The organism is Kitasatospora paranensis, assembly GCF_039544005.1.
GTDB lineage: Bacteria > Actinomycetota > Actinomycetes > Streptomycetales > Streptomycetaceae > Kitasatospora > Kitasatospora paranensis.
The window spans coordinates 2,259,500-2,315,240 of the sequence record NZ_BAABKV010000001.1 but is presented as its reverse complement, the minus strand read 5'-3'; the positions used below and the strand labels follow the sequence as shown (position 1 = coordinate 2,315,240).

47 protein-coding genes and 10 pseudogenes (2 of these 57 cut by a window edge) are annotated in these 55,741 nt (G+C 74.0%); 27 read left to right on the top strand and 30 right to left on the bottom strand.

The window, feature by feature from the left end; all coding sequences use genetic code 11:
* The 3 genes from ABEB13_RS11515 to ABEB13_RS11505 form a co-directional block, all read left to right on the top strand.
* Positions 1-1,224: the 3' portion of an endonuclease/exonuclease/phosphatase family protein gene (locus ABEB13_RS11515; protein ID WP_345705434.1), read on the top strand. The gene continues 1,218 nt to the left of window position 1, outside the view; 1,224 of the gene's 2,442 nt are visible here — the last part of the coding sequence; its start codon lies beyond the left edge, outside the window; the stop codon is at positions 1,222-1,224.
* 189 nt (positions 1,225-1,413) lie between these two features.
* Positions 1,414-2,382 (top strand): nucleotidyl transferase AbiEii/AbiGii toxin family protein, encoded by a 969-nt coding sequence (locus ABEB13_RS11510; protein ID WP_345705433.1) that lies wholly within the window; start codon positions 1,414-1,416, stop codon positions 2,380-2,382.
* A gap of 109 nt (positions 2,383-2,491) precedes the next feature.
* Positions 2,492-2,833 carry a hypothetical protein gene (locus ABEB13_RS11505; protein WP_345705432.1) on the top strand — a complete coding sequence of 114 codons (342 nt, stop codon included), beginning with the start codon at positions 2,492-2,494 and terminating at the stop codon, positions 2,831-2,833.
* A gap of 317 nt (positions 2,834-3,150) precedes the next feature.
* Here the strand turns inward: ABEB13_RS11505 and ABEB13_RS11500 are convergent, their stop codons facing one another.
* Complete coding sequence (locus ABEB13_RS11500; RefSeq protein ID WP_345709633.1) at positions 3,151-4,062, bottom strand: alpha/beta fold hydrolase; 912 nt, start codon at positions 4,060-4,062, stop codon at positions 3,151-3,153.
* A gap of 271 nt (positions 4,063-4,333) precedes the next feature.
* Positions 4,334-4,990: pseudogene (locus ABEB13_RS40500) on the bottom strand (SGNH/GDSL hydrolase family protein); the annotation flags it as partial.
* Between the two features lie 434 nt (positions 4,991-5,424).
* Here ABEB13_RS40500 and ABEB13_RS11490 point away from each other — a divergent pair.
* The gene (locus ABEB13_RS11490; protein ID WP_345705430.1) at positions 5,425-7,080 is read left to right on the top strand and encodes an FAD-binding dehydrogenase; all 1,656 of its coding nucleotides are present in this window, start codon (positions 5,425-5,427) and stop codon (positions 7,078-7,080) included.
* A 129-nt stretch (positions 7,081-7,209) separates the two neighbouring features.
* Here ABEB13_RS11490 and ABEB13_RS11485 read toward each other — a convergent pair whose 3' ends face one another.
* Entirely contained in the window at positions 7,210-7,647 is a 438-nt protein-coding gene (locus ABEB13_RS11485) for a CBS domain-containing protein (RefSeq protein ID WP_345705429.1), read from the bottom strand.
* A gap of 180 nt (positions 7,648-7,827) precedes the next feature.
* On the opposite strand from ABEB13_RS11485, the gene ABEB13_RS11480 reads away from it, so the two are divergent.
* On the top strand, positions 7,828-8,232 hold the full coding sequence (locus ABEB13_RS11480; protein WP_345705428.1) for a (2Fe-2S) ferredoxin domain-containing protein: 405 nt from the start codon (positions 7,828-7,830) through the stop codon (positions 8,230-8,232).
* 81 nt (positions 8,233-8,313) lie between these two features.
* Here the strand turns inward: ABEB13_RS11480 and ABEB13_RS11475 are convergent, their stop codons facing one another.
* A complete protein-coding gene (locus ABEB13_RS11475) occupies positions 8,314-8,796 on the bottom strand; it encodes a hypothetical protein (RefSeq protein ID WP_345705427.1) in 483 nt (160 codons plus the stop codon).
* A 58-nt stretch (positions 8,797-8,854) separates the two neighbouring features.
* On the opposite strand from ABEB13_RS11475, the gene ABEB13_RS11470 reads away from it, so the two are divergent.
* Positions 8,855-9,622: an aminotransferase class IV gene (locus ABEB13_RS11470; protein ID WP_345705426.1), complete on the top strand. Its 768-nt coding sequence runs from the start codon at positions 8,855-8,857 to the stop codon at positions 9,620-9,622.
* 39 nt (positions 9,623-9,661) lie between these two features.
* Here the strand turns inward: ABEB13_RS11470 and ABEB13_RS11465 are convergent, their stop codons facing one another.
* The 3 genes from ABEB13_RS11465 to ABEB13_RS11455 all read right to left on the bottom strand — a co-directional run bounded on the left by ABEB13_RS11465 (position 9,662) and on the right by ABEB13_RS11455 (position 13,810).
* Entirely contained in the window at positions 9,662-10,321 is a 660-nt protein-coding gene (locus ABEB13_RS11465) for a ThuA domain-containing protein (protein WP_345705425.1), read from the bottom strand.
* A gap of 172 nt (positions 10,322-10,493) precedes the next feature.
* Positions 10,494-10,889, bottom strand: coding sequence for a DUF7144 family membrane protein (locus ABEB13_RS11460; RefSeq protein WP_345705424.1), 396 nt, complete (start codon positions 10,887-10,889; stop codon positions 10,494-10,496).
* A gap of 98 nt (positions 10,890-10,987) precedes the next feature.
* Positions 10,988-13,810 carry a glycoside hydrolase family 3 C-terminal domain-containing protein gene (locus ABEB13_RS11455; RefSeq protein ID WP_345705423.1) on the bottom strand — a complete coding sequence of 941 codons (2,823 nt, stop codon included), beginning with the start codon at positions 13,808-13,810 and terminating at the stop codon, positions 10,988-10,990.
* Positions 13,811-14,302: 492 nt separating this feature from the next.
* On the opposite strand from ABEB13_RS11455, the gene ABEB13_RS11450 reads away from it, so the two are divergent.
* The 6 genes and pseudogenes from ABEB13_RS11450 (at position 14,303) to ABEB13_RS11420 (ending at position 24,047) form a co-directional block, all read left to right on the top strand.
* The gene (locus ABEB13_RS11450) at positions 14,303-15,979 is read left to right on the top strand and encodes a type 2 periplasmic-binding domain-containing protein (RefSeq protein WP_345705422.1); all 1,677 of its coding nucleotides are present in this window, start codon (positions 14,303-14,305) and stop codon (positions 15,977-15,979) included.
* A gap of 70 nt (positions 15,980-16,049) precedes the next feature.
* Positions 16,050-17,039: an ABC transporter permease gene (locus ABEB13_RS11445; RefSeq protein ID WP_345705421.1), complete on the top strand. Its 990-nt coding sequence runs from the start codon at positions 16,050-16,052 to the stop codon at positions 17,037-17,039.
* Positions 17,036-17,956 carry a carbohydrate ABC transporter permease gene (locus tag ABEB13_RS11440; RefSeq protein ID WP_345705420.1) on the top strand — a complete coding sequence of 307 codons (921 nt, stop codon included), beginning with the start codon at positions 17,036-17,038 and terminating at the stop codon, positions 17,954-17,956. Before ABEB13_RS11445 ends, ABEB13_RS11440 begins: the two co-directional genes overlap by 4 nt.
* Positions 17,957-17,975: 19 nt before the next feature.
* On the top strand, positions 17,976-19,931 hold the full coding sequence (locus ABEB13_RS11435; RefSeq protein ID WP_345705419.1) for a beta-galactosidase: 1,956 nt from the start codon (positions 17,976-17,978) through the stop codon (positions 19,929-19,931).
* A gap of 18 nt (positions 19,932-19,949) precedes the next feature.
* Positions 19,950-22,308: pseudogene (locus ABEB13_RS40495) on the top strand (glycosyl hydrolase family 95 catalytic domain-containing protein).
* Between the two features lie 122 nt (positions 22,309-22,430).
* Positions 22,431-24,047 (top strand): purple acid phosphatase family protein, encoded by a 1,617-nt coding sequence (locus ABEB13_RS11420; protein ID WP_345705417.1) that lies wholly within the window; start codon positions 22,431-22,433, stop codon positions 24,045-24,047.
* Between the two features lie 58 nt (positions 24,048-24,105).
* Here the strand turns inward: ABEB13_RS11420 and ABEB13_RS11415 are convergent, their stop codons facing one another.
* From ABEB13_RS11415 to ABEB13_RS11400, 4 genes are all read right to left on the bottom strand, one after another.
* A complete protein-coding gene (locus ABEB13_RS11415) occupies positions 24,106-24,585 on the bottom strand; it encodes a peroxiredoxin (RefSeq protein WP_345705416.1) in 480 nt (159 codons plus the stop codon).
* Positions 24,586-24,692: 107 nt separating this feature from the next.
* Entirely contained in the window at positions 24,693-25,025 is a 333-nt protein-coding gene (locus tag ABEB13_RS11410) for a YnfA family protein (protein ID WP_345705415.1), read from the bottom strand.
* A gap of 92 nt (positions 25,026-25,117) precedes the next feature.
* Positions 25,118-25,318 carry a hypothetical protein gene (locus ABEB13_RS11405; RefSeq protein ID WP_345705414.1) on the bottom strand — a complete coding sequence of 67 codons (201 nt, stop codon included), beginning with the start codon at positions 25,316-25,318 and terminating at the stop codon, positions 25,118-25,120.
* A gap of 164 nt (positions 25,319-25,482) precedes the next feature.
* Positions 25,483-26,694, bottom strand: coding sequence for a pyridoxal phosphate-dependent aminotransferase (locus ABEB13_RS11400; protein WP_345705413.1), 1,212 nt, complete (start codon positions 26,692-26,694; stop codon positions 25,483-25,485).
* An 85-nt stretch (positions 26,695-26,779) separates the two neighbouring features.
* Between ABEB13_RS11400 and ABEB13_RS11395 the strand changes: the two are divergent.
* Positions 26,780-27,133: pseudogene (locus ABEB13_RS11395) on the top strand (winged helix-turn-helix transcriptional regulator); the annotation flags it as partial.
* Positions 27,134-27,186: 53 nt separating this feature from the next.
* On the opposite strand, the gene ABEB13_RS11390 reads toward ABEB13_RS11395, so the two are convergent.
* Entirely contained in the window at positions 27,187-27,702 is a 516-nt protein-coding gene (locus ABEB13_RS11390; RefSeq protein ID WP_345705412.1) for a DinB family protein, read from the bottom strand.
* A 119-nt stretch (positions 27,703-27,821) separates the two neighbouring features.
* Between ABEB13_RS11390 and ABEB13_RS11385 the strand changes: the two genes are divergently transcribed.
* Positions 27,822-28,298, top strand: coding sequence for a DUF3291 domain-containing protein (locus ABEB13_RS11385; RefSeq protein WP_345705411.1), 477 nt, complete (start codon positions 27,822-27,824; stop codon positions 28,296-28,298).
* Here ABEB13_RS11385 and ABEB13_RS11380 read toward each other — a convergent pair.
* From ABEB13_RS11380 to ABEB13_RS11350, 7 genes and pseudogenes are all read right to left on the bottom strand, one after another.
* A pseudogene (locus ABEB13_RS11380) lies at positions 28,261-29,560 on the bottom strand (cytochrome P450 family protein). The gene ABEB13_RS11385 and the pseudogene ABEB13_RS11380 overlap by 38 nt on opposite strands.
* The gene (locus tag ABEB13_RS11375) at positions 29,557-30,159 is read right to left on the bottom strand and encodes a GTP-binding protein (RefSeq protein ID WP_345705409.1); all 603 of its coding nucleotides are present in this window, start codon (positions 30,157-30,159) and stop codon (positions 29,557-29,559) included. Before ABEB13_RS11375 ends, ABEB13_RS11380 begins: the two are co-directional and overlap by 4 nt.
* A complete protein-coding gene (locus ABEB13_RS11370; RefSeq protein WP_100890875.1) occupies positions 30,137-30,490 on the bottom strand; it encodes a DUF742 domain-containing protein in 354 nt (117 codons plus the stop codon). Before ABEB13_RS11370 ends, ABEB13_RS11375 begins: the two co-directional genes overlap by 23 nt.
* Positions 30,487-30,912, bottom strand: coding sequence for a roadblock/LC7 domain-containing protein (locus tag ABEB13_RS11365; protein ID WP_345705408.1), 426 nt, complete (start codon positions 30,910-30,912; stop codon positions 30,487-30,489). Before ABEB13_RS11365 ends, ABEB13_RS11370 begins: the two co-directional genes overlap by 4 nt.
* Positions 30,909-31,391: a hypothetical protein gene (locus tag ABEB13_RS11360; protein WP_345705407.1), complete on the bottom strand. Its 483-nt coding sequence runs from the start codon at positions 31,389-31,391 to the stop codon at positions 30,909-30,911. The genes ABEB13_RS11365 and ABEB13_RS11360 overlap by 4 nt, the downstream gene beginning before the upstream one ends.
* A gap of 34 nt (positions 31,392-31,425) precedes the next feature.
* Positions 31,426-31,923, bottom strand: coding sequence for an ATP-binding protein (locus ABEB13_RS11355; RefSeq protein ID WP_345705406.1), 498 nt, complete (start codon positions 31,921-31,923; stop codon positions 31,426-31,428).
* Between the two features lie 610 nt (positions 31,924-32,533).
* Positions 32,534-33,561 (bottom strand): annotated as a pseudogene (locus ABEB13_RS11350) (MBL fold metallo-hydrolase).
* Positions 33,562-34,023: 462 nt separating this feature from the next.
* Here ABEB13_RS11350 and ABEB13_RS11345 point away from each other — a divergent pair.
* The 9 genes and pseudogenes from ABEB13_RS11345 to ABEB13_RS11305 all read left to right on the top strand — a co-directional run bounded on the left by ABEB13_RS11345 (position 34,024) and on the right by ABEB13_RS11305 (position 40,856).
* Entirely contained in the window at positions 34,024-36,042 is a 2,019-nt protein-coding gene (locus tag ABEB13_RS11345) for an RICIN domain-containing protein (protein ID WP_345705405.1), read from the top strand.
* Between the two features lie 70 nt (positions 36,043-36,112).
* Positions 36,113-36,760, top strand: coding sequence for a hypothetical protein (locus ABEB13_RS11340; RefSeq protein ID WP_345705404.1), 648 nt, complete (start codon positions 36,113-36,115; stop codon positions 36,758-36,760).
* 68 nt (positions 36,761-36,828) lie between these two features.
* Positions 36,829-37,674 (top strand): papain-like cysteine protease family protein, encoded by an 846-nt coding sequence (locus ABEB13_RS11335; RefSeq protein ID WP_345705403.1) that lies wholly within the window; start codon positions 36,829-36,831, stop codon positions 37,672-37,674.
* Between the two features lie 15 nt (positions 37,675-37,689).
* Positions 37,690-38,355, top strand: a complete 666-nt coding sequence (locus ABEB13_RS11330; protein WP_345705402.1) for a hypothetical protein — start codon at positions 37,690-37,692, stop codon at positions 38,353-38,355.
* Positions 38,280-38,693, top strand: coding sequence for a hypothetical protein (locus ABEB13_RS11325; protein ID WP_345705401.1), 414 nt, complete (start codon positions 38,280-38,282; stop codon positions 38,691-38,693). The genes ABEB13_RS11330 and ABEB13_RS11325 overlap by 76 nt, the downstream gene beginning before the upstream one ends.
* Positions 38,694-38,802: 109 nt before the next feature.
* Positions 38,803-39,114, top strand: coding sequence for an avidin/streptavidin family protein (locus ABEB13_RS11320; RefSeq protein WP_345709632.1), 312 nt, complete (start codon positions 38,803-38,805; stop codon positions 39,112-39,114).
* Positions 39,108-39,383: pseudogene (locus ABEB13_RS11315) on the top strand (avidin/streptavidin family protein); the annotation flags it as partial. The gene ABEB13_RS11320 and the pseudogene ABEB13_RS11315, both read left to right, overlap by 7 nt.
* Positions 39,384-39,428: 45 nt before the next feature.
* A complete protein-coding gene (locus ABEB13_RS11310; protein ID WP_345705400.1) occupies positions 39,429-40,250 on the top strand; it encodes an SGNH/GDSL hydrolase family protein in 822 nt (273 codons plus the stop codon).
* 78 nt (positions 40,251-40,328) lie between these two features.
* Positions 40,329-40,856: a gamma carbonic anhydrase family protein gene (locus ABEB13_RS11305; protein WP_345705399.1), complete on the top strand. Its 528-nt coding sequence runs from the start codon at positions 40,329-40,331 to the stop codon at positions 40,854-40,856.
* Between the two features lie 31 nt (positions 40,857-40,887).
* Here ABEB13_RS11305 and ABEB13_RS40490 read toward each other — a convergent pair.
* From ABEB13_RS40490 to ABEB13_RS11275, 4 genes and pseudogenes are all read right to left on the bottom strand, one after another.
* Positions 40,888-42,109, bottom strand: a pseudogene (locus ABEB13_RS40490) (cytochrome P450).
* A gap of 205 nt (positions 42,110-42,314) precedes the next feature.
* The gene (locus tag ABEB13_RS11285; RefSeq protein WP_100890885.1) at positions 42,315-42,512 is read right to left on the bottom strand and encodes a ferredoxin; all 198 of its coding nucleotides are present in this window, start codon (positions 42,510-42,512) and stop codon (positions 42,315-42,317) included.
* Positions 42,513-43,203: 691 nt separating this feature from the next.
* Entirely contained in the window at positions 43,204-43,959 is a 756-nt protein-coding gene (locus ABEB13_RS11280) for a DUF4230 domain-containing protein (protein ID WP_345705395.1), read from the bottom strand.
* A 131-nt stretch (positions 43,960-44,090) separates the two neighbouring features.
* Positions 44,091-44,465 (bottom strand): cupin domain-containing protein, encoded by a 375-nt coding sequence (locus ABEB13_RS11275; RefSeq protein ID WP_345705394.1) that lies wholly within the window; start codon positions 44,463-44,465, stop codon positions 44,091-44,093.
* 109 nt (positions 44,466-44,574) lie between these two features.
* Between ABEB13_RS11275 and ABEB13_RS11270 the strand changes: the two genes are divergently transcribed.
* The gene (locus tag ABEB13_RS11270) at positions 44,575-45,030 is read left to right on the top strand and encodes a MarR family winged helix-turn-helix transcriptional regulator (RefSeq protein WP_345705393.1); all 456 of its coding nucleotides are present in this window, start codon (positions 44,575-44,577) and stop codon (positions 45,028-45,030) included.
* Positions 45,031-45,094: 64 nt separating this feature from the next.
* Here the strand turns inward: ABEB13_RS11270 and ABEB13_RS11265 are convergent, their stop codons facing one another.
* Together ABEB13_RS11265 and ABEB13_RS11260 are read right to left on the bottom strand one after the other, a co-directional pair.
* Positions 45,095-45,667 carry a hypothetical protein gene (locus ABEB13_RS11265; protein WP_345705392.1) on the bottom strand — a complete coding sequence of 191 codons (573 nt, stop codon included), beginning with the start codon at positions 45,665-45,667 and terminating at the stop codon, positions 45,095-45,097.
* Between the two features lie 79 nt (positions 45,668-45,746).
* Positions 45,747-46,127: pseudogene (locus tag ABEB13_RS11260) on the bottom strand (glycosyltransferase 87 family protein); the annotation flags it as partial.
* Positions 46,128-46,614: 487 nt separating this feature from the next.
* Between ABEB13_RS11260 and ABEB13_RS11255 the strand changes: the two are divergent.
* Positions 46,615-48,960 carry a Tex family protein gene (locus tag ABEB13_RS11255; RefSeq protein ID WP_345709631.1) on the top strand — a complete coding sequence of 782 codons (2,346 nt, stop codon included), beginning with the start codon at positions 46,615-46,617 and terminating at the stop codon, positions 48,958-48,960.
* Between the two features lie 74 nt (positions 48,961-49,034).
* Here ABEB13_RS11255 and ABEB13_RS11250 read toward each other — a convergent pair whose 3' ends face one another.
* Together ABEB13_RS11250 and ABEB13_RS11245 are read right to left on the bottom strand one after the other, a co-directional pair.
* Entirely contained in the window at positions 49,035-49,604 is a 570-nt protein-coding gene (locus ABEB13_RS11250) for an NUDIX hydrolase (protein ID WP_345705391.1), read from the bottom strand.
* 71 nt (positions 49,605-49,675) lie between these two features.
* Positions 49,676-50,220: pseudogene (locus ABEB13_RS11245) on the bottom strand (MarR family winged helix-turn-helix transcriptional regulator).
* Positions 50,221-50,441: 221 nt separating this feature from the next.
* On the opposite strand from ABEB13_RS11245, the gene ABEB13_RS11240 reads away from it, so the two are divergent.
* Together ABEB13_RS11240 and ABEB13_RS11235 are read left to right on the top strand one after the other, a co-directional pair.
* Positions 50,442-51,512, top strand: coding sequence for an alkene reductase (locus tag ABEB13_RS11240; RefSeq protein ID WP_345705390.1), 1,071 nt, complete (start codon positions 50,442-50,444; stop codon positions 51,510-51,512).
* Between the two features lie 146 nt (positions 51,513-51,658).
* On the top strand, positions 51,659-52,684 hold the full coding sequence (locus tag ABEB13_RS11235; RefSeq protein ID WP_345705389.1) for an NADP-dependent oxidoreductase: 1,026 nt from the start codon (positions 51,659-51,661) through the stop codon (positions 52,682-52,684).
* Here the strand turns inward: ABEB13_RS11235 and ABEB13_RS11230 are convergent.
* The 3 genes and pseudogenes from ABEB13_RS11230 to ABEB13_RS11220 all read right to left on the bottom strand — a co-directional run.
* Positions 52,663-53,127 carry an SDR family oxidoreductase gene (locus ABEB13_RS11230; protein ID WP_345705388.1) on the bottom strand — a complete coding sequence of 155 codons (465 nt, stop codon included), beginning with the start codon at positions 53,125-53,127 and terminating at the stop codon, positions 52,663-52,665. The two genes, ABEB13_RS11235 and ABEB13_RS11230, sit on opposite strands and share 22 nt — an antisense overlap.
* A 295-nt stretch (positions 53,128-53,422) precedes the next feature.
* A pseudogene (locus tag ABEB13_RS11225) lies at positions 53,423-53,581 on the bottom strand (short-chain dehydrogenase); the annotation flags it as partial.
* 673 nt (positions 53,582-54,254) lie between these two features.
* Positions 54,255-55,741: the 3' portion of a carbohydrate binding domain-containing protein gene (locus tag ABEB13_RS11220; RefSeq protein WP_345705387.1), read on the bottom strand. The gene runs 31 nt beyond the window's last position; 1,487 of the gene's 1,518 nt are visible here — the last part of the coding sequence; the start codon falls outside the window, past its right edge; the stop codon is at positions 54,255-54,257.

Below are 55,741 nucleotides of genomic sequence, written 5' to 3'. Positions count from 1 at the left end.
ACCGACGCGTACAACGAGCTGTGGGTGGACACCGACTGTGCCGACCCGCGCACCGCCCGCGGCGGCTCGGTGTACCTCGGCTACGACCGCCCCAACGGCGGCCGGATCATGATCCAGTCGCTGACCCCGGCCGCCGAGCAGCCGTTCCCGGTCGCCAACGTCGGCGACGAGCTCCGCGGCACCACCGAGGGCCCGCTCGACTACAACCAGTTCGGCGGCTACACCATCGCCGCGACCGGCATCGGTACGGTCAAGGACAACCACCTCCAGCGAGAGGTCACCCAGCGGGCCCTGCCCAGCGAGGCCACCATCGCCACGTACAACGTGGAGAACCTCGACCCGTCCGACCCGGACACCAAGTTCGCCCAGCTCGCGCAGGGCATCGTCACCAACCTCCGCTCGCCCGACGTCGTGGCGCTGGAGGAGATCCAGGACAACAACGGCGCCGTCAGCGACGGCACCGTCGACGCCTCCGCCACCGTCGCCAAGTTCGTCGACGCCATCAAGGCGGCGGGCGGCCCCGCGTACGACTGGCGCTCCATCAACCCGGTGGACGGCAAGGACGGCGGCGAGCCGGGCGGCAACATCCGCCAGGTGTTCCTCTTCAACCCGCAGCGGATCTCCTTCACCGACATCCCCGGCGGCGACTCCACCACCGCCGTCGACGTCACCGGCACCGGGAAGCAGACCTCGCTGACCGCCTCGCCCGGCCGGATCGACCCGAACAACGCGGCCTGGACCACCAGCCGCAAGCCGCTGGTCGGCCAGTTCGAGTTCAAGGGCAAGAAGCTCTTCGTCATCGCCAACCACTTCGACAGCAAGGGCGGCGATCAGGGCATCGACAGCCGTTTCCAGGCCCCGACCCGCAGCTCCGAGGTGCAGCGCGTCCAGCAGGCCACCGTGGAGCACGACTTCGTCCAGAAGCTGCTGACGGCCGACCCGGACGCCCGGATCGTGTCGCTCGGCGACTTCAACGACTACCAGTTCTCCCCGGCGCTGACCACCCTCACCTCGGGCGGCGTGCTGCGCGACCTGGTCAACGAACTCCCGTCCTGGGAGCGGTACTCCTACGTCTACCAGGGCAACTCGCAGGTGCTCGACCACATCCTGGTCAGCGCCGGCCTGAAGCGCCAGCACGTCGACTACGACGTCGTCCACATCAACAGTGAGTTCGCGGCGCAGGCCAGCGACCACGACCCGCAGATCGTCCGCATCAAGCCGTGACCCGGTGAAGGGGGCGGGGCGCGTTCCGGGGCGAACCCGGCACGCGCCCCGCACGCTTTCGGGGCCCCGCCGCTGCCTTCACTCGCCTCTGCCTGTGGCTCCTGACGGTTTTGGACGGCTCCGGACGGTCTCGGACGGCGGGGGATCGCGGCGGGCGGCTCTGTCGGTGCCGGCCGCTACGGTGCGGCCGTGACGAGCTGGACGACCCCGCAGGCCCACCGGGCCGCCCTCGACCACGTCCTCGCGGTCGCCGCCGGGGCCCCGTGGTGCGAGGGGCTGGTGCTGCGCGGCAGCACCGCCCTCCTCGCCTGGCTGCCGGACACCGCCCGGCCACCGGCCGACCTCGACTGGGTCGTCCGCCCCTCCCGGGCCGTCCCCGTCGACCCGTTGCACCCCGGTCCGTACCTCGACGACCTCGACCCCGTCCTGGCATGGCCCGAGGCGGCCCACGGCGCCTGGAGACCTGAACTCTGGTGTCCGGAAGGCCTGGACGGCCCCGGCGGCACGGTCGCCCGGCTCCCGCCCGAGGGCCTGCACTGGGTGGTCGAACCCGGGGAGGAGGGGGACACCCCGCCGTACGGCGACCTGCTCGATCTCCTCGCCCGCCGTCCCGTCGTCGCCCCCGGCCTCCGGCTCGACCCGGACTCCGCGCGCACCGGCGGGAGTTGGGCCTACCGCGAGTACGACACCCCCGGCGTGCGCCTGACCGTCCCCTGGCAGGCCGACGGTCTGCCGCCGGGCGCCGTCCGGCTGGAGTTCACCTTCGACGAGCCGCTGCCCGACCCGCCCGTCCGCGTCCCCGTCCCTCGTGCCGACGGCGGGCCGCCGACCGTCGTCGCGGCCGCGAGCCCCGGGCTCTCGCTCGCCTGGAAACTGCTCTGGCTGCTCACCGAGGGCGGCGGCGACGGTACCGGCACGGCCCGCGGCAAGGACCTGTACGACGCCGTCCTGCTCGCCGAACTCCCGGGTGTCCGCCCCTCCCCACGGTTGCTGCGCACCGTCCTGGCCCACTGCCCGCACCCGGTCGGGCCGGATGCCGTCCGCCGCTGCCGGGTCGACGGGGCCGGTCTCCCCGGCGTGGCGGCCGACCGGGCCGGAACCGCGAGCGCGGTGGCCGACCGGCTCGACCGGCTGGCCCGGGCGCTGGAGTGGTCCTGACGGTACGGTGGGTTGCCGCGAACGGTCGTGGTGTACGGCCGTCGCACCCGGCCGCGGCACCCGGCCGCGGCACACGGTCGTCGCGTACGGTCGGCCGCAGGGGGCGCAGATGGTGGGGCTGGACGGACCGCAGGGGGCGGTGCCGTCGGTGCCGTCCGTTTCGCGGGTCCGCGGGCTGCTGCTCGGGCTCGGACTCGGCGACAGCCTGGGCATGCTCGGCGGGGTGCCGCCCGTCGCGGGCCCGCTCCGGGCCGGGGTCGCCTCCCAGCTCGCCGCGTTCACCGCCGAGGGCGTCATCCGGGCGTACATGCGGATGGCCCACCGGGGGATCTGCCACGCCCCGTCGGTCCTCTGGCACGCCTACTGCCGCTGGGCCGCCCTCCAGGGCATCGAGCGGACCGCGACGGAACGCCGCTGGACGTCCTGGCCCGGGACCTGCTCGCCGAGCTGACCGACTCCCCGGGCGGCGGCGAGTACGTGCCGCCCCGTGACCCGTACTGGCAGGGCCGCTACCCCGGCTGGTGACGGCCGCACCCTTCCGCCGGGCGATTCCGCCAGGTGATTCCGCCGGGTGATTCTGCAGGGAGGGCGGGAACCTCCCGCCTTCCCGGGCCCTCCTTCCTGCTGACGGGACTGCCGCGGTGCGCGGCCGGCCGAACGGAGACCCATGTCAGCCCACCTCATGCCGGCTCACACCTTGCCGGCCCGCACCTTGCCGGCCCACTTCTGGCCACTCACGCCTCGGCGGCCGGCCGTCGTCGGGCGGTGTCAGTCCAGGCTGCGAAGGAAGTCGATCAGGGCCGCGTTGACCTCCTGCGGCCGCTCCTGCTGGGTCCAGTGGCCGCAGCCGGGCAGCCAGACGGGTTCGCGCAGCGCGGGGACGTACGAGGTGAGGGCCGGGATCGCCTGCCTCGTCCGGGCGTTGGCGACGACCATGTCCTGCTCGCCGGCGATCAGCAAGGCGGGCGGGGTGATCCGGGCCCCGTGCCAGGCGGCGGTGAGCTCCCAGTTGCGGTCGAGGTTGCGGTACCAGTGCAGTGGGCGGTGGAAGCCGTCCTTGGTGAACTCGTCGGTGAAGAACGTGATGTCGTCCTCGGTCAGCCAGCCCGGCAGCCGGGGCGGGTCGGCGAACACGTCCAGGAAGCCGCCGCCGTCGGGGACGAGGGGCTGGCTCCCGGGGGCAAGGGCGGCCCGCCCGGCGAGCAGCCGGCGGAAGGTGGTGCCGAGGTCGCGTTCCAGTTCGGCCTCGGCTGGGCCGATCGCCTGGAAGTGCAGCATGTAGTGGGCATCGCCGGCCAGTTCGCGCAGCGCCTCGGTGGGTGGCCGGCCGCCGCGCGGCAGCGGTGGGACGGAGAGCCCTGCCACGGCGCGGACGGCGTCCGGGCGGACGAGGGCGGTGTGCCAGGCGACCGGTGCGCCCCAGTCGTGCCCGACCACGACGGCCTGTCGGGCACCGAGCGCGGGGATCAGCCCGAGGGCGTCCCCCGCCAGGTGGTGGATGGTGTACCGGTCGACGGCGTCCGGCCCGCCGGTGCGGCCGTAGCCACGCTGGTCGGGCGCGACGGCGTGGTAGCCGGCCTCGGCGAGGGCGGTGAGCTGGTGGCGCCAGGAGTACCAGCTCTCCGGGAAGCCGTGGAGCAGCAGCACCAGCGGGCCCTCGCCCGCCTCGGCGATGTGCATCCGCAGCCCGCTCGCGGAGTCGACGAAACGGTGGTTCACGGTGGTCACGCGAGCTCCCCGGGGTCGGTTGCCGGGGAACTCCCCGGGTGGTCGGGGAGTTCCCGTCGGCGGTGGCGGGATCAGCGGCCGAGGGCCTGGAGGACGGCGCCGGCCATGGCGCGCTCGCCGGTCGCGTTGGGGTGGAAGGGCACGGCGGGGAGCCCGGCAGGGCGCCCTCGATCCAGCGGTCCTGGGAGCAGACGTCGTGACCGCGGGTGGCGGCGATGGTGTCGACGTAGGTGGCGCCGTTGGCGGCGGCCGTGGTGGCGAGCACGCTGTTCAGCCGGCCGAGGATGCCGCGCAGGTAGGCGACGTCGCCGACGGTGATGGGCTGGCGGCCGATGCAGTCGCGCTCGTTCTCGGGCAGGACGGACGGGTAGCCGACGAGCAGGACCCGCGCGTGCGGGGCCTTGGCGTGGATCCGCTGCAGGGCATCGGCGATCTGCGGGGCCGCGGCGTCGATCCTGGTGACCAGGGTGTCGGTGCCGTAGACCCAGGACCAGGTCCGGAAGTCCCAGTGGCCGTGGGCGTAGACGTCGTGGCAGGGCGTGCCGAAGGGGTTGACCACCGCCCCGGCGATGCACGTGGCGATGACGTCGCCGACGCCGAGGTCGGAGGTGCCCAGGTCGTTGCCGCCGATGCCGAGCGTGACCAGGCCGGTGTCGGCCGACAGGGCGTCCAGCTGGGGGTCGTTGACCCGGATGAAGGCGTCGTACTGGGCCTCCGTGAGGTCGGAGGTCTTGGCGGCCGCGCAGGTGACGTCGCGGTAGGTGGAGCTGCCGAGGGCGGCGGCGACCAGGTGTCCGTAGTTGTGGTCCGAACGTAGGCAGAGCCCGGCCGAGATGCCGGGGACGCCGGCACCGGCCGCGTACGAGTCGCCGAGGGCCACGTAGCTGCCGGAGATGTCGGCGGCGTGGGCTCCGGTGGCGCCGAACACCGAGGTGGCGGCGGCCAGCAGGGCGGTGCCGAGCAGGACGGACGAACGCTTGAGGGCGTGGCTGAGCACGGTTCCTCCTGGGGGAGAGAAACGGGCGGGAGGGTGGGGGCCACTTACTGATCGGTAAGTTACCGACTGGTTAACTCGGTGTCCAGATATCCCGCGCTCTTTGGTCTCTGAAATTCCGTCAGACGAATCCGGAATTACGCTCCACGGCGGATCGGAAAGGAATTCTGCTACCCGGCGGAGCGAAATTCCCGGCGCGGCAAGTTACCGGTCGGTTGACCCGCGGGCGTCCAGGCCGCAGTATGCAGACCACCGCCCCGCACAACGCCCCGAAGCCCACCCCGCACGCAGCTGCGTGACCGTACTGGAGGACAGCCCGGATGGCACTCGACGCCGACGTGATCGTGATCGGGGCCGGCCTCGCCGGGCTGGTCGCCACCGCCGAACTGGCCGAGGCCGGGCGCCGGGTGATCCTGCTCGACCAGGAGCCCGCCGCCTCCCTCGGCGGCCAGGCGCACTGGTCCTTCGGCGGCCTGTTCCTCGTCGACTCGCCCGAGCAGCGCCGGATGCGCATCCGCGACTCCCGCGACCTCGCCTGGCAGGACTGGATCGGCACCGCCGGCTTCGACCGCGCCGAGGACGAGTGGCCGCGCCGCTGGGCCGAGGCCTACGTCGACTTCGCCGCGGGCGAGAAGCGCTCCTGGCTGCACGAGCGCGGCGTGCGCTTCTTCCCGGTGGTCGGCTGGGCCGAGCGCGGCGGTCTGACCGCCACCGGTCCCGGCAACTCGGTGCCGCGCTTCCACATCACCTGGGGTACCGGCCCGGGGCTGGTCGAGCCGTTCGCCCGCCGGGTCAAGGCCGCCGCGGGCAGGGGCCTGGTCGACTTCCGCTTCCGCCACCGCGTCACCGGGCTGTCGGCCTCCGGCGGCAGCCTGGACACCGTCACCGGCGAGATCCTGGAGCGGTCCGACGTCCGTCGCGGCGAGTCCAGCTCCCGTGCCGTCACCGGATCCTTCGAACTGCGCGCCCAGGCCGTGGTGGTGGCCTCCGGTGGCATCGGCGGCAACCACGACCTGGTCCGCAAGGCCTGGCCGGCCCGCCTCGGCACCCCGCCCGAGCGGATGCTCAGCGGTGTCCCCGCGCACGTGGACGGCCTGATGCTGGGCATCGCCGGCGATGCCGGCGGCCACCTGATCAACGGCGACCGGATGTGGCACTACACCGAGGGCATCCAGAACTGGGACCCGATCTGGCCCGGCCACGGCATCCGCATCCTGCCCGGCCCGTCCTCGCTCTGGCTCGACGCGCGCGGCCACCGGCTGCCCGTCCCGCTCTTCCCGGGGTTCGACACCCTCGGCACGCTCGAGCACATCATGACCACCGGCCACGACCACACCTGGTTCGTGCTGACCCAGAAGATCATCGAGAAGGAGTTCGCGCTCTCCGGCTCCGAGCAGAACCCGGACCTCACCGGCAAGTCCGTGCGCGGTGTGCTCGGCCGGGCGCTGCCCGGTGCCACCGGTCCGGTGGAGGCCTTCAAGCGCCACGGTGCGGACTTCGTGGTCGCCGACACCCTGGAGGAGCTCGTCCGCGGGATGAACGCCAGGACGACCGAGCCGCTGATCGACGGCGACGCGCTGCGCCGCGAGGTCGAGGCCAGGGACCGCGAGATGGCCAACCCGTTCTCCAAGGACCTCCAGGTCACCGCGGTGCACGGCGCCCGCCGCTACCTCGGCGACAAGCTGATCCGCACCGCGACCCCGCACCGCCTGCTCGACCCCAAGGCGGGGCCGCTGATCGCCGTCCGGCTGAACATCCTCACCCGCAAGTCCCTCGGCGGCCTGGAGACCGACCTCTCCTCCCGGGTGCTGCGCGCCGACGGCTCCGTGCTGGACGGGCTCTACGCGGCCGGCGAGGCAGCCGGGTTCGGCGGCGGCGGCGTGCACGGCTACCGCTCCCTGGAGGGCACCTTCCTGGGCGGCTGCCTGTTCTCCGGGCGTGCCGCCGGTCGTGCCGCCGCCGAGGCCACCGCCTGAGCGGCAGCCCGTCCCGCGCGGCCCGCGCGCACGACGGTGGCGCCGACCCGTTCCCGGGCCGGCGCCACCGCCTCACGCCGCACGCTGCGCACCTCACGCCTCACGCGGCGCGTCGCACGTGGTCCGCGGTCAGCGGTTCACGTAGATGCTGTCCATGAACTCGATGATCTGACGGTCGGTCAGGCGCTGGCCGTCGCGGTGGCCGCTGGCCAGGTCGGCCTCGCTGATCATCCCGACGAGCTTGTCGTGCTCGTCGATCACCGGCATCCGCCGGATCTGGTGCTGCTCCATCTTCTTCAGCACCGTCTCCATGTCGTCGTCGGCCCGCACGCAGTGCAGGTGGCCGCCGAGGTCCATGGCCTTCATCATCGACGGGTCCTTGCCGACAGCCAGACAGCGCAGCACGATGTCACGGTCGGTGATGATGCCCTTGAGCTGCTTGTCGGGGCCGCAGATGGGGAGCGCGCCGACGTCCAGGTCGCGCATCATTCGGGCGGCGTCCATCAGCGACTGGTCCGCATTGATGCACTGGGCGCCGCTGTGCATGATGTCACGGGCTGTGATCACGAGTGGAGTCCTCTCCTCGTCCGCACCCGCCGGACGCGGGTCCACGCCGAGGTGCGGAGTGTGATGGTGCGCTCACCATAAGCACGCCCGTTCGGGGGCGCGCGCCGAGCGGATGATCACCTGCGGCAGAATCGTCCGGGGGCCCGCGCCGTCGGCCCCGCTCACCTGGGAGGGAACCCGATGGCCCGACGCCCCCGCGAGAACGCCGCTGCTGCGCCCGCACCGGTCACCGTGACGGTCTGCCGCGGCTGCTGCTGCGGTGCCACGGCCAAGCACCCGGGGATCGACCACGCCGGGCAGCTGGCGCGGCTGCGCGAGGGGGTCGGCGGCGCGGGCAAGGTCCGGGCGGTGGACTGCCTGGACGCCTGCGGGCACTCCAACGTGGTGGTGGTCAGCCCGTCCGCCGAGGGCCGGCGGGCCGGGGGCCGCCCGGTCTGGCTGGGCTGGGTACTGGCCGACGACATGATCGACGAGGTGGCGGAGTGGGTCCGGGCCGGCGGTCCGGGCGTCGTGCCCGCCCCCGGCACCCTCGACCTCCAGGCCTTCACGGTCTCCCGCCGGATCCGCGAGGGACTGCCGGACTGACCGCACGGACCGACCGAAGGGACCGGCCGCACGGACCGACCGCACGGACCGGCCGCGCGGCCGCCCCCGCGAGGCGTCCGGTCAGGCGGCCCGGGCGGCCCCGGCCGGCCACACCACCTGGACGGGGACGCCCGCCCGGCCGGCGGCGGCCACCATGTCCGCGGTGCCGCCGCGGCCGTTGCCGGGGCGGCCGTCCCAGACGGCGACCACCAGGTCGGCGCGGCGCAGCAGTTCGGCGTTGGCGGCCTGGTAGGCGGCGTCGTCGGGGGCGGGTCGGGGGAGCACCAGCACCTCCGCGGCGGCGGCCAGCAGCCGGTCGAGGTCGGCCCGGGGGCCCGCCGCGAACGACTGCCGGTAGCGGGTCGAGGGGAGGACGGCGACGAGCCGGCCGCCGGCCGCGAGGACCTCCTCGGCGAACAGCGTGTCGGCGCCCGGGGCGAGGCAGGAAAGGCCTGTCAGCGGGCCCGGGCCGTGTCCGGCGAGCAGGCGGCGCAGCTCGGCCCGGACGAGGGGGACGGTCGGCTCGGTGAGATTCAGATGGCCGGTCACGGCGATCGCCGTCATGCACACCCTCCGCAGGTCAGCGGGATGCTACCGCGGCCGGGAGTGCGATGCTTGCCGCATGGCGGAACTCGACGGCAGGCCGGTGGACCCGGCGCAGCTCCAGGCGCTGGCGCTCACCAACTACGGGCACTTCACCACGATGCTGGTGACGGACGGGCTGGTCCGCGGCCTGGAACTGCACCTGGCGCGGCTCGCCCGGGACTGCCGGACACTGTTCGGCGCCGAGTTGGACGTGGAGCGCGTCCGGGCGCACGCCCGCCGGGCTGCGCCTGCGGCGGGCGCGGCCGTGGTCCGGGTGACGGTCTTCGATCCGGCGCTCGACGTCGGCACGATCGGGGCCCCGGCGCACCCCCGGGTGCTGGTGACGACCCGTCCGGCGGGCGCGGCGGAGCCGCCGCCGCTGCGGGTGCGCACCGTCCGGTACGAGCGCGAGATGCCCGAGGTCAAGGGGGTCGGTCTGTTCGGGGCGCTGCGACACCGGCGGGAGGCGCAGGCGGCGGGCTTCGACGACGCGCTGTTCGCCGACCGGACGGGGGCCTGGTCGGAGGGCGGCACCTGGAACGTCGGCTTCGTCCGCGAGGGCGAGGTCGTCTGGCCGGAGGCCCGTCAACTGCACGGTGTCACGATGGAGTTGGTGCGTCCGCTCGGCCCGTGCCGGACGGCGGAGGTGCGGGAGGCGGCCGGTTTCGAGGCGGCGTTCGCGACCAACGCGGCGGTCGGCCTGCGGCCGCTGGCCGCCGTGGACTCGGTGCGGCTGGCGCCGGTGCACCCGGTGGTGGAGGCACTCCGGGAGGCGTACGCCGCGCTCCCGGGCGAGCCGCTCTGAGGCCCGGTCCGGTTCGGACCGGGCCTCACCGGCCGGGTCTCACGCCCCGTCGAGGACGTGCCGGACCCCGCCGAGCAGGTGGGCGCGGAAGGCGGCGTCCCGGTAGGCCTCGGGGGTGTGGCCGAGCGAGGTGTAGAAGGTCGGTGCTCCGTCGTGCTCGCCGGACCAGGCCAGCGGGTGGCCCTCGCCCATCGTGCCGCCCTCGTACTCCGACTCGTCGACGGTGAGCAGCACCCGGACACCGCGGCCGCGCGGGTCGGTGCGGAAGTTGTACCACTCGTCCGTCCAGGTCCAGGCGGCCGGCAGGTGGGCGGTGGCCGGGTGGTCGGCGTCGGCGGTGCGCACCGTGGCGGTCTGGATCGGCGGATGGCCGAGGAACCGGGCGCCGACCAGGCCCTCGTACCAGTCCCAGCCGAGCTCGGTGCCGGCTGCGCAGTGCACGCCCATCCAGCCGGCTCCGGTGCCGAGGTGCGCGCGCAGGGCGTCGCGGCCCCGGTCGTCCAGGACGTCGCCGCCGGTGGAGAGGAACACCACGGCGCCGTAGTGCCGCAGCCGGTCGGCGCGGAAGTCCGCCGGATCGTCGGTGGCGTCGACGGTGAAACCGTGCTCGGCGCCGAGTTCGCGCAGGGCTCGCACCCCGTCGGCGGCCGACTCGTGCGGGAAGAGCAGGTTGTGGGTGTGGACGAGGATCCTGGTCATACTGCGGATCCTGGCATCCGTGCGGTGTGCCGGGGCCGGTTTCGGCGGGCCGTGCGCGAATCGGCCATCGGCGGTGCCCGCACGGACTCGTGCCCGCACGGACTCGTGCCTGCATGGAGGGCGTACGGCGGACGGGCGCCGGTGGAGCCGCGACCCGTCCGCCGTGCGGCGGTCAGGCGAACCAGCGCTTGGCGTCCTCGGAGAGGTAGGCCCGGATGATGAACGCGGCGATGGCGATGCCGATCACCGCGGTGTAGGCGCCGGAGAACAGCGACACCACGGAGCCCAGGATCGACAGCGCCTCCACGGCGATCACGGTCGTCCGCACCCAGGCCCGGCGGCCGGGCGTGGCCGCGGCGCTGCCCGCCAGCAGCAGCGCGACGATCACGGACACCCAGCCGAGGAGCGCGAGCGTCCCGGCGGAGTCGCCGCCGTGGTCGGCCTCGTCGGAGGCGCTCACCAGCAGCAGCAGGCCGCCGAGGACATTGAGGACGGCTTGCAGGACGATGAGGACGAGGGCGGTTCTGAGCGGCTTCGGCAGCCCTCCGGTGGTCTGAGCGGTCGTCATGTTCACTCCCCTGGTACGGGCCGGTCGCCGGCCCGGTCACCGAGAGGATCGGGCCGGGCGGGGCGGCTGTCAACGCCGCCGGTCCGCCCGGCCGGTGCTCAGCGGGTGAAGTCGAGTTCCGCGAGCCGGAGTGCGCCGCGCAGCACGACCTCCACGCCGTGGACGCCCTTGACCGGTGCGGCCAGCGGGCCGCGGACGGTCTGCCAGCGGTGGCGGCCCCCGGTCGAGGGCACCTCGAACCTGGTGACGGCGCCACCCGCGTGCAGCTCGACGGCGGCGCTGCCGGGCGCCGTCCGGGACACCGCGAGGGCGACGGACGTCGCCCCGTCCGCGAAGTCGACGGTGTCGAAGGCCAGTCGCCCGGGCGCGGTGTCGCCGCACTCCACCGCCTCGCCCCCGGCCGGGGTGCGGTCGGTGAGCCGGATGCCGCGCGCGGTGTCGAAGTCCCGGGCGAGCAGCGGCCCGTCGAGACCGGGGCGCGGCAGCGGGGCCGGGCCGGTGACGGTGATCTCGGCCTCGCTGCGCAGGTCGGCGCTGGAGGCCCCGGCCAGCAGCGCGTACCGGCCGGGGTCGGTCGTCCACCGGCCGTGCGCGGTGTCGAAGTGGCCGAGCGCGGCGAGCGGGACGCGGAGGGACACCGTGCGCTGCTCGCCGGGGGCGAGTTCGATCCGCTCGAAGGCCTGCAGCCGGCGCAGCGGCGTGGGGACGCGCGACTCCGGGGCGCGCGAGTAGAGCTGGACGACCTCCGCACCGGCGCGTGCGCCGCTGTTGGTGACGGTGAGGGTCGCGACGGCGTGCCCGTCGATCGTCTCCGCGCTCAGCGCGCCGTACGTGAACCGGGTGTAGGACAGCCCGTGGCCGAACGGGTAGAGCGGCTCGTCCGCCAGGTAGAGGTAGGTGGCGCCGGCGGTGATGATGTCGTAGTCGAGCAGGTCGGGCAGCCGCTGGCCGGCCCGGTACCAGGTCTGCGGGAGGCGGCCGGCGGGGGAGTGGTCGCCGAGCATGACGTCGGCGAGGGCGCGGCCGCCCTCCTGGCCGCCGTGCGCCGTCCACAGCACGGCGGGGACTTCGGCGTCTGCCCAGTCCAGGGCGTACGGGTAGCTGCTGACCACGGCCAGCACGGTGCGCGGGTTGGCGGCCCGGGCGGCGCGCAGGATCTCCTCCTGCTGCGGGGGCAGCGCGAGGTCGATCCGGTCCTCGGTCTCCCGCCCGTTGAGGTGCGGATCGTTGCCGGCGACCACCACCACCGCGCCGGCCGCGGCGGCGACGGCGGCGACCCGCTCCGCGCCGGCCGACACCGTCCGCACGGTGAACGGCTCGGCGGCGTCCCGGGCGACCGCGTAGGTGGTGAGGGCGTGGCTGCCGGCCGCGACGGCGACCCAGCGGCCGGTGCCGAGGTGCTGGATGCGGACGCGGCCGTCCTCACCGCGCTCCAGCCGGAAGGTCTCCTGGACGACCCACTCGTCCGGGTGCTCGGCGGTGGCGGCCAGCATCCCGTAGCCGTCCTTGGTGAGGTAGCGGCCGTCCCGTGCCTGGAGGGTGGTCACCCCGTGCCCCCAGTCCTGCACGGCGAACTCCTCTGCCGGGCCGACCTGGTGGCCGGTGGCGGACAGCGTGCCGTCGGCGGCCGCGGTCAGGTAGCGGCCGGTGGCGGTCGAGCGCAGCGCGATCCGGTCCAGCCCGTCCGCGAAGGCGACCCGGTCGGTGCCGAGCCGCTCACGCAGGGCGTCGAGGAGGGTGGTCCGGTACAGCAGGGAGCCGCTGTACCAGTCGCGCAGCACGTCGTCGCCGAGCGGGCCGACCACGGCGAGGGCCGCGTCGGCGGGCAGTGGCAGCAGGTCGCCGGCGTTGCGCAGCAGCACGACGGCCTGCCGGGCGGCCTGCCGGGCCAGCTCCCGGTGGGCGTCGCAGCCGACCACGTCCTGGCCGGTTCCGGCGTACGGGTCGAGCTCGGGATCCAGTTCGCCGGTGCGGATGCGCATCAGCAGGTGGCGCAGGACGGCGGCGTCGATCTCGGCCTCGGTGATCAGGCCGCGCTCCAGCGCCTCGGTGAGCCGGGCGATCGTGACCGGTGCGTCGGTGCCGTGGTCGGTGAAGCTGTCCACCCCGGCGCGCAGCGCCGCGCCGTGGCCCTCCGCGTGGTCGGCGAAGTGCCGTTGCGCGGCGACCAGGTTGGACGGTGCCTCGGCGTCGCTGCACACCAGCAGGTCGGCGCCGTTCCTCCAGCCGCGCAGCTCGTCCTTGAGGTAGCCGGACACGTGGGCGGGCCGCCCGTTGACGATGTTGTACGAGGGCATCACCGCGGCCACCGCGCCGGCCTCCACCGGGCCGCGGTAGCAGGGGAGTTCGTACTCGTGCAGGACGCGCGGGCGCAGGTCGGAGGAGGTGGACGTGCGGTCGTTCTCGTTGTTGTAGCCGAGGAAGTGCTTGAGGGTGGGCGCGGTGCGCCAGTACACCGGGTGGTCGCCGCGCAGGCCCCGGGTGTAGGCCGTGGCGAGTTCGGCGGTGAGCAGCGGGTCCTCGGCGTAGCCCTCCTCGTTGCGGCCCCAGAGCGGGTGGCGCAGCGGATTGACCACCGGCGCCCACACGTTGAGGCCGATCGGCGCGCGGCCGTCCTCGGCGGGGCGCTCGTGGAAGGCGCGGACCTCGGTGCCGACGGCCTCGCCGACCCGCTTCAGCAGCGCGCGGTCCCAGGTCGCGCCGAGGCCGACGGCCTGCGGGAACGAGGTGGCCGGTCCGAGCCAGGACACCCCGTGCAGGGCCTCGGTGCCGGTGGTGTGCGCGGCCAGGCCGAGCCGGGGGACGGCGGGGGCGTGCTGGTGCAGCAGGGCGATCTTCTCGGCGGTGGTGAGCCGCCCCAGGAGGTCCGTGGCCCGCTGGTGCGCGGGCACCCGGGCGTCGCGGTAAGGGGCGTCGGGCATGGATGGTCCTCCGGTGCGGCACGGGTGTCGAGCTGATGCTTCATGAGGTGGTGGATCGAAGCGCTTCGAAGTTCGCAGTGATGCCCGATGCTGTCAAGCGGCCCGCGGCCTGGCCGGGAGGCGGGCGGGAGAGCGTCCTCGCTGGTCCAGACCGGTTCTTCGGCCGCCCGGATCGGTGTCCCGAACCGGACGCGCGACCTGTGTCGTCGTCAAGTCCTGAACTGTGAAGCTCGTGCAAACCCTTGTGCGACAGCTTTCGCTGGCCTAGCCTCGGCGCCACGTTGAAGCGCTTCGACAGTAGCTCCGGGACCCGGCCCACCGCCGGGCGCCGGCCCTTCGCACCACCCCCCGCACCACCCTTCGCACCACCCCGCACCGTCGTCCCACCGCCCCGGCCGCGACCGGGGCACCACCCGGACCGCCGGGCACCGCCGCGCCGCCCGCCCGGCCCCGCCCGCCTCCCACCCGCAACGACGAAGGGCTCCACCCACCATGACCAGCGCTGACAGAGTCGGCCCTGCCCCGGCCGCCTCGCGCCGCCGCTTCCTGACCGGCGCCGTGGCCGCCGCCGCCGCGCTCACCGGCGGCGGACTGCTGACCGCCTGCTCCTCCGGCACCGGGCGGTCGAGCAGCAAGGGCGGTGTCGCCACCGGCAGCGCCTTGCAGAACGCCCTCCCCGCCTTCGCCGCCTCCGGCCTCGTCACCCCCGACATCCCGGGCGTCAACGGTTCCACCCCGGCCTTCCTGAAGTTCCCCGCCGAACTCAAGGCCTCGGTGACCGGCAAGCCGGGCAAGGGCGGCAAGTACACCTTCTTCACCCCGCTCTGGGGCGCGGCCCCGGGCAAGGACAGCAAGTACTTCGCCGCCATGGACGAGGCGCTCGGCGTCAGCGTCGACTGGCAGCTCCAGGACGGCGTCACCTACCAGGACAAGCTCGGCGCGGTGCTGGCCGGCGACAGCATCCCCGACCTGTTCTGCGTGCCCGGCTGGAACATCACGGGCCAGATCCCGAACGCCATCGACGCCAAGGCCGCCGACCTCGGCCCCTACCTGTCCGGCGACAAGGTCAAGAAGTACCCCAACCTCGCGGCGATCCCCACCGACGCCTGGAAGATGTGCATGTTCGGCGGCAAGCTGCGCGGCCTGCCGATGCCCAACCGCCCGCTCGGCGGCGTCGTCCCCTACTACCGGGCCGACATCTTCGCCGAGAAGGGCTGGACCCTCCCGAAGACCGCCGACGAGTTCCTCCAGCTCGCCAAGGACATCACCAGCCCCGCCGCCAAGGTCTGGGCCTGCGAGGACATGTGGTGGACGGCGCAGGTCCTGTTCAACTGCGTCCCCGGCACCATGCCCGGCTACTGGAAGCAGGTCGACGGCAAGCTCGTCCACCTGATCGAGACCCAGGAGTACCTCGACGCGCTCTCCTGGACGCAGAAGCTCTACGCCCAGGGCAGCGTCCATCCCGACGCGGTGGCCGGCAAGGCCAACGACGCCAAGACCCGCTTCACCTCCGGCCAGTCGCTGATCATGAACGACGGCGACGTCATGCGCGGCATGATGAACGAACAGGCCAAGGCCAACCCGAAGTTCAGCATCAAGCCGATGGACTTCTTCGCCCACGACGGCGGCAAGCTGGAGCTCTACATCGGCGCGCCCGCCGGGATCTTCAGCTTCCTGTCCGCCAAGCTGCCCGCCGCGAGGATCGAGGAACTCCTCGGTGTCGCCGACTACGCCGCCGCCCCGTTCGGCACCAAGGAGTTCGTGCTCGAGAAGTTCGGCGTCGAGGGCGTCCACTACGCCAAGGACGCCTCCGGCACCCCGGTGCAGACCGCGCTCGGCACCAAGGAGGTCCTCTCCTCCTACGAGTTCATCGCCTCCCCGGCACCCACCATCGCCTGGCCCGACCAGCCCCAGGCCGCCACGGACTTCGCCAACTGGATGGGCCGCATGATGGCCTTCGCCAGGAAGCCGCTCTTCTACGCGATGCAGATCCAGGAGCCCACCCGGTACGCGTCGCTGTACACCCCCTTCGACGACCTGCAGAAGGACGTCGTGCGCAACCGCAAGAAGATCGGCGACGTCAAGGACGCGGTCGACAACTGGCGCAAGAACGGCGGCGACGACCTGCGCGCCTTCTACCAGGACATCCTCGACAAGTCCGGCAACTGACCACCGACACGTGCACTACGGCCGGCCGGTGGCGGATCGCACCGGCGGCCAGGGCGGAGCAGAACCCACCATGAGCAGCAGCGCCCCCGCGGCCACCCGGCCCGCCGCACCCGACGGACCGGACCGCCCGGCACCGCCGCCGCGACGCGGCATCACCCGCCGTCAACGGCTGCGCCGCGACCGCGTCCTGCTGCTGATGACCGCACCCGCGCTCGGCCTGCTGCTGGTCTTCAACTACATCCCGCTGCTCGGCAACATCGTCGCGTTCCAGGACTACGACGTCTACGGCGGCGGCATCACCGGCAGCGCCTTCGTCGGCCTCGACAACTTCGCCGCGGTCTTCTCCGACGCCCGGTTCTGGGAGGTCGTCGGCAACACCCTCTCCATCACCGCCGTCCAGCTGCTGCTCTTCTTCCCCGTCCCGATCGCCCTCGCGCTGCTGCTCAACAGCCTCATCAGCGGCCGGCTCCGCACCCTCGTGCAGTCCGTCCTCTACCTGCCGCACTTCTTCTCCTGGGTGCTGGTCGTCACCGTCTTCCAGCAGATGCTCGGCGGCGCCGGCCTGATCGCCCAACTGTTGCGCAGGCACGGCGTCGAGGGCTTCGACCTGATGACCGACCCGACGCTCTTCAAGTACCTGCTGACCGCCCAGTCCGTCTGGAAGGACGCCGGCTGGGGCGTGATCGTCTTCCTCGCCGCCCTCAGCGCCGTCTCCGACGAGCTGTACGAGGCCGCCGCCGTCGACGGCGCCGGCCGCTGGCGGCGGATGTGGCATGTCACGCTGCCCGCGCTGCGCCCGGTGATCGCCCTGCTGCTGGTGCTGCGGGTCGGCGACTCGCTCTCCGTCGGCTTCGAGCAGATCCTGCTCCAGCGCGACGCCGTCGGCGTCGGCGTCTCCGAGGTGCTCGACACCTACGTCTGGTTCCGCGGCATCCGCAGCGGCGACTTCAGCTACGCGGCCGCGGCCGGCCTGGTCAAGGGCCTGTTCAGCCTCGGCATGGTCCTGCTGGCGAACAAGGCCGCCCACCGGCTGGGCGAGCAGGGGGTGTACTCCAAGTGACCACCGCAACCGACCTCCGCCCGTCCCGCCCGTTCGCCCGGCCCGCCTGGGAGGAGGAGCCGACCGCCGTCGGCCGGGGCCTCAAGGGCGTCACCCTGGCCGTCGTCTGCCTGCTGATCCTCGGCCCGCTCTGGGTCGTCGTCCTCACCAGCCTCTCCGACGCGGCCACCATCACCGGCGCCGGCGGCCTCGTGGTCGTCCCGGGGCACCTCACCGTCCAGGCCTACGCCGAGGTCCTCTCCGGCGGCGCCGTCACCCGGGCCGTGCTGATCAGCATCGGCATCACCCTCGTCGGCACGGCGATCTCGCTGGTCGTCTCGGTGCTCGCCGCGTACGGGCTCTCCCGGCCCGGCAGCTTCGCCCACCGGCCGATCCTCGTCACCATGATGATCACGATGTTCTTCGGGGCCGGGCTCATCCCGAGCTACCTGCTGATCCAGGACCTCGGCCTGATGGACAGCTACTGGTCGCTGATCCTCCCCGGCGCCGTGTCCGTCTTCAACCTGCTCGTGCTGCGCTCCTTCTTCATGGGTACCGCCCCCGAACTCGTCGACGCCGCACGGATCGACGGCGCCGGCGAGTGGCGGATCCTCTGGCAGGTGGTGCTGCCGCTGTCCCGCGCGGTGGTCGCCGTCATCGCGCTGTTCTACGCGGTCGGCTACTGGAGCTCCTGGTTCTCCGCCTCGCTCTACCTCAACGACCAGACCCGTTACCCGCTGCAGAACGTGCTGAACTCCTTCGTGCTCCGCCACCAGGCGCCCACCGGGATGTCCCAGGCCATCAGCACGGGGGCCGTCCCCGGGCTCTCGGTGCAGATGGCGGTCATGGTGATCGCGCTGGTGCCCGTGCTGTGCGTCTACCCGTTCGTCCAGAAGCACTTCCAGAAGGGCATGCTGATCGGCGCCGTCAAGGGCTGACCAGCGAGAGGACACCCCCATGCCATCCCTTGCCGACGCCACCCGCGGCCGCCTGCTGTTCGGCGGCGACTACAACCCCGAGCAGTGGCCCGAGTCGATCTGGCCCGAGGACGTCCGGCTGATGCGCGAGGCCGGCGTCACCACCGTCACGGTCGGCGTCTTCTCCTGGGCCAAGCTCGAACCGACGCCCGGGGCCAGGGACTTCGGCTGGCTGCGCCGCATCCTCGACCTGCTCCACGAGGGCGGGATCGAGGTCTGCCTTGCCACGCCCACCGCCTCCCCGCCGCCCTGGCTCGGCGAACTGCACCCCGGCACCCTGCCGGTCACCGCCGAGGGCACCACCCTGTCGTGGGGGTCCCGGAACCAGTGGTGCCCCTCCTCCGCCGACTACCGCCGGCACGCCCTCGGCCTGGTGGACGACCTCGCCGCGGCGTTCGGCCACCACCCGGCCGTCCGGATGTGGCACGTCGGCAACGAGTACGGGCCGGTCTGCCACTGCGAGGAGACCGCCGACCGCTTCCGCGACTGGCTGGGCAAGCGGTACGGCACCCTGGAGGCCGTCAACGCCGCCTGGGGCACGGCCTTCTGGAGCCAGCAGCACGCCACCTGGTCGACCGTCACCCCACCGCGCGCCGCCCCGTACCTGCCCAACCCCGCCCAGCAGCTGGACTTCCGGCGGTTCTGCTCGGACGTCCTGCTCGCCTGCTTCACCGCGGAGCGGGACGTGCTGCGCCGCCACACCCCCGAGCTGCCGGTCACCACCAACTTCATGACCCTGTTCCCGCACGTCGACTGCTGGGCGTTCGCCGCCGAGGAGGACGTCGTCTCGCTGGACAGCTACCCGGACCCGGCCGACCCCCGTGCCATGGTGTGGGCCTCGCTCGGCCAGGACATGACCCGCTCGCAGGCCCGCGGCCCGTGGCTGCAGATGGAGATGGCCGCCTCCGCGGTGAACTGGCGCGGCGTCAACCGGGCCAAGCCCGTCGACCGGCTCCGGCTGGAGGCCTACCAGGCGATCGCCCGCGGCGCCGACGGCCTCTGCTTCTTCCAGTGGCGGGCCTCCCGCTCCGGCGCGGAGAAGTTCCACTCCGCCCTCCTCCCGCACGCCGGGCCCGACAGCCCCCAGCACCTGGCCGTCCGCACGCTCGGCGCCGAACTCCCGCTCCTCGCCGAGGTGGTGGGCACCCGGGTGGAGGCCGATGTCGCGGTCGTCCTCGACTGGTCCAACTGGTGGGCCCTGGAGCAGCGCGGCCGCCCCTCGGACCGGGTCGACCTGGCGCCGATCGCCCTCGCCTGGCACGGCGCGCTGTGGGACGCCCACCTCACCGCCGACTACGTCCACCCGGAGGCCGACCTCGGCGGCTACCGGATGGTCGTGGTGCCCAACCTGTACCTGGCGGGCGACGCCGCCGTCGACAACCTCACCGGGTACGTCGCCGCCGGCGGCACCCTGGTCGCCGGGTTCTTCACCGGTGTCGCCGACGAGCAGGACGCCGTCCGGCCGGGCGGCATGGACGAGCGGCTGCGCGCGCTGCTCGGCGTCCACCCGCTCGAATGGCGCCCGCTGGACGCGCCGGCCGAGCTGGCCGGCGGCGGCACCGCCGACCTGTGGAGCGAGGACCTGTGCCTGGCCCCCGGCACCGAGACCGTCCTCGCCTTCGCCGACGGCACCCCCGCCGCCACCCGGCGCGGCCGGGCCTGCTACCTCGCCACCCTGCCCGAACCGGCCGTGCTGCAGCGCCTGCTGGCCGACGCGGCCGGGCGCGCCGGCGCCGCCCCGGCCCTGCCCGGCCTGCCCGCCGGGGTGGAGGCCGTCCGCCGCGGCGACCTGCTGTTCCTGCTCAACCACACCGCCGAGCCCTGCGAGCTGACCCTGCCCGGCCCCCACCGCGACCTGCTGACCGCCCGCGCCATCGCCCGCGATCCCGCCGTGCTGCACCTCGACCCGTACGGCGTCGCGGTGCTGCGCCCGTAGCACTGGACAGGACCAGCCATGCCCGAGGCCGCCGCACCCACCCACGGCATCCACGACCCCGAGCCCGCCTCCCGCTGGGAGGACGCCTACCTCGGCGGCAACGGCCGGCACGGCGTCCTGGTGCACGGCCGCACCCACGACGAGGCGGTGGTCGTCACGCACCACGACCTCGTCCGCCCCGATCCGGCCTCCGGGGTCGAACCCCCGCTGCTGGCACCGCGGCTGGCCGAGGTGCAGGACCACCTGCTGGCCGGGCGGCAGGCGGCCGCGACGGCCGCGTTCGGCGGCGACTGGGAGCCGCGTCACGTGCAGGCGTTCCACCCGGCGTTCGCCGTCCGGATCCGCCGGCCCGGCGCAGCGGAGGCGGCGGGCTACCGGCGCAGCCTGGACTTCCGGACGGGCGTCGCCGCCGCCGAGTGGCGCGAGGCCGACGGCTGGTGGCGTTCGGAGTGCTTCGTCTCGCGCGCCGACGACGCGGTGGTGCAGCTGCTGACCGCGCCGACCGGTTCGGCCCTGGACGCGGAGATCACCCTGGACACCCGGCTGCCCGGGGCCCCCGCCGAACTGCGTGCCGCCGTCCGGTCGGTGTACCGGCCGGCGGAGATCCCCGCCGCCGAGCCCCGGCCCCGCGACAGTGCACTGCTGCGGCTGCGCGCCCGCTACCCCGGCAGCGAGACCGGCTACCGCGGTGCCACCCGGATCGTCGCACCCGGCGGCACGGTGCGCTGCGACGGCCCCCGGGTGCACGTGACCGGGGCCCGCCAGCTGCTGCTGCTGACCCGCACCGTCCGCGGCCCGGTCTCCGACCCGGCCGGGCGGCTCGGCCGCCTGGACGTCGGGATGTACGCCCTGCCGGACGACCACGAGGAGCTGCTGGAGCGGCACCTGGCCGAGCACGCCGCCGCGTACGACCGGGTGGAGCTCGACCTGGGAGCCGACCCGGCGGACCGCGAGCGGCCCGTCGCCGAGCTGCTGGAGCGCCAGCGGGCCGACCCTGCGAACCTTCAACTCGCCCTGCTGGAGTCACTGTTCGCGGCCGGCCGCTACCACCTGCTGTCCGCGTCCGGGCACCGCCCGCCGCGGCTGTGCGGGCTGTGGACGGGCGACTGGGACACCGCCTGGGGCGGCGCCTTCACCACCAACGCCAACCTCAACCTGCAGCTCGCCGGCGCGGCCGCGACCGGCCTGCCGGAGGCCTCGCTCGCGCTCGCCGCCCTCGTCCGCGACCAACTGCCGGACTGGCGCACCAACGCCCGGCGGCTTTACGGCACCCGCGGGGTGGTGGCGCCCGCGCACACCGACGGCACCAACGGCCTCCAGTACCACTTCAACCACAGCTGGGCCCATCACCTCTGGACGGCCGGGGCGGACTGGCTGCTGCACCCTGCTGGAGCACGCCGAGACCAACGGCGACACCGCCCTGCTCACCGGCGAGGTGCTGCCGGCCCTGGTCGAGGTCGCCGCCTTCTACGAGGACTTCCTCACCCGCACCGGCCCCGACGGCCGACTGGCGATCGTCCCGTCGTACTCGCCGGAGAACCATCCGGTCGACCCGGCCACCGGCGTCCCGCTGCCCGGCGCGGCCGCCGTCAACGCCACCATGGACATCGCCGCCGCCCGGCACGCGCTCACCGCCGCCGCCGACCTCGCGGACGAGCACGGCGCCGCCCCGGCCGCCCGGACGGCCGGCTGGCGGGCGCTGGCCGACCGGCTGCCGCCCTACGCGGTGAACCCGGACGGCGCGCTGGCGGAGTGGGCCTGGCCGGGCCACCGGGACGCCTACGACCACCGGCACGTCAGCCACCTGTACCCGGTCTGGCCGCTGGACGAGATCGCCGCCGACACCACGCCCGAACTCGCCGGGGCGGCCCGCACGGCGCTGCTGCTGCGCGGCGCCGAGAACCACTCCGGCCACGGCCACCTGCACCGGGCGCTGGCCGCCGCCCGCCTCGACGACGCCGGTCTGGCGACCTGCCAGCTCGCCCACCTGCTGGTGCGCGACTTCTTCTTCCGCTCCCTGATGAGCAGTCACTATCCGGGCCGGGAGGTCTTCAACGCCGACGTCGCGCACGCCCTGCCCGGTGTGCTGACCGAGATGCTGGTGCGTTCGCGCCCCGCCCGGGCGGGGCGGCCGGCCGCGCTGACGCTGCTGCCGGCGCTGCCCGCCGCGCTGCCCCACGGCCGGCTGACCGGCGTGCGGACGCGCTTCGGCGCGGTGGTCGAGGAGTTGGCCTGGTCGCCGGAGCGGGTGAGCGTGGCCCTGCGCCCGGCCCGCCCGGGCCGGCTGGAGCTGCGGGTCGTCCCGGCACCCGGCAAGGACCCGGTGCTGCTGGCCGCCGCGGCCGGCGAGGTCCTTCGGTACACGGTGGGCCTGTGACGGCCGGCCGGGCGGTCTTTGCGAACACATGACCTGATGTTGCGGCGGCGCGGGGCGACACGACGACGCCCGTTCACCGTACGTCCGTGTACGGGCCAACCGCCGCTGAGAATCTCCGGCCCATGGATATCCCTCGCATGGGCGTGCCCGAGAAGCTCGCCGACCGCATGAGCATGGCCGAGCAGCACGAGTACCTGCGCAGCACCCTGTCGCGCCGCCGGATGCTGCGCTCCAGCGCCGTGACGGTGGGCGTGCTGGCCGTCGGCGGCGCCCTCGGCTCCGGCACCGCGGTGGCGGCCGCCCCGGTCCCCGGCAGTGCGACCGACGGTGTCGACGGCTCCCTGGTGGCCCCGATCGGCCGTCACCTCGCGTTCGGCGCCGAGCCGGACACCCAGTTCCGGGTGTCCTGGCAGGTGCCCGCCCCGGTCAAGAAGCCGTTCCTGCGCTTCGGCCGGCACCCCTGGGACCTCGGCCACAAGATCGAGGCGGAGGTGCGCGCCCTGCACACCCCGGCGCTGACCCCGACCGGCGCCCCGGTCGACCAGTACTACCTGCACGTCGAGCTGGACCGGCTGCAGCCCGACACCACGTACTACTACGGCGTCGGCCACCAGGGCTTCGACCCGGCCTCGCAGCAGGCCATCTCGACCCTGTCGACGTTCCGCACCGCGCCGTCGCGGCACGGCCGCCACAACCGCCCGTTCGCGCCGTTCACCTTCACCGCCTTCGGCGACCAGGGCGTCTCCTCGCACGCGGCCGGCAACGACCACGTGATCCTGGCCCAGAAGCCGGCGTTCCACCTGCACGCGGGCGACATCTGCTACGCGGACCCGGCCGGCTCCGGCCAGGACTCGGACAAGGCCGTGTACTCGGCCGCCACCTGGGACGCCTTCCTGGCGCAGACCGAGACGGTCGCCTCGAAGATCCCGTGGATGGTCTCCTACGGCAACCACGACATGGAGGCCTGGTACTCGCACAACGGCTACGGCGGCGAGGACTCGCGCTTCTTCCTGCCCTCGAACGGCCCCGACCCGCGCACCGCGCCCGGCGTCTACTCGTTCAAGTACGGGAACGTCGGCGTGATCTCGCTGGACGCCAACGATGTCTCGTACGAGATCCCGGCCAACCTCGGCATCACCGCGGGCCGGCAGACGGCCTGGCTGGACCGCCGGCTGCGGGAGCTGCGCGGCGACGACAGCGTCGACTTCGTCGTGGTGTTCTTCCACCACTGCGCCTTCTCCACCACGCACCAGCACGCCTCCGAGGGCGGTGTCCGCGAGGCCTGGGTGCCGCTGTTCGAGAAGTACCGGGTGGACCTGGTCATCAACGGCCACAACCACGTCTACGAGCGCACCGACGCGATCCTCGGCAACAAGGTCTCCAAGGCCGTGCCGAGCGGCGCGACCGTCGAGCCGGCCAAGGACGGCGTGGTGTACGTGACGGCGGGCGCGGCCGGCCGCAGCCTGTACTTCTTCGACGCGCCGGACAGCTACGAGGGCCACGAGAACCGCCAGGACTCGGTGAACACCTACCACTTCGCCAAGGGCGGGGTGAAGGTGCCGGAGACGGTCGAGTGGTCGCGGGTCCGCTACACCGGCTACTCGTTCATCAAGGTGGACGTCACGCCGGCGCACGAGGGCCGCACCACCACCATGAAGGTCACCGCGCTGGCCGAGGACGGCACGCAGGTCGACCACTACACGATCGCCCGCCGCGCGGGCGAGTGCCGGGAGCACTGACCCGGCGGCAACGGCCCGGCCCGCCCCGCTCCCTGTGGCGGGGCGGGCCGTCGTGCGCTCAGCCCAGGGCGGCGAGCTGCGCGGCGAGCTCGTCACTGTGCCGGAAGGTCAGCCCGGCGAGCGCGACGTGCTTCCAGCGCACCGTCAGGTCGGCGTCCAGGATGAACACCGAGCGCCGCAGCCCGAGGCCGGGCACGGCGATCCCGTAGGCCTTGGCCACCTCGCGGTCGGGGTCGGCGAGCAGCGGGAAGCCGATCCGGTGCTTGCGGGCGAACCGCTCGTGGCTGTCCAGGCCCTGCGGGCTGATGCCCCAGACGGTGGCGCCCAGGCCGGTGAAGCGCTCCAGGTCGGAGGTGTACTCGCAGAGCTGCTTGGTGCAGACGGCCGTGTCGTCGCCGGGGTAGAAGACCAGCACCAGCGGGCCGCCCTTGGCGTCGGCGAGCCGGTACTCGCGGCGCTCGGCCGCGTCGCCGTCCAGCAGCAGGCCGGGCAGGGTGAAGTCGGGGGCCTGGGTTCCGGCCTCGGGCGGCTTGGGCATGAGGGGCCTCTCCGGGAGTCAGAAGTAGACAGAACGGTCTGTTCCTCGACGCGATGCTAGCCCCCTGTCGCCCGCGGCGCCAGGACCCGGGCGGGCGTCCGGCCGGGTCAGCGCCGCGGGCCGTACATGATCACGGCCACGCCGGCCAGGCAGACCAGGGCTCCCACCACGTCGTAGCGGGTCGGCCGGAAGCCGTCGACCACCACGCCCCAGGCCAGCGAGCCGGCCACGAACACCCCGCCGTAGGCTGCCAGCACCCGGCCGAACTGCGCGTCCGGCTGCAGCGCCGCCACGAAGCCGTACCCGCCCAGCACCACCACCCCGATCCCCGCCAGCCACCACGGCCGGGACTCCCGCACGCTCTGCCACACCAGCCAGCAGCCGCCGATCTCGGCGAGCGCGGCGAGCAGGAACAGGGCGGCGGAGCGGAGCACGGTCACAGCGGCCAGCGTACGGGGCGGCCGCCGGCCGGTGCGGCGGGCCCGGCCCGGCGTGCGGCCGGCCCGGGCCCTGATGGACGGTGACCCGTGGGTCAGTGCTGGGAGACCTGGAAGCAGGCCACGTCGTACTGCGAATTCGGGTTGTAGTGCACCCCGCCGTTGCCCGGCAGGGTCTCGTTGAACGGCGAGCCGGGCGAGTTCGCCGCGTGGCCGTTGCCGGGCTCATTGGGAGCCGTGGGGCTCAGGCAGGTCTGGCTCGGCGGTCCGGTACCGCTCGGGTTGGCCGCCGCCATCGCCGTGGCGGCGCCTCCGAGACAGAGGAATCCGGCGAGGAGTCCTGCCGCTACGCCGCGTAGCATCATTCCTCCAAGGGGAGCCGTACGCAGGGCCGGGCGGCCCCGCGCCCCCTCACTCCGGTACGTACCGGAGTGCCGCGGTGTTCAACGGCGGCCGGAATTCACTGCCGGTAGGTGGCCAGGAAGCGGCCGATCCGGCTGATCGCCGTCTCCAGGTCGTCGGCCCGCGGCAGGGTGACGAAGCGGAAGTGGTCGGGGCGCGGCCAGTTGAAGCCGGTGCCCTGGACGACGTGGATCTTCTCGCGGAGCAGCAGGTCCAGCACGAAGCGCTCGTCGTCGACGATCCGGTGCACCTCCGGGTCCAGCCGGGCGAAGGCGTACAGCGCGCCCTTCGGCTTGACGCAGCTGACGCCGGGGATCTCGTTCAGCGCTCGGAAGGCCACGTCGCGCTGCTCGGTGAGCCTGCCCGTCGGAAGGGTGAGCTCCTGGATCGACTGGTGGCCGCCGAGCGCGGCCTGCACCGCGTACTGGGCGGGCACGTTGGGGCACAGCCGCATGCCCGCCAGCATGGTCAGGCCCTCCAGGTAGTCCCGGGCATGCTGCTTGGGGCCGGAGACGGCCAGCCAGCCGCTGCGGAAGCCGGCCACCCGGTAGGCCTTGGACAGGCCGTTGAGGGTCAGCGTGAGGACGTCGTCGGCGAGCGCGGCCAGGCAGTGGTGCTCGGTGCCGTCGTAGAGGATCTTGTCGTAGATCTCGTCGGCGAGCACCATCAGGTTGTGTCGCCGGGCCAGGTCGAGGATGCCCTTCAGCAGCTCCTCGGAGTACACGGCGCCGGTGGGGTTGTTCGGGTTGATGACGACGATCGCGCGGGTGCGGTCGGTGATCTTCGCGGCGATGTCGTCGAGGTCGGGGTACCAGTCGGCCTGCTCGTCGCAGAGGTAGTGCACGGCCCGGCCGCCGGCGAAGCGGACCACGGCCGTCCACAGCGGGTAGTCGGGCATCGGGACGAGTACCTCGTCGCCGTCGTCCACCAGCGCCTGGACGGCCATCTGGATCAGCTCGGAGGCGCCGTTGCCCAGGTAGACGTCGTCGACCGTCATGCCGCCCACGCCGCGCTGCTGGTAGTACTGCACCACCGCGCGCCGGGCCGGGAGGATGCCGCGGGAGTCGCTGTAGCCGTGGGCGTTCGGCAGGTTGCGGATGATGTCCTGGAGGATCTCCGGCGGGGCCTCGAAGCCGAACGGGGCGGGGTTGCCGGTGTTCAGCCGCAGCACGCTGTGTCCGGCCTCCTCCAGGGCGTTCGCCTGGTCGACCACCGGGCCACGGATCTCGTAGCACACGTCCTTGAGCTTGCTGGACTGCCGAAACTCCACTGCGTCCTCCGACCCTCGCCACTGGTTGCTTTGTTCTACCAAGTAAGCACTTGGAAAGTCCAACCTTTTGGCTATGCTGATCCCCATGCCACGCCGAAGCTACGACCAGTACTGCGCCGTCGCCCGTGCCCTGGACTCGGTGGGGGAGCGCTGGAGTCTCCTGATCGTCCGTGAACTCCTCGGTGGACCGCGCCGCTACACCGACCTGCACGCCGACCTGCCCGGCGTCTCCACCGACATCCTCGCCGCCCGGCTCAAGCAGCTGGAGGGCGAGGGCCTGGTCGAGCGGCGCCGGCTGGAGCGCCCGGCCAGCGCGTTCGTGTACGGACTCACCGAGCGGGGGCAGGCCCTGCGGCCCGTCCTCGACGCCCTCGCCGGGTGGGGCCGGGCCGACCTCGGCGAACCGCGCCCCACCGACGCCGTCCGCGAGCACTGGTACACCGAGGCGGTCTGACCGCCCGGCGGCGACGGGTGCCCGGCCGCAGCGGAGGGTCAGCCGCCGGTGACCCCGTCGACGTGCTCCCGCAGCAGGTCGGCGTGCCCGTTGTGCCGGGCGTACTCGGAGATCAGGTGGCAGAGCGCCAGGCGCACCGAGAACTCCTCTCCATCGTGCACGAACCGGTCGTCCAGGTCGGCCTTGGCCAGCACCTCGTCGGCCAGCCGCCGCTCCTCCAGCAGCCGGGCGTGGTCCTCCGCGGCCCGGGCCGGGTCCAGCTCGTCGAAGTCGGCGTCCTTCGCCCCCGATTCGGCGTACAGCCGGGGCACCGGCAGGCCCGCGATCCGCTCGCGGAACCAGATCCGCTCGACCTTGGCCAGATGGCGGATCAGCCCGAGCAGCGAGAGGTTCGAGGCGGGCAGCGGACGCAGCGCCAGCTGCTCGCCCGTCAGCCCCTGGCACTTCAGCAGCAGGGTGTCGCGCTGCCAGGCGAGGTAGCCGAGCAGCATCTCGCGCTCGCCGGCCACCAGCGAGCCGCCGGTCCGGGTGATGTCAGGTGCAGTCCAGGTCATTTCGCGATCATGCCCTGCCCGCCCGCACCCGCGCCAGCCTCCGGCCGCCGCCCGGGGCCGCCCGTTCCACCGTCCCGAACTCCGTCGCGCACCGGCGGACCGGCTCGTAGGGTGACGCCATGACCTCCACCGCCGCGCACGGTCCCGCCCACGAACTCGCCCAACTCAACATCGCCCGCATGCTCGCACCCCTCGACAGCCCGCAACTCGCCGACTTCGCCGCCGCCCTGGAGCCGGTCAACGCCGCCGCGGACAAGGCCGACGGCTTCGTCTGGCGACTCGTCGAGGGTGCCTACGGCGACGCCACCGACGCGCGCATCTACGATGACGCCTGGCTGCTCGTCAACATGTCGGTCTGGCGCGACCCGGACGCTCTGGAGGCCTACGTCTACAGCCCCGAGCACCGCGAGGTGCTGCGCCGCCGCCGCGAGTGGTTCGCGCGCGTGGCCGAGGCGATGACGGTGCTGTGGTGGGTGCCGGCCGGGCACCAGCCGACCGTCGCCGAGGCCCAGGAGCGGCTCGACCTGCTCCGCGCCCACGGCCCCGGCCCGCAGGCCTTCACGCTCCGCGAGACGTTCCCCGCGCCCGGGGCCTGACGCCGGCGGGCGCCCGGGCGGCGGCCGGTCGCCGCCCGCGCAGCCCGCGGTCAACCGCCCCCGGGGCGTCGTGCTCCACCGCCGTGAAGCGGACGGGCAGGCTCACCAGGGCCCGGTGGAACGGCCCGGGGCGCCAGACCAGGGCCTCGGCGGGGACGGCCAGTTCCAGGTCCCCCAGCCGGCTGGTGAGCTGCTCGATCGCGGTGATCGCGATCAGCAGCGCCGGGTCGCGGGCCGGGCAGGCGTGCGGCCCGGCGGCCCACGCCAGGTGCGCGCTGGAGCCGCCGCGCAGCGCGTCGTCCCGGGCGGCGGCGCGGCCTCCGAGTTGGCCGCCGCGTAGGAGACCAGCACCATCGTGCCGGCGGCGATCCGCCGGCCGTGGAACTCGATGTCGTACCGCGGGTAGTGGGCCGAGAAGTTGGCCAGCGGCGGCTCGTGCCAGAGCACCTCGTCGATCGCCTGGTGGGCCGTCATCGCCCCGCCGAACAGCGAGCCCGCGTAGCGGTCGTCGGTCAGCACCCGCAGCAGCGCGTTGCCGATCAGGTTGGTGGTGGGCTCGTGCCCGGCGCTCATGGTGAGGGTGATCTGCCGCACCACCTCGTCGTTGTCGAGCCCCGCCGGGTGATGCAGGAACCACGAGGTGAGGTCGTTGCGCGCGTTCGTGCGCCGGTCGGCGACCATGTCCGTGACCACCGCGACCAGATCGGCGTACGCAGCCAGGGCCTTGCGCTGGGACTCCATCATCCCGGCCATGCCGGCCACCAGCCGGTCGCTGTCCCCGGGGGCCACCCCGAACCAGGTGTTGAAGACGAACAGCGGCAACTGCCGGGCGTACTGGGAGATCAGGTCGGCCGTGCCCAGGCCGTCGAACCGGCGGATCAGCGCGGCGGCGACCTCGGCCACCCGCTGCTGCAGGGTGTGCGGCTCGATCAGCGCGAGGCCGTCGGTGATCACCTGCCGGTAGCGCCGGTGCACCTCGCCGTCGCTGAACAGCGCCGTGGGGCGCCAGCCGAGCACCGGCAGCAGCGGGGAGTCCGCGGGCAGCGGATCGCACGCCGGCCGCGGGTCCTTGGAGAAGGTGTCGGTGTCGCGCAGCACGTCCAGCGCCGCCTGGTAGTCGGTGACCAGCAGGGCCCGCACCCCGGGGAGAGGGTCACCGGCGCGAGCGCCCCGGACGACCGGATCCGCTCGTAGTGGCCGTGCGGGTCGGCGGCGAACGCCGGTCCGTAGAGGTCGACGGGCGTGACGTCGGTGTCGGTCACCGTGGCTCCCGGGGCAGGCTGCGCAGGACGTGTTCGGCGAGGGCGATCAGGGCCTCGATGCTGCCGGCCCGCTCCCGCGCGTCGCAGAGCACCAGCGGGGTGTCGGGATGCAGGTCGAGGTGGGCGCGGAGCACCTCCGGCGGGTGGGCGGGGGCGTCCGGGAAGCAGTTCACCGCGACCGCGTACGGCAGCCCCTGCTCCTCGATGAGGTCCATGACCTCGAACGACTCGGCGAGCCGCCGGGTGTCGGCGAGCACCAGCGCACCGAGCGCGCCCCGGGCGATGTCGTTCCAGAGCGGGTAGAAGCGGCGCTGCCCGGGGGTGCCGAACAGGTAGAGGACGATGTCCTCGGGCAGCGTGAGCCGCCCGAAGTCGACCGCCACCGTGGTCGTCGTCTTGTCCGGCAGGCCCGCCGTGTCGTCGACCGGGGCGCCGGTCTCCGTCATCACCTCCTCGGTGTGCAGGGTGGGGATCTCGGACAGGGTGCGGATCAGGGTGGTCTTGCCGATGCCGAAGGGGCCGGCGACCAGGACTTTCATCAGGGTCTGGTCCCGGTCGGGCAGGTAGCCGACCCGGCTACCGGAGGGTTCGGAGTCCAACGAGGAGCCTCTCCACGAGGGCGCGGTCGATCTGCTGGGCACGGGGGACGGGGGCGCGGGCCTGGAGCCGGCCCGCGTCCACCAGGTCCGCGGCGAGGAAGTTGGTGGCGCTGACCGGCAGCCGCAGGTGCGCGGCGGCCTCCACCAGGGTGAGGGCGCCGTCCCGGAGCAGCGCCCACAGCGAGCGGTGCTCCGGGTCCAGTTCGTCCGGCGGTTCCGGGCTCGCGGAGTGGAGCACGGTGAGCCGGTCGAAGGCGGTCCGGCTGGGCCTGGTCCGGCCGCCGGTGACCAGGTACGCGGGCACCATGCGCCGGGGCGGGACGCCGCTCACCGTTGCGCACCGTCCGACTGCCGCGGCGGACTTGCCAGCGCCCGCGAGAGCGCGGCCACCTGCACCTGCATCTGGTAGGCGATGTTGCCGAGTTGGGACTCCGGCGCGGCGAACACCGCCAGCGAGGTGTTCTGCCCGGCCGGCACGACGATGGCGAAGCCCAGGTCGGACTCGACCACCGTCTGCGCCAGCTTCGGCTTCTCCTCGTCGGTGAAGGCCGTGGTGAACGCCCGGCTGGCCGCGTGCAGGGTGGCGGTCATCGCGGCGACCCGCTCGGCGGAGGCCCGGTCCAGGTCCGGCGAGGCGCCCTCGACCAGGCCGTCCCCGGTGGCGATCAGCGCGTGCTGCACCCCGGGCAGTTCGAGCAGCGGGGTCAGCACCCACGAGATCTCGTCGGTGGCGGGACGGCGGGGCGTGCTCACTGGTCTGCTCCTTCGGTCGGTACGGGGGCGGGTACGGACTGCGCGGCGGCGGCGTCCCGCCCGGAGTCCGTACCCTGCTGCAGGGCGCGCCAGCGGGCGGCGGCCTGCTCCGGTGTGCGGTCGGCCGGTGGTTCGCGGCTCTCGTCGAGCGCCGTCGCGGGCTGCTGCTCCGGCCGCGGGCGGCGCCGCCGCCGACTGGGCAGCCCGTCGCCGTCGGACGCCGCGGGGAGTGCGGCGGCCGTGGTGCGGTCGGACGCCGTCGCGGCCGGGGCCGCCGCGCCGTCGCCCTCGCCGGGGCCGGCCGGGGCCGGCGCGGTCGCCGTCCGGACGGGCTGCGGGGCGAGCACCGACAGCGGCTGCTCGGCGTCGACGACGGTCAGCAGGGCTCCGGGGATCCGCACGATGGTCCGCATGCCGCCGTACGGCGACGGCTCGATGTGGCAGGCGAAGCCGTACTGGCGGGCGAGTCGGCCGATCACCGCGAACCCGGCCTTCGGGGGTTGCCGAGCTCGGTCAGCAGCACCTCCGGGGGCCGGCCAGCAGCCGCTTGGCGCGTGCCAGCTGGTCCTCGTCCATGCCGATGCCGCTGTCGTCGATGACCACCAGGGCGCCCCGGCCGCCCTGTTGGACGGTGACCGGGACTTCGGTGTCGGGATGCGAGTAGGCGGTGGCGTTGGCCAGGAGTTCGGCGACGGCGACCGCGACCGGTTCGGCGGCCCGGGCGACCACGGCGAGCCGCGGCTCCCGCAGGTGGTTGGCCACCTTGATCCGTGGATAGCCGGGCACCCGGGAGAGCGCGCCGACCACGACCTCGGCCAGCGGCGAGTCGGCGCGGGCCAGGCCCGGCCAGGCCTCGCAGAGCACCGCCACGGTCTGGATCCGCCGCAGGGCGACCTCGTTGCGGAAGTCGACCTCCAGCAGCCGGGGGTCGTCGTTGTCGTGCTGCAACTGCTGGACGAGGCTCTGCACCTGGTACAGCAGGGTCTGGATCTTGGAGGTGGTGCCGCGCATCGCGGCCGGGCGGCCGCGTCGACCCGCTCCCGTTCGCCGAGCACGGCGGCCCTGGCCGCGGCCAGCACCGAGTCGAGGGCGAGGACGGCGCGTTCGCCGACCAGCTCCGGCTCCCGCACCGGCGGCACCGGGGCACCGGGGTGGGTCAGCGCCAGGGCCTCGGCCGGCAGCCGCTGTTCGGCGAGGTGGCCGATCTCGCCGAACAGCGCCTCGGCCCGCCGCCTGATGTCGGCGGCGTCGTGCTCACTGTGGGCGAGCCGGGCGGCGGTCTCCCGGGCCTGCTCCTCGTGCTGCGCGAGCCGGGCCTCCGCGGCTCGGGCACGTTCCTCGTACCGGGCCAGCAGGGTGTCGGCGGCCTCCGCACGGCGGACCGCATGCCGCCGCGCCCGTGCCTGGACACCCGCTGCGGCCAGGGCGGCCGCACTGACGACGGCCAGTGCGAGCAGCGCGATCTGGGTCATCGAAGTCCTCGTGGATGGGGAGTGCGGACCGCCGGTGGTGACAGCGGTCCGGTGCTGGGGGCGGCCCGGTGCTGCGGGCCGCCGCGCCGCTGTGGGGACGCGGCGGTGGATCGGAAGGGGCGCGCCGCGGTGGGGACGCGGCGGGCCGGTCAGGCCGGCTGCCCCTGCCGGTCGGCGTCGGCGGCGCCACGCGGTCCGGGTACGGTGCCGTTCTCCAGCTCCCGCGCGACCACGGCGACCTGGGACATGACCTCCAGCACCCCCGGCAGCGCGGTGCCGTCCAGGTGCCGGTACTCGGACCCGATCGTGATCACCAGGCGCTCCGGCAGGCCGAGTTCGGGGTGGCGCCGCTCGGCGATGACCGTCCGGGCCGCCTCCAGGGCCGGGACCCCGGCGGCGTGCAGGGCGTGGGCGCGCTCCTGGACGTGGGCGAGGTGGGCGATGTGGTCGTGCACCCCGGCCCGGTCCAGCACCGGCCCGTGGCCCGGGACGATGATCTCGGCGCCGGTCGCCAGCACCCGGGTGCAGGCGTCGATGACGTTCTGCAGCGGGCCGGCCCAGTGCACCGGGTGGTCGCCCGGGAACTGCGGGGTGGAGCCGAAGATCACGTCGCCGGCGAAGACCGCCCGCTGCCGGGGCAGGTGGACGATCAGGTCGCCGTCGGTGTGCGCCGCGGGCAGCCCGATCACATGGACGGGGTGGTCGCCGACGCGCAGTTCGAGCTCGCCGTGGAACATCAGGGTGGGATGCACCGGCTCGGTGGCGGACCAGTCGAAGCCGCCGAAGTGCCGGGAGAGGTACCAGCCGAGGGGCGACTGCGGGTCGCCGCCGGCTATCAGCGCGTGCTGCTGCTGCGGCGTCGGCTCGTAGTGGATGTGCTCGAGCGCCTCGCGGGTGGTGATGACCTCGGCGTCGGGCAGCACGCCGGCGCCCCAGAGGTGGTCCCCGTTGGCGTGCGTGACGATCACCCGGTCGATCGGGACGCCGGGGCCCAGGCGCTTGCGGCTCTCGGCGAGGAACTCCCCGGCCAGCGACGGGTCGTACGGGGTGTCGATCCATGCCGCCGAGCGCGGCGAGGCCAGCAGACCGCAGTTGGCCAGGCCCCAGCCCCGCTTCGGGGGAGCCATACGTACAGGTCTTCGGCAATCGCGCTGATGTTCGCACGGGCGGTCGTCATGGGCGTGATTATGCCGGTGCGGGCGCTGCGGCGGGAGGCGACCGGGCGGATCGGGCCGGGCGTCCGCGCGGCCCCCGGCGGGGCCCCGAGGCCCTGCGGCGGGATGGTTCATCGTGCGTGATTTCCCGACCACGGTGTGCAATTGCACTATTTGACGGGCCGTCTAACGATGGATTGCGAAGCATAACGGTTCGGTGAAGTCGTGCACGTTCGAATGCCTCGCCGCAGGCGTCACCTTGATGGCACATTGCATCAACACGCCTGCCCTGCAACAAAATTGAGACCCTGTTCGGCGGATGCGGAATTTCGTTGAACGGCGTACGTCTTCGCGCGTAGAACACGTGTCTGCGAAGCGCTCGGACGTTCTGGCAGGATTCCCGGCACTCAACCCCTTCCCAGGAAATGAGGCATGGTTTGCCCGGACACAGAAGAGCGGTCAAACGGCGGCGGAGCACCCGTACGGTGCTCGTCGCTGCCGTGGTCGCCGCAACGGGGGTCTTCATCGGAGCCGTCGTCACGGACGGCGTTCTCACCGCGGACCGGACACCGGTGTCCGCTGCCGCGCCGGGGGCCGACGCCGTGTCGGCGGCCGGGCCGGCCCACGACCTGGCACCGCAACCGGTCGCCTCGATACCGGCGGACGACGTGCCGCGCGGCCTGGTGTACTCCGGGCTTGAGGTCGCCAAGACGGGCGACCGCTGCGTCGGCGTCCTGCGCACGGCCGACGACCACTGCACGCACGGCCCGGACGCGCCGCCCCGGGGCGTCGACGTCAAGAAGGACACCGCGCCCGTCGCCAAGGCCGACCTCACGGCCGCCGACCCGGCCCGACCCGGCCAGGCCGACCCGGCGGGCTCCGGCCCCGCCACCGGCGCCGCGCCCGCCGTCGATGCCCGGGCGAGCGTCGCAGCGTCCGCCGCCGCCCGTCCGTCGGCCCCGGCGGCACCGTCCCGCACCCCGGCCGCCGCCGGCCAGGCCGTGACCTGCGACGGCGACGGCAGCACCGGCAACCGGGTCCAGGTCGTGTACGTCCACGGTCCGGGCAAGGACCGGTACGCGCAGTACGCGGCCTCGTTCCGCACCTGGGCCGCCGACGCCGACGCGATCTACCTCGCCAGCGCACAGGAGACCGGCGGGGTACGGCACATCCGGTTCGTCACCGCGGCCGACTGCACGCCCTCCGTGCTCAACGTCGAACTCCCCGACGCGGCACTCGCCGAGTTCGGAGCCATGAACACGGCACTCGCCGGGAAGGGCTTCGACCGCAAGGACCGCAAGTACATGGTGTTCGCCGACGCCAACGTCTACTGCGGCATCGGCACGTTCAACGGCGACGAGCGCCCCGGCCAGGACAACCTGAGCAACTTCGGCCCGTCGTACGGCCGTACCGACTCCGGTTGTTGGAGCGGCGCGACCGCCGCGCACGAACTGGGCCACAACCTCGGCGCGGTCAACAACAGCGCGCCCAACAGCAGCAAGGGCGCGCACTGCACCGACGAGTGGGACATCATGTGCTACTCGGACACGCCGTACTACCCGACCATGCGCACCGTCTGCCCGGACCGCGGCCACGACGAGCGGCTCGACTGCAACCACGACGACTACTACAACACCAGCCCGAAGCCGGGAAGTTACCTGGCCACGCACTGGAACGTCGCCGACAACAGGTTCCTGATGACCGGGGGCGGCACCGGGCCGAACCCGTCGCCGAGCCCCAGCCCGTCGCCGACCGCCACCCGAAGTCCGTCCCCCGCCCCGTCCCCGACGGGCGGCCCGACCGGCGGCCCCGCCACCGGACCGGACGTCACCCTCGGACAGCTCACGTCCGACTCCGCCGTCCTGGGCTGGCCCGCGGTGGCGAACGCCCAGTGGTACCAGGTCCTGCTGAACGGACGGTTCCTCGCCTGGGTCCAGCCGGCCTCGGCACGGATCTACGACCTGCGGCCCGACACCGACTACACGGTCGCGGTCGCCGTCCGCGACAGCAGCGGGACCGACTCGCGGCCCGGCCGGACGCTCACCTTCCACACGCCGAAGGCCGGCGGCACCACCACCACGCCGTCCACGGCCTACACGATGACCAACGGGGCCAGCGGCCTGGCCGCCGAGATCTGGGGCGGCAAGTCCGCCGACGGCACCGTGCTGGTCGGCTCGCCGCCCAACGGCTACGCCGGTCAGCGCTGGTACTTCGACGACGCCGGCGGCGGGAACGTGCGGATCCGCTCCGCGGTGTCCGGCAAGTGCCTGCAACTCGGTGGGGTCCCCGTGGTCGGCCAGTGGGTCGCCCAACAGGCCTGCGGGACGGCGGACTCCCAGCAGTGGCGGCTGACCGCGACGGACAGCGGCCTGTCGGTCACCGCCGAGGGCAGCGCGCTCGTCCTCGGCGTGAGCAGCCGCCCCTACTACGGCGCCTGGCTGCTCGACCTGGAGGACCCGAACGCCTCCGGCTACCACGGCTGGACGGTCCAGAAGGTGTCCTGACGCAGCGCAGGCCGCCGGCCCGCCCGCAGCAGCGGCGGGCGGGCCGGCGGCCCGAACCCCCGGAGCCACCATGGACAACCCCCGTTCCGCCGTCCGCCGCGCCGTGCCGGCCGGCCTGTTCGCCCTCGGCCTCGCCGTTCTCGGCCCGGCCCCCGCGGCGCACGCGCACGGCGACACCATCCGGCTCACCGTGACCGGTCTGCGGTCCGGCCACCCGACGGCGACCGCCGTCTGGGAGAACGACCGGGACCCGGTCGACGAGGCCGTCGCCGGCACCCTCGGCGCCACCGCCGCGGACGGCACCTCCGTCGGCCCCTGGCCGCTCGTCCCGGTGCCCGGCCTGCCCGGTGTCCTCACCACCGAGCAGACCCTGCCACCCGGCCGCTGGACGGTGGTCGCCGAGACCGCCTTCCCCGCGCTCGGACGCGGCGAGGCGGTGCTGGACGTGCCGGCCGGCGACCCGCCCGGCGCGATCGGCCCGGTCGTGCCGTCCGCGGCGCGCACCGCCCCGACCGCACCGCACACCTCCCGCCCGGCCGCGCTCACCTCCGCCGGTCCCGCATCCGCCGGTCCCGCGGTCGCGCGGACCGCCGCGCCGGTCGCCGCCGACGACCGGCCGGTCTGGCTGCTGGCGCTCGCCGGCCTCGGCGTGGCCGTCCTCGCCGCGCTCGCCGTCGCGGTGGCCACCCGCCTGCTGCGCCGCTCCGTGCGGCCCTGACCCTCCGCGGGCCTACCTCCCCGGAGCCCGGCCCGCCCGAACCCGCGATCCCCATCGAGGAGATCACCATGCACCGACTCCGTACCTCCCGCGGCAGGAAGGCCCTGCTCGCCGCCGTGGTGGCGCTGATCTCCGGCGCCCTGATGTTCGGCGTGGGCGCCCTCGCCCAGGCCGGCGTCGTAACCGGCACCGTCATCTCCGGCCAGGGCGGCTGGAGTTCGATCAACCACCGGGCCCAGCCGGCCACCACCGCCCAGGTCACCGGGTCCTCCCGGATCGGTGACAAGGTGCCGATGAGCTGCCGCTCCACCGGCACCACGGTGGAGAACGACAACCGGTGGATCTATTCCGGCTCGTACTGGATGGCCGACGCCTTCATCCGGGAGAACACCAACGGGCTGCCCGTGTGCGGCTCGACGCCCCGTCCGACCGGTGCCACCACGCTGCCGATCACCATGCAGAAGCAGGTCCAGGACCAGTGGTGCTGGGACGCCTCGGGCCTGACCATCGCCACCTACTGGGGCCGCACCGGCTACACCCAGGCCGACTTCTGCCGGCTGGCCGCGCAGGGCAGCCGGCTCGACTGCAACGACCAGCCCGCCACCCTCGGCGACCTGGCCAACGGCCTGGCGAACATGGGCTTCAGCAGCAGCGGCCGCGACCTGTACCGCAGTGCCACCTTCGCCGAGACGTCCGCCGAGATCGCCGGCGGACGCCCGTTCGCCGTCCGGATCGGCTGGAACTCCGGCGGCGGGCACATGAACGTCATCTACGGCTACGACCCGTCGAGCAGCATGATCGCGGTCGGCGACCCCTGGCCCAGCACCCAGACGTACACCTGGTGGAACTACGCCACCTACACGAGCAACAACTCGTTCCAGTGGACCCACTCCCGCATCGGCATCCACGGCTGAGAGAGGCCGCCCATCATGACTTCCACCCCGTACCACCGCACCCGGCGGGCCGCCCGCGCGGCCGTTCTCGGCTCGGCCGTTCTCCTGGCCGCCCTCACCGCGCTGCCGGCCGCCGCCGCCGGCGGCGACCCGGCACCGGCCGCCGACGGCGTCGCCGACGTCGCGGGCGCCCGGCAGGTCCTGCAGTCCGGCCAGGTCCGGGACACCGTCGGACGCTTCCTGGTCGCCACCCGGCAGCCCGGCAGCGCCGCCGCTCCGGGCCTCGCCGCGGCCGCCGACGGCGGCACCGTCGGCGCCCGGGGCAGCGCCCCGGCGGCACCCGCCGCCCCGCCCGCCTTCGACCTCAAGGATCCCGTTCCGCTGTACGAGCTCAGCCCGGACTTCGTCGCGGGCACCGTCCGTCCGGCCGCGGCCACCGTCGCCCGGGTCGCCTACCTGGCCTCCCGGGTGACCGCGGCCGACGGCCACCGGGCGGCCGTACTGCTCGCCCCCGGGGCACCGCCGCCGGGCAGCCCGTCCCGGCGGCCTCCGGCAGTGCCGCGGCCCCGGCCGCGGTGGGACAGCAGGGCTGGCAGCTGGCCGGCATCCGGGACGGCGACACCGACGTGTCCCTCGCCGAGCAGGGCACCCCGCAGTCCCGCACCTTCACCGAACCGCAGATCAACGCCTGGTACCGGCTGACCCCGCAGGGCGCCGTCGAGCCCCTCAACCGGGAGGCCACCACCGGGCTCGGCGGCCGCCGCAGCGTCACCCTGGCGGCCTACCAGAAGCTGGTCGCCGCCCGGTACGGCGACAAGCTGCCCGGCTCCGCCTACGCCCGCAAGGGCCTGGCCGGCGGCTACGGCCTGGTGGATCCCACGGCTTCCGCCGGTCCGGCCGCCGCGGCCGGCCGCGCCGTCGCCGGGCCGAGCCCGGCCGGTGCCCCCGGGCCGTGGATGTGGACGGCCGTCGGGGGTGGTGCTGCGCTGGCGGCCGGCGCCGTCCTCGCGCTGCGCCGCCGTTCGGCCGCGCGCGGCTGACCGTCCCGCCGGGCGCCGCCGGGTCCCGTCCGCCGCCGCCGTCCGTCCGCTGCCGTGGTCGTCGGCATGTCCGCCGACCGCGGCGGCGGCCGCGCGGCTACCGTGCGAGATGCCGCCGGGTCTCTCCCGGCCGGCACGGACGCGGCGCCCGCACCGCAGCGGCGCCGCCGGACGCGCGCCCGCGCGGAGGGACGGCCCGATGAGCATCGCCGGCGACTGGTACAACGAGTTCGGCTCCCACATGCGCCTGACGGAGGATCCGTCCGGCGGCCTCACCGGGACGTACGTCTCCGGTGCCGGGCACGCGGCCGGCAGCTACCCGCTCACCGGGCGCCGCGGCGCCCCGCCGGTGCGGGCGGCGGCACGGCGCTCGGCTGGACGGTCGCCTGGCAGAACGAGCAGGGCGGCGCGGGCTCGGTGACCAGCTGGAGCGGCCAGTACCTGCCGGACCGGGAGACCCTCTCGGCGACCTGGCTGCTCACCCGGCCCTCGGCGGCCGACGGCGTGTGGGAGTCCACCGTGATCGGCCAGGACATCTTCCAGCGCTCGCCGTTCAGCGCGGACGACGTCGCGAAGCACACCGGCAGCGGCCGCCCGCACTCGCACCCGCAGTCGCCCGCAGGGGTGCCGCCGCCTGACCGGGGGACCGGCCCGACGGCCCGCCCGCCGAACGGGCGTACCGACGGGTAGCCCGTTGCGGGCGGCGGCCGGGGGTGCGCGTACCATCGTCGGGCCATGGAGAACACGCACCCCCACACCGCCGTCGCCGACACCCGCCGCAGCTTCGCCAGCTACGTCGCCGTCGGGGACTCCTTCACCGAGGGCATGTGTGACGACCTGCTTCCCGACGGCCACTACCGTGGCTGGGCGGACCGGGTCGCCGACGCCCTCGCCGCCGAACGCCCGGACGCCGGGTTCCGCTACGCCAACCTCGCCGTCCGGGGCAAGCTGATCGGCCAGATCTGCGACGAGCAGGTGCCCTCGGCCGCCGGCATGGGCGCCGACCTGGTCACCCTGGCCGGCGGCCTCAACGACGTCCTGCGGCCCGGCTGCGACATCGCGCTCGTCCGGGAGCGGGTCGGTACGGCGGCCAGGGCGCTGCTCGCCGCCGGCGGCACGGTCGTCCTGTTCACCAGTACCGACCCCGCCCGGCGGATGCCCGGCGGCGCCCGGCTGCTGCCCGCCATTCTGGAGCTCAAGGCCTTCGTCGAGGAGCTGGCCCGGGAGAGCGGCGGCCGCGCCGTGGTCGTCGACCTGTTCAGCGCACCCTGCTTCGACGACCCCCGGCTCTGGGCCGAGGACCGCCTCCACCTGGAGCCGGAGGGCCACCGCCGCGTCGCCGAGGCCGTCCTGGAGGCGCTCGGCCGTCCCGCCGCCACCGACTGGCGGGCGCCGCTGCCGCCCGCAGCGCCCGCGTCCCGCACGGCCCGGCTGCGCGCCGACGCACGGTGGCTGCGCACCCACGTCGGCCCCTGGATCGGCCGCCGCCTCACCGGCCGCTCGTCCGGGGACGGCCGCCCGCCCAAGCGCCCCGAGCTCCTCCCGTACGAGGGCTGAACCGCACCGCCTTCCCCGCACCCGGCACCCCGCATCCGGCACCGCCCCGCACCGAGTCCGACCCCAGGAGGAACGACCATGGCCGAACCGCTGATCGCCGCCGTCGCGGGCCGGGTGCCCGCCGTCGACCCGGCGGCCTTCGTGGCCCCCAACGCCGTCGTGGTCGGCGCCGTCACCGTGGCCGCCGGAGCGAGCATCTGGTACGGCGCCGTGCTGCGCGGTGACGCCGAGGCGATCGAGGTCGGCGCCGACACCAACATCCAGGACAACTGCACCCTGCACGCCGACCCCGGCTTCCCGCTGCGCCTGGGCGCGCGGGTCTCGGTCGGGCACAATGCCGTCCTGCACGGCTGCACCGTGGCGGACGACGTGCTGGTCGGCATGGGCGCCACCGTCCTCAACGGGGCACGGATCGGGGCCGGTTCGCTGATCGCCGCCGGAGCGGTGGTCACCCAGGGAAGCGAGGTGCCGCCCGGCTCGCTGGTGGCGGGAGTCCCGGCGAAGGTCCGCCGCGCCCTCACCGAGGAGGAGCGGGCCGGCATCAAGGCCAACGGCGAGGGCTACCTGCTGCTCGCGGACGCCCACCGGGGCGTCGAACCGCTGTAGGCGGTGCCGCGGTGGGCGTCGGCCGGGCCGCTCACCAGGCGACCGGCAGTTCCTCCACGCCGTAGACGATCATGCCGGTGCGGTAGCGGAGATCCTCGAACGGCACGGCGAGCCGCAGGCCGGGCAGCCGGCGCAGCAGCGTCTCCAGGGCGATCTGCAGCTCGACGCGCGCCAGCGGCTGGCCCAGGCACTGGTGCACGCCGAAGCCGAACGCGAAGTGGCGGCGGGCGTCGCGGGTCACGTCGAGCTCGTCGCCGTCGGCGAACACCAGCCCGTCGCGGTTGGCGGTGGAGAGCATGCACAGCACTCCTCGCCGGCCCGGACGGTCGTGCCGTCCAGCTCCACGTTCTCGGAGGCCACCCGCGGCACGCCCAGGTGCACCACCGTCAGGTACCGCAGCAGTTCCTCCACCGCGCCCTTGATCAGGGCGGGTTCGGCCCGCAGCCGGTCCGCCTGCGCGGGGTGGCGCAGCAGCGCGAGGGTGCCGAGGGCGGTCATGTTGGCGGTCGTCTCGTGCCCGGCGACGAGCAGCAGCAGTCCGGTCGCGGCGGCCTCGGCGATGCTCACGTCCGGCCGTTCGACGAGGCGGCCGAGCAGAGTATCGTCCGGCTCCCGCCGCTTGTGATCGGCGAGGTCGGTGAGGTAGCCGACCAGCTCCCGCTGGGCCGCGCCGACGCTCTCCACGGATCCGGTGAGGTCGAGCAGGGCCCGGCTGCGGCTCTGGAAGAACTCGTGGTCCGCGTACGGCACTCCGAGCAGGTGGCAGATGACGAGCGAGGGCACGGGCAGTGCGTAGGCGTCCACCAGGTCGGCCGACGGGCCCCGGGCGGTCATCGTGTCGAGCGCGTCGTCCACCAGCCGCTGGATCTCCGGGCGCAGCGCCTCGATCCGCTTGACGATGAAGTCGCCGGTGAGCATGCGGCGTTGGCGGGCGTGCTCGGGATCGTCGAGGCGGATGAAGGTGGGCGTCGTCCGGTTGAGCAGTTCGCGTCGGCCGGGGAGAGGAACGGGAAGCCGGGGTGCCGGGCGTCGGCGCTGAACCGGCTGTCGCCGAGCACGGAGCGGACTTGCGCGTGGCCGGTGACCAGCCAGCAGGGGGCGCCGTCCCAGAGCGCGACCCGGCTGATCGGGCCGGCCTCGTGGTGGGCGTCCCGGTAGGCCTGCGGGGGAGCGAAGGGGCATCCGTCGGCCCGGGCGGCCGGGACGGCCAGGGCGGGGTCGGCGTCGTCGTGCGTGGGGGTGGCGGTGGTCATGCCGGTCCTTCCGCAAGCGGGTTCTCGCGCGGGTTCGATGGTGGGCCGGCCACGGGCGACGTGCCGCGCGGCCGGGGGTCGTACCGTCGGGTGCCGTACCGGGGCGTCTCGCGGCCTCGGCCGGTCCGTCCCGGACCGGTCGCGGCCGGTTCGGACCGGTTCAGGACGCTCTCATGGCGTCATCGCTCGTTCCCCGTACGGGTGTTCACGCATCCCGTACGGTGATGGCGCCGCCCGGGCAGAGGGCGGCGGCGAGGCGGACGGCTGCCTGTCGCGCCGGGTCGGGCCGCTGCGGCAGCAGCCGGACGAGACCGTCGTCCTCGCCCTGGTCGAACACCTCCGGGGCGGTCAGTACGCACTGGCCCGATCCGCAGCAGCGGTCCTGATCGACGGTCACCTGCATCTCGGCACCTCGGGTGGGAGAGGGAAAGTTGCTTCAGTCAACCGCTCTTAGGCTAGCTCATGCCAAGTCGCATACGGAGAACGCCTTCGCGAGCCGCCGCTGCTTGGCCGAATCCGTGCGGCCGGCGGCCCGAACCGGTGTCCCCCGAAAGTGGTGGCGCGGGATCGGGCGGAGATCCCTGTGCGGGTGAAAACGGCGCAGCGGGCTCAGGGTGCCGTGCCGGGGTGCCGAGACTGTGCGTGAACGGAAGGAGGCCCATGGGCGTGGGCTATGTCGTCGCGGGCGTGCTCGGGTGCTCGGTCCTGGCGCTGATCGTCTTCCTGGTCGCGGCTCGGGCGGGCAGCCGCCACGACGACGACCGGTGAGCGGTCGGCCCGGCGACGGGGTCGACCGCTCACCGGTCGCCGGGCCGCCCACCGTCGTGCGGGCGGGGTGGCGCGGCTCACGCGGGTGCGGGTTCTCGCGGCGCCCCGATAGTTGTATGGTGCATGCATAATGGGTGTTCCCATCGACCTGCCCGGCCACGCCGCCACCCCCGGAGCGGCGCGGCCGGGGGTGGTCCGCCGGCAGGGCATCGCCGGCGGGCGAGCGGAAGGCGGCCCGCCCGGCCCTGGACAAGCCGGGCCGGGCCGATTCCGGGCGGTGCTGTCTGCCCGGTGGCCTGCGGGTCGGGCCGTCGGGGCCCCGCGGATCAGGGCGCGGTGGTGACCGTCACGGTGGTGAAGCCCAGCGACTTCAGCAGGTTCTGCAGCATCGTCCGGGTGTTGGTCTCCGCCGTCCCGGTCAGCGCGGTCTGCTGCGCGGCCGTCGAGATCTTCTCGGTGGCCAGCACCTCCAGCTTCTGCTGGTCGCCCGGGTTGCCGGAGAAGAAGTCGCCGATCCGGTCGAAGAACCCGCGCTGCTGGGCGAACACGTACGAGTGCTTCACGTCCAGTGCCGGGTCGGCGAGGTGGGCGTGCGGCAGCACGACGGTGGCGGTGAGCCGGTCCGCGGAGACCTTCACCGCGCCGTCCGCGAGTTCGCCCAGGTCGACATAGGCGCCGACGGTGCCGGCGGCGACGTACAGGGTGCGCTTGCCGAGGATGGCGGACGGGAGGAACTTCGCGTCCTGGTCCAAGTCCACGATCACCTGGAAGTTGCCGGTCGCCGCCGTGTAACGGCTCATGTCCTGGATGGACTTGAGGACGGCGGGCTGGCTCCGGTCGACCTGGCGTTCGGCGAACGGGTTCGGCAGACCTGGCAGCAGGTCCAGCTTGGCGGCGGCCAGGAAGACGGCCAGGATCACCGCCAGGGTGACCGGCAGGCCGACGTACCAGGGGATCCCGCGGCGCCGCAGCCGGCCGTCCCGTGGCTCGGCCGTACGGCGCGGCGCCGGTGCCTCGTCGTCGTCCTGCTCATGGGGCGGCTCGTCGGGCTCGTGCCGCCGACTGCTTGTCGGCAACCGCATCGCTGGACCTCCTCGACCGGCCCGCGGCGGGCCGCCCCGGGCATTCGGCAGCCTTCTGCCCCGTGGGGAGCGGTTCAACGGTTCGGCCGTGTGCGTATCTGTTCGGCCTGAGCGAACACGGTTTCGAGTCGTCAGGCGGCCCACGGGGGGCGGATCGTGGTGCCGTCGGGGAGTTCGGCGCTCAGTCCCGCCGTGGTGGTCACCCAGACCGCGGCCGGGCCCGGGCCGGGGTTGTCGATCCGCAGGGCGCTGCCGGCCGGGGCGACGGCGGTGTCGCCGGGGGCGAGTGCCGCCTCGTCGCCGTCGATCGAGACGGTGACGGCGCCGGCCAGCAGGTGGAACACCTCCTCGTGGCTGATGGTGTGCGCGACGCCGCGGACGCCCTCGCTGATCTCCAGGCGCCAGGCGCGCAGCGTGCGCGCCCCGGTGGCGGGTGCGGCGTGGACGAGGAAGCGGGCGCCGTGGGCCTCGTGCGCCACGGCCTGCTCCGGACGGATGACGGGCATGAGGGTCTCCTCGGGAAGAGTGGTCAAGTGGCTTGACCATATGGTGCCCGGAGGGCGAGGTGACAGTCAAGCGGCTTGACCATCTCGGCTCCTGGAATAGACTCGCGCCGTGAACCCGACCCCGGCCCGCGTCCTGCCCCCGCTCGTGCTCGGTCTCGCGGCCGAACTGGTGCGCACCATCGACGAGGGCGTCCGGGCCCGCGGCTTCGACGACCTGCGGCCCGCGCACGGATTCGCCTTCGTCCGGCTCGCCCCGGACGGCGCGACCGTCGGCGAGCTCGCCGACCACCTCGGCGTCACCAAGCAGGCCGCCAGCCAGATGGTCGAGGAGCTCGTCCGCAAGGGCTATGTCGAACGCCGTGCGCACCCCACGGACGCCCGCGCCCGACTGGTCGTGCTCACCGGGCGCGGGCACGCGTGCACCCGCGCCGCCGACGAGGCCGCCGCCGATGCCGTCCGCCCCTGGGCGGAGGCGCTCGGCGGCCCCGCCCTCGACCGGCTGACCGCCGACCTCGCCACCCTGGCCGCCCTCGGTCCGGGCGGCAGGCTCCGCCCGGTCTGGTGAGGCCTGCGGGTCGGCATCGCGGCCGCACGGCCCGGGCCGGGCGGGGAGGGTGCGTGGGCGGCTCTCAGGCCACCCGGATCGGGCCGCGCCGGGTCTGCGGGGCCTCCTGGAGGGCCGGGAGCGGGGACACCGAGGCCCGCCACAGCCGGGCGGCCGACCAGAGCGAGGCCGAGAGCAGCAGGCCGTTGCGGGTCACGATCACCAGCGCCGGCTGCCAGCCGCCCTTGATCATCGCGTCGAAGAACAGCGGGTAGTCGATGGTGGTGACGGCCGCGGTCAGCAGCACGACCACCGCCACCGGGCGCTGCGAGGTGCCCCGCACCGTCAGGCAGACCGAGGCCAGGCCGATGAGCCAGATGAGGTACTGCGGGCTGATCACCCGGCTGGTCACCGTGAACAGCAGCACCGCGGTGAGTGCCGCGTCGTACGGCAGCGCCGGCGTCCACCGGCGCGCCCGGAAGCGCCACAGCAGCAGCCAGCCGAAGGCGACCGCGGTGAGCAGCAGCGAGACCCGCGCGATCAGGTCCACGTGCGGGCCGAGGAACTCCAGCGACCCGTAGTGCATCTCCACCTCGCCCGGCCAGCCCAGCTCGCGCGCCACCTGGAGCATGCTGCCGCCGAGGGACTCGATCTCCACCCCGGCCGCGCTGCGCGGTGAGGAAGTCCAGCGCCCCGTCGAAGACCGTGGCCAGCACCACCAGCAGCACCGCCGCCGAGACGCACATCGACGTCCAGGCCTGCCGGGTGCCGCGGCCGCGGGGCGCCCCCAGCACCACCAGGGCCGGCCACACCTTCACCATGGCGCCGATCCCCGCCAGCGCGCCGCCGACCCGCGGCCGGCTCGGCATCAGCAGCAGGGCGGCCATCGCCAGCGCGGTCACCGGCAGGTCGTACCGTCCGAACGGCATGCCGAGGAGCAGCGGCATCGACAGCGCCCACATCCAGGCGCCCGCCGTGGAGCGCCCGCGGTGCACCCCGCCGTTGCGCCGCAGCGACACCCGCACCAGGGCCGCCTGGGTGATGGCGTCCGTCACCAGCATCAGGACGGCGAAGGCCTGCAGATAGGTCAGGAACGGCAGCAGTCCGGGCGCGAGCATGGCCAGGGCGGCACCCGGCGGGTACTGCCAGGTCACGTCGCCGACCGGGAAGTGTCCGTGGCGGAGCACCTCGTACCAGCCGAAGTACGTGCGGTGCACCTCGATGGCCTGCTCCGCCTTGCCGGAGCGGAGCATGCCGATCATGACCAGTCGGCTGGCGGCCCAGTACCCGGCCAGCGCGAGCGCCTCGCGCGGCCAGGTCGTCGGCCTCGTCCAGCGGAACGGGCCGGCCGTGGGCATGCCCCACTGGGTGACCGGTGTCGGGGCCTGGGCCACCATCGCCTCCAGGGAACGTTCGTGCTGTGATCTATCTCATATCAGACAAATCCGGCTCGGTGACTGCCGGGCAACCGTGTGTCACCGACCGTCAGCACAACGCGCCACCACGCCCGCAGGACACGGTCGGACCCGTTCCGGGCCGCCGGACCTGCCAGAATGCAGGGCGTACCAGGAGGATCCCCGGGAGAAGGTGGCAGGCTCCGTGACCATGCCGGTCGAACGCAAGATCGCCGAAGAGCTGGGCGTCCGCGAGGGGCAGGTGAAGGCGGCCGTCGACCTGCTCGACGGCGGCTCGACCGTCCCCTTCATCGCCCGCTACCGCAAGGAGGCCACCGGCGCGCTCGACGACGCCCAGCTGCGCACCCTGGAGGAGCGGCTGCGCTACCTGCGCGAGCTGGAGGAGCGCCGTAGCGCCGTCCTGGAGTCCATCGAGGCCCAGGGCAAGCTGGACGACACCCTGCGCGCCCAGATCCTGGCCGCCGACTCCAAGGCCCGGCTGGAGGACATCTACCTCCCGTACAAGCCCAAGCGGCGCACCAAGGCGCAGATCGCCCGCGAGGCCGGCCTGGAGCCGCTCGCCGACACCCTGCTCGCCGATCCGGGCCAGGACCCGGTCGCGCTCGCCGCCGGCCACCTCGGCGAATCCGTCGCCGACACCGCCGCCGCGCTGGAGGGCGCCCGCGCCATCCTCGTCGAGCGCTTCGGGGAGGACGCCGACCTGGTCGGCTCGCTCCGCGAGCGGATGTGGACCAAGGGCCGCATCGTCGCCCGCGTCCGCGACGGCAAGGAGCAGGACGGCGCCAAGTTCGCCGACTACTTCGACTTCGCCGAGCCCTACACCAAGCTCCCCTCGCACCGGATCCTCGCCCTGCTCCGCGGCGAGAAGGAGGAGGTCCTCGACCTCGACCTCTCCCCGTACGACGGCGAGGACGGCGACCTGCCCGGCGAGAACGACTACGAGCAGCGGATCGCCGCCCGCTTCGGCATCGCCGACCGCGGCCGCCCCGCGGACCGCTGGCTCACCGACACCGTCCGCTGGGCCTGGCGCACCCGGATCCTCGTCCGGCTCGGCATCGACCTGCGCGGCCGGCTGCGCCAGGAGGCCGAGGACGAGGCCGTCCGCGTGTTCGCCGCCAACCTGCGCGACCTGCTGCTCGCCGCCCCCGCGGGCACCCGCGCCACCATGGGCCTCGACCCGGGCTTCCGCACCGGCGTCAAGGTCGCGATCGTCGACGCCACCGGCAAGGTCGTCGCGCACGACACGATCTACCCGCACCAGCCCGCCAACAAGTGGGACGCCGCGCTCGCGACCCTCGCCGCCCTGGCGAAGAAGCACGCCGTCGACCTGGTCGCGATCGGCAACGGCACCGCCTCGCGGGAGACCGACAAGCTCGCCGAGGACCTGATCACCCGCCACCCCGACCTGGGGGTGACCAAGGTGATGGTCTCCGAGGCCGGCGCCTCGGTGTACTCGGCCTCCGCGTTCGCCTCCCAGGAGCTGCCCGGCCTGGACGTGTCCATCCGCGGTGCCGTCTCCATCGCCCGCCGGCTGCAGGACCCGCTCGCCGAGCTCGTCAAGATCGACCCCAAGTCGATCGGCGTCGGCCAGTACCAGCACGACCTCAGCGAGGTGAAGCTCTCCCGCTCGCTGGACGCCGTCGTCGAGGACTGCGTCAACGCCGTCGGCGTCGACGTCAACACCGCCTCCGCGCCGCTGCTCACCCGGGTCTCCGGCATCACCGGCACCCTCGCCGACAACATCGTGGCGCACCGCGACGCCAACGGCCCGTTCCGCACCCGCAAGGCCCTCAAGGACGTCGCCCGGCTCGGCCCCAAGGCCTTCGAACAGTGCGCGGGCTTCCTGCGGATCCCCGGCGGCGACGACCCGCTGGACGCCTCCGCCGTGCACCCCGAGGCCTACCCGGTCGTCCGCCGGATCCTCGCCGCGACCGGCGGCGACCTGCCCGCCCTGATCGGCAACGGCGCCGCGCTGCGCGCGCTGCGCCCCGCCGACTTCGCCGACGACACCTTCGGCCTGCCGACCGTCACCGACATCCTCGGCGAGCTCGACAAGCCCGGCCGCGACCCGCGTCCGGCCTTCAAGACCGCCACCTTCAAGGAGGGCGTCGACAAGATCGGCGACCTGGAGGTCGGCATGGTGCTGGAGGGCGTGGTCACCAACGTCGCGGCCTTCGGCGCCTTCGTCGACGTGGGCGTCCACCAGGACGGACTGGTGCACGTCTCCGCGCTGTCGAAGAACTTCGTCAAGGACCCGCGCGAGATCGTCAAGCCCGGCGACATCGTCCGGGTCAAGGTCACCACCGTCGACGTGCCGCGCAAGCGGATCGGCCTGACGCTCCGTCTGGACGACGAGCCCGCGGCGGGCGGCGGACGCGGCGACGCCGAGCGCGGCGGCCGGCGGGACCGCGACCGCGGCCCGCGCCCGCCCCGGCAGGACCGCCGCGCGGGCGGCGGCGGTGGCGGCGGCGCCTCGGCGGCACCGGCCAACAGCGCCATGGCCGACGCCCTCCGCCGGGCGGGTCTGACCAGGTAGCGGTGGCCGCGCGGGGCGGGGAGCACCATCCGTGCTGCTCCGGCCCCGCGCCGGGCCCGCTGCCCGTTCCGGGCTCAGCCCTGACGCGCGTGCGACTCCAGCGCGAGCGAGATCAGCTCGCCCCACCAGGCCTCGCGGCCGCGGACGAGCAGGTGCTGGGCCTCCTGCGGGGTCACCGCCCGTACCTCGACGACCTGTTCGCCGTCGTCGGGGTTGGTGGGGGCGGAGTCGACCACGACCTCGGCCCAGCCCCACAGCCAGGCCTTCACCGGGTGCGGCTGCCACGGGCGGTACGGCTCCGCCGAGTCGGTGACGGCCCGGTGGGCGCCGATCCAGACCGGTCCGCCGGTCAGCCGGGCGCCGGCCTCCTCGCGCAACTCCCGGACGAGGCAGGACTCCACGGACTCGTCGGCCTCCCGGGTGCCGCCCGGCAGGAACCAGTGCCCGCGGGCGTCGCGGCAGAGCACCACCCGGCCCTCGGTGAAGCCCACCACGTGGATGTTGGTGATCAGTTCGTCCGGCGGGAGCTCCACCGAGAACTGCGCGTCGATACCGCCCCAGGCCCAGCGCTGCGGGGCGTGCAGGTACGGGAACCGGGCCGCGAGGTCCGCGCGTTCCCCTGTTCTGTCCGTGGTGTCCGTCATTGATCGATCGTAGTGCGCCGGAGCCGTCCGCGCGGCAGGCGCGTGATGTTCTCCGCTGCGCGTCGGACGTCCTACTTCCCGCCGTCCGGGTCCGCGTCCGGGGGATCGACGGAGGCCTGCGCGAGGTTCTGCTCCAGTCGCTCCAGGGTGTGCAGGGCCGCCGTGCGCTCGTCGGCGGTCAGACCCGCGGCGACGAGGTCCTCCAGCCGGCTCCAGCTCTGCTCGACCTCGCGGCGCAGGGCGAGGCTGGCCGCGGTGGGTTCGACGAGTGATGCGCGCTTGTCGGTGGGGAGGGGCGGCGTCGGACGAAGCCGGCCTGTTCCAGGCGCTGGACGGTGCGGGTCATGGTGGCGGCGTCGGAGTCCAGCAGCCGCACCAGGTCGGTCTGGCGCTGGGCGCCCAGTTCCCACAGGTGCATCATCACCAGTTCCTGGCCCGGGTGCAGGCCGATGCGGCGCAGCAGTTGTCCGGCGTGCATGCGGTGCAGGCGGGCGAGGCGGAAGATCGCGTGGCTGATCGGCCCGCCGCCGGCCGAGGCGGGCACCGGAAGGCTCACCCCTGCCCCCGGCCCCGCCCCCGCAGGAGTCCTCCCGGTGGCCGACGTGGGTCGCGTCATCTCTTCCTCGCATTCCTGGTTGAGCAGCAAAGTCTAGCGCGGACCGGTCTCTCCCCGGCGTCTTCGCCGCCTCCCGCCTGCAATTTTACCTGTCAGGAGCAGCCTCGGCGCCCCGTAGGGCGGCTCGGGAATGGCTCCTGGTATTTACTTGTTCGGACAGGTAACTGTTACGGTGGACGCGTCGAGGCCACCGTTCACCACTCCTTGCGAGGGAAGCCACCATGACCACTGCTTTCGATCCGATCGTCCTGGGCGGCCGCCGTCTGGCCAGCCGCATCGCGATGGCGCCGATGACCCGCAGCCGCGCGTTCGGGCCGGGCGCGGAGCCGACCGAACTGATGGCGACGTACTACGCGCAGCGCGCCGGCGCCGGGCTGATCGTCACCGAGGGCATCCAGCCCTCGCCGGTCGGCCAGGGCTACCCCGACACCCCCGGGCTGCACACGCCCGGCCAGGTGGCGGCGTGGCGGACGGTGACCGACGCCGTGCACCGGGAGGGCGGGGCGATCTTCGCGCAGCTGATGCACACCGGCCGGATCGGCCATCCCGTCCTGCTGCCCGAGGGGCTGGCGCCGGTGGGGCCGTCGGCGGTGCCCGCCCGGGGCCAGGTGTTCACCCACGAGGGCCCGAAGGACTTCGTGACACCGAAGGAGCTGGACGAGGCGGAGATCCGGCAGACCGTCGCCGACTTCGCCGACGCGGCGAGGGGCGCCGTCGAGGCCGGGTTCGACGGCGTGGAGATCCACGGCGCCAACGGCTACCTCGTCCACCAGTTCCTCGCGCCCAACAGCAACCGCCGCACCGACGCCTGGGGCGGCGACGTCGAGGGCCGGATCCGCTTCGCCGTCGAGGTCACCACCGCCGTGGCAGAGGCGATCGGCGGCCACCGGGTGGGCCTGCGGATCTCGCCCGGCAACCCGTACAACGACATCGCCGAGGACGACCCGGCCGAGGTGTACGAGGCGCTGCTGGAGCGGATCGCGGGCCTGGACCTGGCCTACCTGCACCTGCTGGAGGGCCCGGACCGCGACCTGACCGCGCGGCTGCGCACGGCCTGGCCCGGCACGTTCGTCCTCAACCCCTTCACCCACCCCGAGGCCACCGGCCCCGACGCCCTGGCCCTGGTCGAGGACGGAGTCGCGGACATGATCGCCTACGGGGCGCTCTTCCTGGCCAACCCCGACCTGCCGACCCGCCTGGCCGCCGGTGGTCCGTTCAACACCCCGGACCCGGCCACCTTCTACGGCGGCGACCACCGCGGCTACACCGACTACCCCACCCTCGCCGTCTGAACGGCGAGCCCGTCCCCGTCGTCCGGGCGGCGACTCCACCCTCGCCGTCTGAACGGCGAGCCCACCGGCGCGGCAGAGGCCGTCACCGCACAGTGGGTCTCGGCGCGCCGTTCCTCCGCCACCTTTCCTCAATCCGGGAGTTCCCCATGTCCACTGCCATCACCTTCTCCGAGTACGGGCAGCCCGAGGTGCTGCGGCCGACCGAGGTCGAGCCGCCGGAGCCGGGGCCGGGCCAGGTCCGGATCCGGGTGCGGGCCGCCTCCGTCAACCCGCTCGACATGAAGATCCGCTCCGGCCTGATGGCCGAAGTCGCCCCCGCCGACTTCCCGGTGACCCCCGGTCTGGACGCGGCCGGCGTCGTCGACGCCGTCGGCCCGGGAGCCGACGCGGCCGTGGGCGACGAGGTCCTCGGCGCCACCGTCGGCGGCAGCTACAGCGAGTACGCCCTGATCGAGGACCCGGTGACCAAGCCCGGGGCCCTGTCCTGGGAGGTCGCCGCCTCCCTGGTCACGGTCGGCCGGACGGCGCAGCGCGTCCTGCAGCAGCTCGGCGTGCAGGCGGGGCGGGCCCTGCTCGTCCACGGCGCCGCCGGCAGCGTGGGCTTCATCGCGGTGCAGCTGGCGGTCGCCCGCGGCATCACCGTCGTCGGCACCGTCGCCGAGCGCGACCTGGCGCGGGTCACCGCCCTCGGTGCCACTGCCGTCCGTTACGGCGACGGCTGGCGGGAGCGGGTCGAGGCCGCCGCCCCGGGCGGCGTCGACTTCGTGTTCGACGCGGCCGGCGCCGGTGTGCTCGCCGACTCCGTCGCCCTGACCGGTGACGCGGGGAAGGTCATCACCATCGCGGACATGTCGGCCCGTCAGCACGGCGTCCGGTTCAGCGCCGGCGGCGCCGACCGGAGCGGCGAGTCCCTGCCGGAGCTGGTGGAGCTCGCCGCCGCCGGGAAGCTCACCGTGCCGGTCTGGCGCACCTACCCCTGGCGGAGGCCGCCCGGGCCCACGCGGACCTGGAGGCCCACCGCAACCAGGGCAAGGCCGTCCTCCTGCCCTGACCGCCGTGCGGCCGCCCCGCACCACCGACGTGGGCGGGGCAGCCGCCGGCGAACCGCCGGGTGCGCTGCGGGCCGGGCGGGCCCGAACGGCGCCGGCCGTCACCAGGCGGCCTCGCAGTAGTCCTTGAGGAAGACCCCGGAGACCGGGGCGCCGGCCTCGCCGCGCACGATCGGGTCGTAGATGCGGGCCGCCCCGTCGACGACGTCCAGCGGGGGCCGGAAGCCGGCGGCCGCCGTCCGCGCCTTGACCGGGGCCGGGTTCTCGTCGGTGATCCACCCGGTGTCCACGGCGCACATGTGCACGCCCTGCCGGGCGAGGTCGGACGCGCTGGTGCGGGTGAGCATGTTGAGCGCGGCCTTCGCCATGTTGGTGTGCGGGTGGCGGACGGTCTTGTTGCGGACGGCGAACCGCCCCTCGACGGCCGAGACGTTGACGATGTAGCGGCGGGGCCGCGGTGAGGCGAGCAGCAGCGGCAGCAGGCGGTCGCAGAGCAGTGCCGGGGCGAGGGCGTTGACCAGCTGGGTCTCCAGCACCTCCGCCGGGTCGAGCGAACCGAGCCGCACCGACCAGGAGTTGGCGGCCGCCGTGTCGGGTATCAGGCCGGCCTCGTCGGCCCCCGGTCGGAGCGCCGCCGGCAGGTGGCGGTCGGCGGTCGCGATCTCCCTCCAGTCCGGCCGTCGGCCAGGCCGGGGCCAGGGCCGGCATCGGCCGGAAGCCGGGCGCCGGCAGGACGTTCGAACCCGCCGGGGGCCGCTGCTCGCCGTCGGCGAGCAGCGCGTAGGCGTCCGGGGCGCGGCGGATGGTCTGGGCGGCGTTGTTGACGAGGATGTCCAGCGGGCGCCCCTCGGTGAGGAGTTCGTCGCAGAGCCCGAGCACCTGGCGGGGGTCGCGCAGGTCGATGCCGACCACGCGCAGCCGGTGCCACCAGTCGGCGCTGCCGGGTGCGGCCCGGAAGCGGCGCAGGGTGTCGGCCGGGAAGCGGCTGGTGACGGTGAGGTCGGCGCCGTCGCGGAGCATCATCAGCGCCAGCTGGAAGCCGATCTTGACCCGGCCGCCGGTGAGCAGGACGCGCCTGCCGACGAGGTCGGTGCGCAGCCCGCGCCGGGCGGTGTTGTCCGCCGCGCAGTCCGGGCAGAGCCGGTGGTAGAAGGCATGGACCTGACGGTAAGTCGACTTGCAGACATAGCACCGTTGGCTGCGCTTCAACTCGCCCAGCGGGGCCGTCCGGTCGGGCACGGAGAGCGGGGCGTCCTCACGCCGGTCGGCCGCGCCGGTCACGGTTGCCGTGATCAGTGCGGTGTCCGCCTGCCGGGCGGCCTCGCGGTTGCGGGCGTTCCGGCGACGGCGTCCCTCGCGGACGAAGGTCTCCGCCAGCCGCTCCGCCCTTACCCGGGCGGGGTGGTCCCCGGCGAGCAGCCGCAGCCGCGCCACCGCCCGCTCGTAGGCTTCGAGGTCGTCCTCGGTCGGTTCGGTGTGCAGCGGCATGGTCCTCCGTCCACAGGAGTCGGGCGGCCCGGTGGAGTCCGCCGGTCCGCGTCGCCGGGCCGCCCCGCGGGCGGCCGGAGCCGCCCTGCCGTGGGCGGTCAGCGGAGCCTAGCGAGCCGTCCGACCGGTGCGGAACCGAATATGCGGCGCAGCGACGCCGCACGGGCGGGACGGCCAGGGCCCGTCCCGCCCGCGCCCCCGATCGTCAGCCCTTGTACTGCGCGAAGATCTTCGAGAACTCGTACGGGCTCTGCGCCACGTTGGTGCACTTGTAGAGCGCGCCGGTGCAGGCGTTGGCATCCCGGCCGAGCTCCCAGAACGAGATCATGCCCAGGTGGTGCTGCTGGGCGAAGGCGACCAACTGCTGGGCATCGGCCTGGTTGTAGATGCCGTGGTCGTCGTTCTCGCCGAGCATCGGGGTGACGCCGGTCATCGCCCAGAGCTGGGCGTCCGTCCTGGCCGGGTAGAGGCCCTTCAACTGGTCGTGGGTGGACTGGGCGGCCTGCACCGCGTCCGTGCCGTAGTCGGTGGACGGCCGGTTGTAGTCCATCGCCATGACGTTGACCAGGTCGACCGCGACACCGGCGTCCCGCGCGGACTGCACCACCGCGAGGCCGTCGGAGGTCAGACCCTCCGGCAGCACGGGCAGGGTGAAGGAGACCTTGAGCCCGGGGTGGGCCTGCTGGAGCCGGGCCAGTGCGGCGGACCGGCGGGTGTTGGCGGCGGTGTCCGGGACGGCCGCGCCCTCGATGTCGAAGTCGACGTACGTGAGGTTGTAGGCCTTCACCACGGCGTCGTACTCGGCGAAGAGCGAGTCCACCGTCGAGCAGGCCTGGGCGAGTTCGGTTCCGGACGCGCCGCCGAAGGAGAGCTTGACGTCGCCCCCGGCCGCCCGGACGGCGTCGATCTGGTCCTTGGCCCAGCCCGTCCGCGGGTCGTAGGCGTTGAACCAACTGGCCTTGCAGCCGACGGAGGTGATGAACGCCAGGGTGACGGACTTCAGGTTGCCGGCGCCCGTCATGGCACCGAGCGAGGGGGTCGGCCAGGCGCCCATGTCGACGTAAGGAGCCACCGGGACGGCCACGTTGGGCGGGGTCTGGGTGCCGGTGGGGCTCGCCGTCGCGGTCGGGCTCGCACTGGTGGTCGGGGACGGGCTCGGCGAGGTGCTGGCGGTGGGGGACGGGCTCGTGGTGCCGCCGGGGCCGCTCAGCACCACGTCGTCGGCGAGGTAGGCGCCGAGGCCGTACCAGCCGTGCAGGTACACCGTGACGCTGGTGGTGGCCGCGCCGGTGGTGAAGCCGGTGCTGAGCTGCTGCCAGCTGCTGCCGCCGGGTGTCCAGGTCGCCGGATCGGTGACGCCTGATCCGGTGGCGCCCAGGTAGACGTACTGGCCCTGGACCCAGGCGGAGAGGCTGTAGGTGGTGTTCGGCTGGACGGCGACGGTCTGCGAGCACTGGGCGGTGTCGCTGTTGGAGGCGGCGCCGCGCAGTGCGTAGGTACCGCTGTGGGCGCCGGAGTTGACGACCGAGCCGGTGCCTGCGGAGCAGGTCCAGGGGCTGAGCGCCCCGCTCTCCAGACCTGGGTTGGCGAGCAGGTTCGTCGCTGCGGCGTCGGCTCCGCCGGCGAGGGTCGCGAGGGTGCCGCCGGCCAGGACGGCGGCGGCGGCGAGGGACAGCAGGCGTGCGCGCCGAC

What these genes read in the sequence shown, in the direction of transcription:
- ABEB13_RS11445 (WP_345705421.1), top strand. Translation starts at nt 16,050, where the DNA reads ATGAGCAGCAGCGCCCCCGCGGCCACCCGGCCCGCCGCACCCGACGGA.
- ABEB13_RS11305 (WP_345705399.1), top strand. Translation starts at nt 40,329, where the DNA reads ATGGCCGAACCGCTGATCGCCGCCGTCGCGGGCCGGGTGCCCGCCGTC.
- ABEB13_RS11285 (WP_100890885.1), bottom strand. Translation starts at nt 42,512, where the DNA reads ATGCAGGTGACCGTCGATCAGGACCGCTGCTGCGGATCGGGCCAGTGC.
- ABEB13_RS11280 (WP_345705395.1), bottom strand. Translation starts at nt 43,959, where the DNA reads ATGCGGTTGCCGACAAGCAGTCGGCGGCACGAGCCCGACGAGCCGCCC.
- ABEB13_RS11255 (WP_345709631.1), top strand. Translation starts at nt 46,615, where the DNA reads ATGCCGGTCGAACGCAAGATCGCCGAAGAGCTGGGCGTCCGCGAGGGG.
- ABEB13_RS11505 (WP_345705432.1), top strand. Translation starts at nt 2,492, where the DNA reads ATGGTGGGGCTGGACGGACCGCAGGGGGCGGTGCCGTCGGTGCCGTCC.
- ABEB13_RS11465 (WP_345705425.1), bottom strand. Translation starts at nt 10,321, where the DNA reads ATGACCAGGATCCTCGTCCACACCCACAACCTGCTCTTCCCGCACGAG.
- ABEB13_RS11405 (WP_345705414.1), bottom strand. Translation starts at nt 25,318, where the DNA reads ATGGCGGCGGCCAACCCGAGCGGTACCGGACCGCCGAGCCAGACCTGC.
- ABEB13_RS11460 (WP_345705424.1), bottom strand. Translation starts at nt 10,889, where the DNA reads ATGACGACCGCTCAGACCACCGGAGGGCTGCCGAAGCCGCTCAGAACC.
- ABEB13_RS11450 (WP_345705422.1), top strand. Translation starts at nt 14,303, where the DNA reads ATGACCAGCGCTGACAGAGTCGGCCCTGCCCCGGCCGCCTCGCGCCGC.
- ABEB13_RS11470 (WP_345705426.1), top strand. Translation starts at nt 8,855, where the DNA reads ATGGCGGAACTCGACGGCAGGCCGGTGGACCCGGCGCAGCTCCAGGCG.
- ABEB13_RS11250 (WP_345705391.1), bottom strand. Translation starts at nt 49,604, where the DNA reads ATGACGGACACCACGGACAGAACAGGGGAACGCGCGGACCTCGCGGCC.
- ABEB13_RS11480 (WP_345705428.1), top strand. Translation starts at nt 7,828, where the DNA reads ATGGCCCGACGCCCCCGCGAGAACGCCGCTGCTGCGCCCGCACCGGTC.
- ABEB13_RS11330 (WP_345705402.1), top strand. Translation starts at nt 37,690, where the DNA reads ATGACTTCCACCCCGTACCACCGCACCCGGCGGGCCGCCCGCGCGGCC.
- ABEB13_RS11310 (WP_345705400.1), top strand. Translation starts at nt 39,429, where the DNA reads ATGGAGAACACGCACCCCCACACCGCCGTCGCCGACACCCGCCGCAGC.
- ABEB13_RS11415 (WP_345705416.1), bottom strand. Translation starts at nt 24,585, where the DNA reads ATGCCCAAGCCGCCCGAGGCCGGAACCCAGGCCCCCGACTTCACCCTG.
- ABEB13_RS11340 (WP_345705404.1), top strand. Translation starts at nt 36,113, where the DNA reads ATGGACAACCCCCGTTCCGCCGTCCGCCGCGCCGTGCCGGCCGGCCTG.
- ABEB13_RS11435 (WP_345705419.1), top strand. Translation starts at nt 17,976, where the DNA reads ATGCCATCCCTTGCCGACGCCACCCGCGGCCGCCTGCTGTTCGGCGGC.
- ABEB13_RS11240 (WP_345705390.1), top strand. Translation starts at nt 50,442, where the DNA reads ATGACCACTGCTTTCGATCCGATCGTCCTGGGCGGCCGCCGTCTGGCC.
- ABEB13_RS11455 (WP_345705423.1), bottom strand. Translation starts at nt 13,810, where the DNA reads ATGCCCGACGCCCCTTACCGCGACGCCCGGGTGCCCGCGCACCAGCGG.
- ABEB13_RS11355 (WP_345705406.1), bottom strand. Translation starts at nt 31,923, where the DNA reads ATGCGCGGCACCACCTCCAAGATCCAGACCCTGCTGTACCAGGTGCAG.
- ABEB13_RS11390 (WP_345705412.1), bottom strand. Translation starts at nt 27,702, where the DNA reads ATGACCTGGACTGCACCTGACATCACCCGGACCGGCGGCTCGCTGGTG.
- ABEB13_RS11500 (WP_345709633.1), bottom strand. Translation starts at nt 4,062, where the DNA reads ATGCACATCGCCGAGGCGGGCGAGGGCCCGCTGGTGCTGCTGCTCCAC.
- ABEB13_RS11385 (WP_345705411.1), top strand. Translation starts at nt 27,822, where the DNA reads ATGACCTCCACCGCCGCGCACGGTCCCGCCCACGAACTCGCCCAACTC.
- ABEB13_RS11490 (WP_345705430.1), top strand. Translation starts at nt 5,425, where the DNA reads ATGGCACTCGACGCCGACGTGATCGTGATCGGGGCCGGCCTCGCCGGG.
- ABEB13_RS11335 (WP_345705403.1), top strand. Translation starts at nt 36,829, where the DNA reads ATGCACCGACTCCGTACCTCCCGCGGCAGGAAGGCCCTGCTCGCCGCC.
- ABEB13_RS11275 (WP_345705394.1), bottom strand. Translation starts at nt 44,465, where the DNA reads ATGCCCGTCATCCGTCCGGAGCAGGCCGTGGCGCACGAGGCCCACGGC.
- ABEB13_RS11235 (WP_345705389.1), top strand. Translation starts at nt 51,659, where the DNA reads ATGTCCACTGCCATCACCTTCTCCGAGTACGGGCAGCCCGAGGTGCTG.
- ABEB13_RS11320 (WP_345709632.1), top strand. Translation starts at nt 38,803, where the DNA reads ATGCCGCCGGGTCTCTCCCGGCCGGCACGGACGCGGCGCCCGCACCGC.
- ABEB13_RS11420 (WP_345705417.1), top strand. Translation starts at nt 22,431, where the DNA reads ATGGATATCCCTCGCATGGGCGTGCCCGAGAAGCTCGCCGACCGCATG.
- ABEB13_RS11475 (WP_345705427.1), bottom strand. Translation starts at nt 8,796, where the DNA reads ATGACGGCGATCGCCGTGACCGGCCATCTGAATCTCACCGAGCCGACC.